Consider the following 45,962-nt stretch of genomic DNA (forward strand, 5'->3'; position numbering starts at 1 on the left):
CCAAGACCGGGTGAGTTTCCGGTGCGATTCTGAACCTGCCCGGAAAACCACCGGTCAGTTTCAGAAGTCGTCGCGCAGTACGTCGCCTCCGGCTCCTACTGCGTTACACCCCGGCAGTGTTACCATTCCGACCCCACACGCCTCCGCTCACCGGGCCGCCCGACGCGGCCGCCCGCTACCGGGGCAATTAAATCCCTAGGCGCGGTATCTACACCTATAGGGATTTCCATGGGTTTTTCGGCATAGTGATGGCCGAAGTCACTGGATTGACCGTCGCTTGTACATACCACTTGTTAGGGCGTATTAAATGTTGACTTTCATGTATCTGCCACTTTAATGATGGATTGTGTATCTCGAACTAGCGGGTGCCGGCAAAGTGGTGGTGGGGCGGAGGCACGTAAGCCGCAACCCCACCGCCACTTTGCCGGCACAGCCCCAACAGCAAAGTGCGTGTGGTACAATGGATGCCATATGTAAGCGTCAGCAATTAATCTCTGGCGGGCACTAGCGCTCGCCGTATAAGCAAAGGAAGTTTAATTATGCAGCAACAACCAGGTCAACCAACACCGCCCGCTCAGGGTGATCCTAAAAAGAGCAAGAACTTCTGGGTCCGCCACTACAAGGCCATCTGTGCCATTCTGCTCGTTGTGGCCCTCTTTGGTGGCACCATCTATAAACTTACCCGGCCAAAGTTGGACGGGTTCATGCCGGACAACGTTTTTCGCCTCACCATGACGGGTAAGAGCGGCGCCCGTTCAACTTCCTACATGTACTTTGGCGATAAAAAGTCCGGCTACGGGGCCGTGGGTTCTACCAGCCAGAAGAAGCTCGAGAAGGTTGTTGCCCAGCCAAACTTCAAGTCCCAGCTGAAGAAGCAGGTTCAGGGTGGCAAGCGGAATACTTACTCCATCAAGAACAACTCCACCATTACCCTCTATGATGGTAACGCCGTGGCGTTCAAAATCACGGGCACCAAAATTGATGGGAATCAGCTCACCGGAACGTTGTCGTCTGGCGGTAGTTCGGTTGCTGTCACGTTAATGAAGATTGTGCAATAAATGTACCGAAAAAAGGCCGCCGGTGTGCGGCCTTTTTTTTGATGGAATTGCGAAATCTATATCAGGGAGAACGGGGGGATGCAACGTGGTATAATATGATTACTAAGTAATTACGGAGGGCGAAAAATGATTACAAAGGCACGTAAACAAGGAAACTCTTTAACCCTGACGATTCCTAAGGATTTTCACGTTGAGGAAGGGGCCAAAATGCGACCAGAACGCACCGATGATGGTATCCTGTACCGCTTTGTGGAGGAGGAAGATGACTTCTTTGACTTCTCCAGTGATATTTTGGCCGACCTAATCAACGAGGGCTTGGAGGGGGCGGATTTATTGTCTGAATTTAAAAAAACGTAAACATGCAATCAAGGGTGCATTCCACAAAATGGCACAAAGTGTGGACGACCCCGCGATGACGCGCGAGGAGTTGGAAAATTTAATTGGCTTATCAGGTGACCATTAGTCGACGGGTTAAACGGTATTTACGCAAATTAAAGGATCAACGATTACAAACGTTGATCGTCGACGCAATTTACAAAGAAATCGCTGAAGATCCTGAAGTTGGTGTACCAAAGGTTGGTGATCTGTCGGATACCGCGTGTACACATTGCATTATGTGCGGGTAGAATATCGCATTGCATACATCGTTAGGACTGATGAAATGGTCAGTATCGTGATGATTGGTACACACGAGAATTTTTATCAGCAATTGAAGCATTTGCAGTAGCGCTTGCTACCCTTTCCGCCCACTACCAACGAAAATTCGTTCCACTAGGCTACTTTTCTCCAGATATTTTCAGCAAACTACTGTTTTCACAAGCTAGTTACACTACAATTAGTGATTGTGTGATTCTACATAATCAAAAATTGGGAGTGCAATAATTATGTCGTTAGTTCTTACCTGGTGGGCGGCCCTGATTGGTTTAGCCGTAGCCATTATTTTAATTTTGAAGCACCTCAATCCCGTGTATGCCCTGTTGCTGGGCGCCGTTATCGGCTGCCTGCTGGGCGGGGCGAACCTGACCCAGACGATTGACATCCTGATTCAGGGTGGCCAAAGTGTGATGGGCACCGTCCTCCGCGTCCTGGCGGCCGGCATGTTGGCCGGCGTCATGATGGAGTCCGGGGCCGCCGATACTTTGGCGCGGGCCATCGTTACCAAGATGGGCGACCGGCTGGCCATCCTCGCACTGGCTTTGGCCACCATGGTGATCACCGCCGTGGGGGTCTTCATCCCGGTCGCCGTGCTAATCGTTGCGCCAATCGCCCTGGAAGTGGGCCAGCGGATGCACATCTCCAAGCTGGCGTTGCTCGTTGCGTTGTCCGGCGGGGGCAAAGCTGGTAACATCATCTCGCCCAACCCGAACACCATCGCGGCAGCGAAGGGATTCAACGTTGAGTTGAGTCAGGTCATGATTGCCGACTTCATTCCGGCAGTTGTGGCGCTTATCGTGACGGTGATCCTAGCAACTTTGCTTAAACGCCGGGGCTCCGCCGTCCTGGAACGCGACCTCGAAAGCCTCACCAGTAAGGCGCACCCCACGGCGTTGCCGTCGCTGGGCACCGCGCTCGTGACGCCGGTGTTGGCGATTGTATTGTTGCTGCTCAACCCCATTGGCTCAATCCTGCACATCGACGTCCTGACTAAGTTCAGCTTGGACGCGATGTACGTGCTGCCGATTGCCGCCATCGTGGGCGCGCTGGCGATGCGCCAGGGTTCAAAGTTGATGAGCTACGCGCAGGCGGGGATGAACCGCATGACCGACGTCGTGTTGATTCTGATTGGTGCTGGCGCGATTGGTGCGGTTATCACCACGTCCGACCTGCCGACGCAGCTGATTCACCTGATTAAGGCGTCCGGGGTGTCCGGCGTCTTCCTCGCCCCGATTGCGGGGATCCTGATGGCTGGCGCAACGGCTTCAACGTCGACCGGGGTTATTCTGGCGACCGGCTCCTTCAGTAAGGCCGTCCTTGGCTTTGGCATTAGCCCGCTGGCGGGTGCGGCCATGATGCACACCGGCGCGATTGTTTGCGACCACCTGCCGCACGGGAATTACTTCCACGTGACCGCCAACGCGATGCGCATGACGATTAGCGAACGGTCGAAGGGCATTCTGTACGAGTCGTTGGTCGGGGGTGCGGCGGTGATCACCGCGACTTTGATTTACGGCATATTCTAAGCGGAGGCAACCATGAAATTTGTAATCGCTCCAGATTCATTCAAAGGTGGCCTGACCGCCAAGGAGGCCGCCACCGCAATGGCGACCGGAATTCGGCGCGTCTTCCCCGACGCCGAGTACGCGCTGGTGCCCATGGCTGATGGCGGCGAGGGAACCGTGCAGTCGCTGGTTGACGCGACGGACGGGCAACTGCTGACCGCGACCGTCACCGGGCCATTAGGCGACCCAGTGACGGCGACGTACGGTCTGCTGGGTGACGGAAAAACCGCCGTTATCGAGATGGCGGCAGCGAGCGGCATACAGTTTGTGGACGACACGACGCATAACCCGCTGGTGACGACGACGTACGGCACCGGTGAGTTGATCCGCGCGGCTTTGGGTAAAGGTGTGTCGAAAATCATCCTCGGTATCGGCGGTAGCGCGACGAATGATGGGGGTGCGGGGATGGCCCAGGCCATTGGCATACACCTGCGTGATGCACGGGGACAGGAGTTGCCGTATGGTGGCGCAGCGCTAGCCAACCTGGCGACGGTTGACGTCAGTGAGCGTGATCCGCGGCTGGCGGATGTCGAGCTGCTCATTGCGTCGGACGTGACGAACCCACTGGTGGGGGACACCGGCGCCTCGGCGGTGTTTGGCCCGCAGAAGGGCGCCACGCCGGACATGGTGGCCACACTCGACGCGGGCTTTGGGCCACTACGCGACGTAATCCACGCCCAGATGGGACCGGATTTGGCCCAGGCACCGGGCGCGGGGGCGGCTGGTGGCCTGCGCCGGACTGATGGCGTTCACCCACGCAACGATGGCACACGGGATCGACATCGTGGTGGAGTACAGCGGCCTGAAGCAGCAGGCTGCCGACGCCGACTTTGTCTTCACGGGCGAGGGTGGCATCGATTTTCAGACGCAGTACGGCAAGACCCCGTACGGTGTGGCGCAGGCGACGAAGTCCGTGGCGCCGCACGCACCGGTGGTGGTGCTGGCAGGTAACGTGGGCAAAGGCGTGGACGTGCTGTACCGGCGCGACGCCATTGACGCCATCTTCTGCACGGTGGCGGGCGCCAAGCCGCTGCCGCAGGCGATTGCGGACGGCGCGCACGACGTCGCCCAAACCGCGGAAAACGTGGCGCGGATGATTGCGGCGCTGCGGGGATAAATTTGGGAATATTAAAACGCCGTTAACGTGGTGGCATCCGGTGGGGTGCACGGAACGTTAACGGCGTTTTTGCATTATAGGTCACACCAGTCGATTCCTAATTGAAGTGAAATTGTGATTGTTACGGTAAATTAGAGTTTAGTTTTGCAGTTACTGTTCCAGCTTGGCACTCAGCGCCGCGGTAGCCACTGCCGACACATTGATTCCCCGTTGCTTGGCGAGTTCGTTCAGGTATGCGGTAGAGTAATGTTGCGGCGAACCGTGTGCGTATATTTACGTCGGAATGCCGCCAGATCCGTAGCCACGTACACCAACCGATCATCAGCAGGAACCGTTAGTTGCTCAGGGGTTGATGCCGGCGGATAGGTCGCTTGGTCGGCCAGCAGGTTACCGATGGCATCCTGCGCCATGTGGATGGCGTCGAGTTCGTCATCGCCCTGCGTGAAGCCGCCGGGCAGGTCGGGAATTGTGACCAGGGTGAACTGGCCGTCTTTGTGTAGAATCACTGTAGATGACTGTTTCTTGCATGAGTTGAGTCCTCCTTAATGTCGTTGGAATCGGGCTAGCGGTTAATGCCGGCCTCTTTAAATATTGCGTTTTGGATCCCCTTACCAAGCTCTTTAGCGTGTATGGGGATAATCACCGTGACGTTGGTGATGGGGTTATACATTTTTAGGTGTGAAGACCCGTTTTGCGATTTTACGTAGAAACCATGCTGACGTAGAATACGCACCATTTGATGGGGCTTTAGCGGCATGAGCATCCTCCAGATGTTTGTGCCACCCACTAAATTATACACACTTTATGTGTATTGAAGCAATCATGATGGGTGGTTGTTGTAATTAGCTATCTTTGGCTAATAGTGACATCTAGAGACTGCGCATTAATTCGTTAGTTGACTGCATCACAACTTTGCTTTGCAGTCACTTATTAAGAATCGCTGCCGTCACTAGCCACTAGCCGCCTGGTGCGGTATATTAGATACCAGTGACAAAATTACGATAAAACGGTGGGGGTTCTCATGGCACAGGATAAGCAGGAAGGGTCGCAACAGGCGGCCCAGTCGACAAAGCGGCCGTGGAGCAAGGCGCGCAAGGTTTGGACGAGCGTCGTTGCGGTGGTCGTCGTCGTGGCGGCAATCGCGGGCTTCTTTGGTTGGCGGCAACACAACGCCAAGGCTAAGTTCGCGGATCACGTGTACTTGGTGACGCTGGCCGTGGACGGCAAATCGAGCAACGCGCAGAGCGAGGTCTTCGCCTTTGGTAAGTACGACAAAAAGCAGGTAGCCTTCATGGACCTGAATTACTTCTACTACATCAACAAGTCGTACCTCCGGAAGGTGCAGGCGGCGACGGCTAAGCAGTACGATGAGAGCTACAAGCTGAACGGTAACCAGATTACGATTACCGGGAAGAACTTCAAGTACGATTTCAAGCCGTACACCAGCACTAAGCAGGTGGAAACGTACGGCGCAAAGCGGAACCAGTACTCTGGGAAGTTCGTGTACACCATCAAGAAGAGCGGCAAGACTAAGACGTACAAAGGTACGTATAAGTTGCGCGACATGGGTACGACGGACGAGTGGTTCAAGACGATCGGCAAGTACCTGAATACCAAGTCGACCAGTCCCGCGACGAGTAGTAGTTCCAGTAGCAAGTAAATACGTTTGATTGAGTGGGCGTGACTGACGGTGAGTCGGGAGCGGCCACTTTTTTTTGACGGGTTAGACTGTACACACGTGTTATTTATTGTGGGAAGCGATTAATGCAGTTATTGCTTAAAACTGGCATATAGTTAACGCATTACTATAATTAATTGCGTTGATGATGCACCTTGTACGTGTTATTCTAACGGCATCAAAGTGTTTGGGGGTGCAGCGATGTTAACATGTAGGGAGAGATTTGAGGAGTTTAGCCCGTTTGTAGAAAGAGTGTTAGCTGCATATGCAGCGTTTACTGAGTTTGTGTACGGGCCGGGTGCAGTTTCTGAATTTAACGTTAAGCGCACCGAAGTTAAAAATTTACGGCATGGTACCGCAGAGTTACGTGATACATTAATGTATGTAAGAAGGCTTTCGGGATATAACTGGATTGAAGCTTTGGGTTTGCCAGTCAAAAACGATACTCTTCAGTTCAATTACCGCACAAAATACGAGCGCTCCTTGCAGCGTAAAATTGCGTGGTATGGTCGCCGGGATCAAGGATTTGCGGTCAAAAAGGGAATTAACGATCTACTGGGAGCACGCCTCATCGTGCACGGATTACGCGAGTGCGAGCAGGAATGGGCGGAGCACTTCAAGAATGACTTGGGTTCTTTGGTTAGCCGTGTATATATTCGCGATGACGATACGTATCACGCACTGCATGTGTACATTGAAGACAACAACCGGCACTTCCCATGGGAAATTCAACTTTGGGATTTTAACGATGCCGAGACCAACTATGCGGCCCACGACCGCCATGAGCAAAGAAAGGATGAGTGACATGACGAGCTATACACACTTAATTGCACTGAACGGTACTGGGCGTGAGCAGTTAGCGCTTCACCTTGTGGCTACTACTGATGCACAGGCCGCTGAGTATCGTGATGACGTTCTGTTACGACTTCAGAATGCAGGCGTGCCGGATGTGGTTAGCTGGCAATTTGTGCCGGCAGATGAAGATACACTGACGTCGGTAGTGCAACTCGATCCTTACTTTGAGCAATTTACCTTTATCGATGATATTGATGAGTTTGTGAACTTGGTTAGCGACGCGCGTAGCTTGACCGCACTGGACGTTGCGCATCATCTAGTGGCAGATCTTGACGTGGACGATGAGCAAGTACAACACGTTTTGTACTATATATATGCGACATTTTTAGTTGAATATAGCTTTGTACCGTTTAGCGCCAACTTTATCGCCAATGAGCATGGGCCGTTTGAAGCGTCGGTGGCGAAAATAAATCGGGCATACGACGAGTATCGGGACGGCTTTGACTTTGACACAAAATTACTTGGCAGCAAAATGGAACAGACGTTGCCGGCCGTGATTGAGCGTGTTCTGACGTGGACGCGAGAAAACAAAGTGGGGCAATTCTCCCGCAGCCGTGATACACCGTGGAGTGTGGCGTATGCGCATGGTGCAGGTACACCAATTACGGATGACAGCATTTTGAGGCTGCACCGGAATGAACAAATAGCGTAATAAACGTAGTAGCCAGAGGGGCGTGCTCCTCTTTTTTTTGTGTCAAAATAGCAAATTTGTGGTGGTCTAACGAAAAACTTTAAGGTACATATTTTTACTGCTATATGGGGCTACAGTAGCTACTTACTATGTGTTCCTTGACAACCATATTTGTAATAATTAATGCTATACTTACCATTGTTAGCAAAAACAGAGGAGTGTTTACCCAAATGTCAAAGAAAGTCATCCTTACCGGCGACCGTCCAACCGGCCGCTTGCACATTGGTCACTACGTTGGTTCGCTGCGTAACCGCGTCGAGCTGCAAAACTCCGGCGATTACGAAAACTTCATTATGATTGCCGACATGCAGGCTCTCACCGACAACGCGCGGGACCCCGAGAAGATTCGCCACTCGTTGCTGCAGGTGGCCCTGGACTACCTCGCCGTGGGGATTGATCCGGCCAAGTCCACCATTCTGGTGCAGTCGCAGATCCCGGCCCTGAACGAGCTGACGATGTACTACCTGGACCTGGTGACGGTGGCGCGGCTGAACCGCAACCCCACCGTTAAGGCTGAAATTCAGCAGAAGGCCTTTGGTGAATCCGTGCCGGCCGGCTTCCTGATTTATCCGGTGAGCCAGGCGGCGGACATTACGGCGTTCAAAGCAGACACGGTGCCCGTGGGGGATGACCAGGAACCGATGCTGGAACAAACGCGCGAAATCGTGCGGACGTTCAACCGCGTCTACAACACCGACACGCTGGTGGAACCAGAGGGGTACTTCCCACCGAAGGGTAAGGGCCGCCTGCCTGGCGTGGACGGTAATGCAAAGATGAGCAAGTCGCTCAACAACGGCATTTACCTCAGCGACGATGCGGATACCGTCAAAAGTAAGATTATGAGCATGTACACCGATCCGAACCACATTCACGTGGAGGATCCAGGTCAGGTTGAGGGTAACGTGGTGTTCACTTACCTGGACATCTTTGGTACCGACACGGCTAAGATTCAGGAGCTGAAGGATCAGTACCGTCATGGCGGACTTGGTGATGTGAAGATCAAGCGTTACTTGATTGACGTCATGGAGCCGTGCTGGAGCCGATCCGCACTCGGCGTCTGCAGTACGCGCAGAACATGGACGCCGTGGCGGCGATGCTACAGGCGGGCTCTGCCCGGGCCAATGAAGTGGCTAACCAAACGCTGGCGGAAGTTCGTCGTGCAATTGGGGTTAATTACTTTGACTGATGTTCTTTAAAACTGACAAAAGTGCACAAATTTCACAAGCACAACGGCGCCCAGTTTATGCTGGACGCCGTTTTTAGTGGGTTCCAATTGCAGGTACGCAAAATGGTGTGCGGGTACGCAGTAAATTGTAACGGTTATTTAATATTACGGATAAGCAACCATTAGTGGGTCCGACACGTGCCGCTATTTTGTAGGCGTATAGACCAGTAGCCACTAGCAATGGCGGTGTTAGCGGTTTCCTGAATTATACCCGTGTAACCATATAATTCACAGGGATATTAGGCTAGCGGCGGGCGTACTGTTATACGCTGCTAACTGTATGGTCATGGGCTGGAATGTATGATTTAATAATGGCAAGAAAAGTTAAAGTAAGGGTAAAAGTCTGTGCATTTTTGCAAAGACGCAACATTAATTAATAGTCGAAGTTTAGGTGGGAAGAAAACGATATGGATAATGCAATTGATCTAACGCGCCTGTGGGCCATCATTAAGCGCAGTATCGTGCCAATGATCGTGCTGGCAATTGTGGGCGGGCTAGTGGCATATATCGGTGCAAAGACGCTGATTACGCCGAAGTACACTGCATCAACAACGATGCTGGTTAACCGTCGCGACAGCAACTCGGACGCCAACACGCAGTACACTGCACAACAGGCGGATGTTCAGGTGATTACTACATATAAGGGAATCATCACCAGCCCAACCATTTTGGATACTGTGGCGAAGAACCTGACCGAGCCGCAAAAGGTGCAGACCCAAAAGGCCACCAAGGCGGTCTACGGTAAGAAGTATGATTCATACTCTGACACATACACGAGCTACGTGAAGACTAAGGCCAAGCCAGCGCAGTACAAGCTGGTGCCAGCTAAGTACCAGAATCTTACGGGAGCTGATTTGACCGGAATGGTGACGGTCACTAACGAGACCAATTCACAGCTTTTCACGGTCAACGTACAGAACACGAGCGCCACGCAGGCACGGGATATTGCCAACGGCATTGCTCAGGTGTTCAAGGATAAAATTAGCAAGATTATGAACGTCAAGAATGTCACGGTCATGTCTAAAGCTACGGCCAACTACACGCCTACATCACCCAACTTGAAGTTAATGGTTGTGATTGGGGTTGTTCTTGGCATTGTCATTGGGTTTGCCTGGGGCTTCATTCGCGAAGCGACGGACCGGACAGTTAAGAGCCTTGACTTCATCACAGGCGAACTGGGCCTGACTAACTTGGGCATCGTTAACTACGTGCACAAGATGAAGGACATCCAGGCGGCTAAAGAGGAAGGCACTCGAGTAATTAGTGAGGGACGTATGACGCCCCGCGGGTCATCAACTGTTGCAGCTACGAGTGACGACGGTGATTTGTCACGGGAATCACTGTCGCGTTCACGGCACTCAGGCAACCGGCGGATTTAGGGGAGGACATAGACGATGCGGATTCCATTTTTCCATAAGCGCTACAAAGAAGATATGACCTCCCAGACGCAGGGCGTGCGCTTGGTCACGTACGCGGACCCGAAGCACGTGGTGTCGGAACAATTCCGGACGGTCCGGACGAACATCGAGTTCGCAGGCGCGGCTTTGGACCAGCTACAGGTGGTAATGTTCACCTCGGCGGCGATCTCCGAAGGTAAGTCGACGGTCTCGAACAACGTCGCCGTTGCTTGGGCACAGTCCGGCAAGCGGGTGCTGTTGATTGACGCGGACTTGCGCCGGCCGACGGTGCACGCGACGTTCGACATGCTGAACACGGACGGGTTGACGAACGTGTTGGCGGGCAACATCAAGGTGGGGGATGCGGCGAAGGAAACCTTCGTGCCGAACCTCAGCGTGATGAACGCTGGCCCCGTGCCGCCAAACCCATCCGAGCTGCTGAACTCACAGCGGATGGCGGACCTGCTGGCTTGGGCACGCGAGCACTACGACATGGTGGTGCTGGACGTGCCGCCAGTACTGGCCGTTTCGGACGTGCAGGTGCTGGTACCGCAAACTGACGGTGTCGTCCTGGTAGTCCGGATGGAACACACGCTCAAGGGCGACCTCGAACGCACGGTTGAGGTGCTGAAGATGGCACATGCTAAGGTGTTGGGCGTGGTTGAACGCGTGCACTCGAAGCATGGGGACCGTGGGTATGGCTATGGTTACGGCTATGGGTATGGCTACGGGAGCGAGGGCGCTAAGTAGCGCTTTTGCCGTTGGTTTAAGAATGGCGTTGGCGGGATAGGTCGGCGTAAGGCACGGTTGATGCGGCTGGGGCCGTAGAAAAGCTGAAAAGGCAATTACAGTTTGGGTTGAGTTGGTTTTGGATTATGTATCTCGGAGGAGGGAGCTTTATGTATCAACACTTCATTAAGAGGCTGTTCGATATTATTGTTTCGGCAGTGGCGTTAGTCATTTTAGCAATTCCGTTTGCTGTGGTGGCAATTTTGATTAAGTTGGATTCTAAAGGCCCAGCTTTTTTTCCGTCAACAGAGAATGGGTAAGGATGGTAAGCCGTTCCGGATTTATAAGTTTAGGACAATGCGGGAGGACGCCCCACACAATACAGCGACTGCAGAGTTGGATAATGCCAAGGATAAAATTACCCACGTTGGTGGTGTTTGCCGCAAGACCAGCATCGATGAGCTACCACAGTTTATTAACGTGTTGAAGGGTGACATGAGTATCATTGGCCCACGACCCGTAGTATTGACTGAGACAGAACTAATTGAAATGCGACATGAAAACGGAGCGGATCGGGTTCTGCCGGGGCTGACTGGTATGGCTCAGGTTAACGGGCGAGATAGTCTTTCACCTACACAGAAGGCAACATACGATGCGTACTATGCTAATAAAATTTCTCTTGTATTGGACAGTATTATTGCCTTTAAGAGTTTTTGGTATGTCCTTCTGAGCGTCGGTATTCGTGAAGGTAGGCAGGTTAAAAATATTGAGGATCACGGTATGAGGGAAATTGTTAACATTTCTCGTTCAGACAAGGGGCTAAAGAAAGTTCAATGACAGGAGAATTTATCTGGGAGAAAATTACATGTTGAAGGGAGCCCCAAAATTAATAAGTGTTATCGTTCCGGTGTACAATGCAAGCAAATATCTTAATAGAACCTTGTCCAGTGTTTTAAATCAAAAGTATGAACGTCTACAGTTGATTCTGATTGATGATGGATCGACAGATGATTCTTATGACATTTGTCAAAAATATTTGCAAATTGATTCTCGTGTGCAATTGTTTCAGCAGGAAAATTCAGGGGTTTCTTCGGCGCGAAATCGAGGCCTCGAGCATGCGACTGGTGAATATATTATCTTTATGGATAGTGATGATTGGCTCTCAGAGGATTATTTGGCGGTTTTAGCACATTCTCAGATAGTAGGTCAGGCGGATTTGGTAATTGCGCCTTTTGTTCGAGAGAGTGGAAAGGGCTCGTTTATTAACACTTTTAATTTAGTTCCGGACAGAGTGCTTTCTGGTAGTAGTTTATCTACGCAAATACTATTAAAATTGTTTGGCCCCGTCGGAACTAATTTAAAGCATCCGGCCCGTTTGGATGATATTTCTTCAGTTTGGGGAAAGCTCTATAAAGGTGACATAGCAAGGCGACTATCGTTTAGAAACATTGACGAGGTTGGTTCTGAAGACTTACTGTACAACATTCAGTTCGTTCTAGAAAGTGACCGTGCTATTTATACCGAAAAGACGTTTTATCATTATTTCAAGCAGAACGAACAATCGTTAGTCCATTCGTTCAGGCCGCAAATGTTAGATTCTTGGATTACTCTTGAGTCTGTCATGGATGATCTTGTTGTTAAAAGGTCCTTGCCGCAAGAATTTAGAGAGGCTGCGTCGAATCGATTGGCCGTCAATGTTCTTAATTTATCAAGGAATATTTGTAGTTCTAACCTTAGCTTTAGAAATAAAATAATTTACCTTAAAAAAAGTTCTCAATGATGATGCGATAGTCTCGGCATTGCACCAATTACCAATGGAAAATCTTTCCTTTTTTTTGGTATTTGTTTTATACAATGGCCAAATTTAAAAATGTGTTGTTTGTATATTCTTTTGTTAGGCTTGGTGAACGGTTTAAAAACAAGGTGAAATAGTCATGAAAAAAAGCGTGTTTTATAGTTCCATATTTCGGGCAATTTAAAAATTACTTCCAATTGTTCTTAAACTCCTGTAAAAAAAATCCTGATTTTGACTGGCTATTTATAACTGATAGCGATTTCAACTATGATGTTCCTGACAATGTTAGGGTTGTTAAAAGCACGTTCAATCAGGTCAAGGAAAGAGTTCAGAGTAAGTTTACGTTTAAAGTAAACTTGTCCAGCCCATACAAACTCTGTGATTTGAAGCCTATGTACGGCTATATATTCGAGGATTATTTAGTTGATTATCCATTTTGGGGATACTGCGATGTGGATGTTATATGGGGACGTATTTCTGATTTTGTAGCTGATCAAGAATTCGATAAATTTGATAAAATTGGCGATTTAGGTCATTGCACATTTGTTCGGAATTCAAAATCAGTAAATAGGTTGTTTATGTCAAAGTTAAACGGAACTGAAAGGTATAAGCAAGTTCTTGAGGACGATCAAAATGAATCATTTGATGAAGAATATGATAAAAGCATCAACAATATCTTTGCAGAGGAAGGATTAAGTATTTTGCCGTTGAGACAGATGGCTAATATATACACGAAATCCTCATATTTTCGAATTACTTCTCTTGGAGACAATCATAAATACTCTGTTGGTCCAGTTATTAAAGGCTTTTTTTTGAGTGGGATGATGGTCGACTGTTAGAATGGTATTCAGATCACGATGGTCCTCAGTGCAAGGAGTATATGTATATTCATATGCAGTCTAGGGATATGAAGAATGATATTTCTGGTCACAATGAACGCTTTAAAATAATACCGAACTCGTTTGAAAACCTTGAATTTGACAAAGTTACCAGTAAAAATTTTGATAAAATAAAAAGTCGACATTTCAACCTTCATTATTTTAAATTGCGTTCGTATAATCTATTTGATAAAACCATGCGAGCCCTGAATAAACACTACAGAGATAGATAGAAGCTTGTTGCAACTTGAGGTTGCTATGAATATTGTTAGTTTAGGGATTACAATTACCGTCCTATTAATTTTATTAGGCATTATCTTTCCAAAAAGTAAATTTTTTTGCGATCTTGCAGCTGGCTTGGATTATTGTTTTGTCAAGTGGTAATTCCGGTGGCGCAGACTATATTGATAACTCTAACATTTTTTTTGACTGCCGACACTCACAGTATAAACGGCATTTCGGTAACAAATGGGGTCTTCAGTTTTTTTTGGCAACAACATGGAGGGATGCCGGACTGAACTATATAGCTTTTAATGGAATCTTGGCTTTAGCGGCTACCGTCCTGATGGGATGGGTCATTCTCAGATACGCGGAGCGTCCGGCGCTATCCACAGCCTTTTTGTTAATTTTCCCTATATTTGACAACGTTATACAGAAAAGATGGTATCCTGCAATGGCAATAATTATTTTTGCCGTTGCAATGTTATATAAGCAACCGCACAGTTTTAAACGAAATGCAGCTTTCGTATTATTATGTTTGCTGGCGGTGCAATTTCATTCAGGAGTTTTGGTATATCTATCAATACCGGTTTTCTTTTTAATAAAAAAAAAGAAACCGTCTAAAGATCGCAATTATCATGTTGGTAATTGGGACTGCAGGGCGTAGTTTGATACCTATTATGTTACAGCACATTTCAATTCAGGGAATGACGGATAAGTTGGAACTGTATTTTTCAGTGTTGGCGCAAACAAGTTCATGGACGCATTATGCATTTTGGGTAGTCTGGCAGGTCGCGCAGATGATGATCGTTTGGTTACTCTATAAGCGTAATTCTGAAAGTAAATTTTTGTCATACGTTTGGCAACTCAATATTTGGGCTTTAATATTTGTACCTTTATATACATTTAATCCGGTTTTCACACGTATTTACCGTACGGTGATAGTTTTCAATGCTATCGCTGTCGGAAATTCTATAAGAGCTCCCAAGAAAAACCAAGTTGTCGTAGCGTCACTAGTCTTAACTACGGCTCAGTTTACGATGTCGATTGTATCTTTCCTAGTGATGGACTATATAACTTCTTCTTCACTGGGGTTCAATGAACTTGTTGCCCCTATATTTACTAACAATATTTTTCTTAAATGAAAGAGAGAGAATTATTGAAAACGTCCCTAGTAACTGTTATAGTTCCTGTTTTTAACAAGGATAAGTATATAACGCGATGTTTACAGAGCATTCAAAACCAGTCATATACCAATTTGGAGATATTGGTTATTGATGACGGGTCAACGGACAAGTCTGTTGAAAAAAATAATGTCAATTTCCGAAAAAGACGAGCGATTTAGAGTATTTGTTCAGGAAAATCTAGGAGTTTCATCTGCGAGAAATCGAGGACTTCAAGAATCTAAGGGCGAATATGTTATATTTGTGGATGCGGACGATAGCGTGGATGAATCTTTTATATTTCAACTATTAAATGCAAAGCGGGCCGATTTGGTAGTGTCAACTTACGTTACTCAGAAAATGGGGAAGAGAACCATAAATGATTTTACCGAGAGTTTTGTTAGCGGGATGTCTCAGAGAGACGATGTTATTTTTTTTCTCAAGAATACTTTGCTTTTCTGTCGGTTCCCTGGGCTAAACTCTTTAATAATAAACTAATTCAAACTCATGACATTTGTTTTGCCGAAACCGACTATGGGGAGGATACACTGTTTGTTCTCGATTATCTTAAAATTGCTCGCTCATTAAATTTCATAAGAACAAATTCGTATATAAATAATATTGTTGAAGGCACAATTCGCGAAGTGTTGTGGAGAACATTTGGGATAAGTTAGATAATATATTAACAGTCGCCATTGAAATGGCACCAAACAATAATGGCGTAAGGGCATTCATGTTTATCAGAAATTCGAAACTTGCTCTAAATAACTACACTTTTGATTATCAAGAATTTAAAAAAAATGTTTTATATTATTTCCGATCGTGCTAGGGGCTTTCACGAGGAGGCCCAGCAGTCTCTTGGACGAAATGATCGAATACTTCTTGGATTGATTGAAGGGCGAAAACTAATAACCACATTTTTGATTTTTCGAGCACGTCAAACAATTGGGAGTTGGAGACGCTAATGTCAGACGGAATGAGTACAAGTACAAAGAAAATTTTGTGGACATACATTGGAACTGCAGTTTCTATGTCCAGTAATTTTCTAATACTACCCTTTATTTTTAAGTATTTAAACACCCAGGAGATAGGGTTTTGGTACATATTACTTAGTATAAATGGTTTGGTTTCTTTGTTTGATTTTGGATTTGACCCTAGTTTTGCACGGAACATTGCATATGTTTGGTCAGGTGCACAAACGCTTTTAAGAAAGGGAGCCAACGAAGTTAGTGGTGACAAGGGAACTAATTTCTTCCTGTTAGGGCGTATCATTGCATCGGCAAGATACATTTACATGCTTTTATCCGTGCTAGCAACCTTATTAATCGCTATATTAGGAACCGTTTATGTTTCCAGAGTAGTTTTTCCCACGTTGAGTGGAGAATGGTATTATGCCTCCTGGGTGGTTTTTTTGTTGCTCAATGTTTATCAATTTATATTATGGGTATATGTCAGCGTTATTGCGGGGTACCGGAAAAATTGTTGAAGTTAACAAATCTATGGTTCTTGCAAGAACAATTCAGCTTTCGGTAACTATCATACTACTTATTTTTCATGCTGGATTTATCGCTCCGGTACTAGGATTACTTTTTTTATGGAATTAGTTATCGTCAATTTTGTCGTGCATTTTTCTTCTCAGATAAAAGAATCAAGGCAAACATAATTGCGCTTAAACGTAAAATCGAGATTAATGAAATTAAGTCGGTTTTACTTACTATATGGCCAAACTCATGGAGAGATGGGTTGGTAAGCTTGTCAAATTATGTAGTTACTCAAGGAACATCATTGATTGCAGGGGCTTTTATGCCTCTTGGTCAGGTTGGCGTTTATTCGCTTGGCGTTCAATTTGCTAGTTCTTTGACAGTGGGAGCTAACGCTGTTTCGAATGCTGTTCATCCATACGTGCAGTCGGCCTTTGTTAAACGCGACTTTGAAGGAATGGGGATTTCCGTTGCCCGAACTACTAAGCTTTATACACTGACAACGATAATAGGTTCGTTTGTAGTGTATTTTGCTGTATTTCCCGTACTTCATTTTTTCAAGCACTCTAGTACGCCTTCCTTGGCGCTCTTTTCTATGTTGATGTTGTACTATTTTCTGTTCTATTTACAATCCTCCTTTGCTGCATATATCGCGGATATGAACGAAATTCCGTACATGAAATCGTTCGTCATTACTTCTGTTATCTTCCTGTTGATCTCACCAATTTCATTATCATTAAGCGGGGGAAATGCTGAGATTTTTGTTGTTGTTGCTGTTGTCTGTCAGCTTGTTTATAACAATTGGAAGTGGCCAATGTTTTTTTTATCAATAAAATTGGCATCAAATTGACCGATTTTTTTTAAACTAATGCTTAATTCGGGTATTAGATTAACGAAATAGTTCGAAACTTTTGAAATTTTGGAGAGTATATTCAATGAAGCGAGTTTTGATAATTGCGCACATGGGTCAAATGATAGCCCAATTTAATCATAGAAATATAGATATTTTACTGAACATGGACGTTGAAGTCCATATTGCGGCTAACTTTACAAGTCCTCTTAATACGATGAGTGAAGTAGCACTTCATGATTTTACTAATGTCATGAAAAAAAAAGGGTGTCCACGTTCATCAAATCGATTTCTCAAGAGGGGCAGGGTCGATTTCATCTAATATAAACGTCTGGCGTCAGCTAAACCGGCTCATGAACGACTATCAATTTGATCTGATTCACTGTCAGTCACCACTTGGCGGAGTGTTTGGGCGATTGGTCGGGCGCAAGCACGGCGTCCCGGTAATTTACACTGCTCACGGGTTCCACTTTTACAAAGGTGGACCAATTAAAAATTGGCTAATTTTTTACCCAATTGAAAGAATGCTTTCCAAGTTCACAGATTGCATAATAACTATCAATCACGATGACGATAGAATCGCATCTAGCTTTCACGCAAAGCATCATCTTTATCTCCCTGGGGTAGGAGTAGATGTTAGACGATTGAATAAGGTTCAACATAATACTAGTTTGCGATCAAAGTATGGAATACCTCAAAATGCATTTGTGATCGTTAGTTGTGGGGAATTATCAGAACGGAAAAATCAACAAGTAATCATACGAGCTTTAGCCAGCCTAAACAGTTCTGATATATATTACATTATCGTTGGTAAAGGAAGGCTTGAAAAGCATCTACGCTTGCTTGTTAAAGAAAATGGGTTAGAAAAACAAGTAATTTTTGCTGGTTATCATTCTGATCCCACTCCCTTTTATGCCATGGCAGATATCGCTGCTTTTCCTTCAAAGCGTGAGGGACTGGGGTTAGCCGGTATAGAAGAAATGGCTACTGGGCTTCCGCTTTTAACAACTAACATAGGTGGAATTAGTGACTATTCGATAGATGGACTGACAGGGCTTGTTTTTGATTCTGATGACTATATGGGATTCGCAAGTGCCATTGATTGTTTGAAAAATGACAGAGAAAAGTTACTGAGGATTTCTCAATTTAACAGGACACAAGTTAATAAATTTTCTCAGGAAACCGTTGATACCATTATGACTCATGAATATCATCGAGCTTTGAATTTGGTATAGAACCGCATTACATTATATTTCAAAGGAGTTGAATGATCATAATGCAAAGAGTTCGTAAAGCAATTATTCCCGCTGCGGGTTTGGGTACTCGTTTCCTGCCGGCGACTAAGGCGTTGGCCAAAGAAATGTTGCCCATCGTGGACAAGCCAACCATTCAGTTTATCGTTGAGGAGGCCAAGGCTTCCGGAATTGAGGACATTCTGATTGTTGAAGGCAAGCAGAAGCGTTCCATCGAGGACCACTTTGACTCCGCACCGGAACTGGAACAAAACTTAGCGGCTAAGCACAAGGATCGCCTGTTGGACATGGTTAAGTCCACGACTGACATCGGTGTGAACCTGTTCTTCGTGCGTCAGCCATACCCGAATGGTCTGGGCGATGCCGTACGTTTGGCTAAGTCCTTCGTTGCTGACGAGCCATTCGTGGTGATGCTTGGCGACGACTTGATGCGTGACAAGGTACCGCTGACCAAGCAATTGATTAACGAGTACGAGGACACCCACAGCTCCATTCTCGCCGTTAAGCGTGTCCCTCACGAAGAGGTTTCTGCGTACGGCGTTATTGACCCTAGCGACGAGGTTAAGCCTGGGCTGTTCAACGTGAGCCGTTTTGTTGAAAAGCCGGCCGTTGAGGATGCACCTAGCGATTTGGCCATCATTGGTCGTTACCTGCTGACACCAGAAATCTTTGGCATTCTGGACAACTTGAAGCCTGGTAAGGGCGGCGAAGTCCAGTTAACTGATGCCATTGACAAGCTGAACGAAACCCAGCGTGTGTTTGCCCACGAATTTACCGGCGACCGTTACGACGTAGGTAACAAGTTTGGCTTCGTCCAGACGACCATTGAGTACGGTCTGACACATCCTGAGGTGAAGGACAAGTTGCGTCCATACCTGGAAGAACTCATTAAACGTCTTAACGCTGATAGCTAACTCACTGTAGCTTTGTGTTAGCCCACAGGTTAAACAAGCACAGATGGCGCCGGGTTTACAGTGTAGATAATCTCAGTGAGGTGGTTTGCTATGAAAGAGAATATTGACACATTCATGAACTTCCTAGAGTCTGTGTACAACGAATGTCATACACATCTTCTTGAGCAGGGTACTAAGCGTGATCAAGTTATTGCGTTTTACATAGTCCTGCTCTCCTTTGTGATTACCTCGGGAGCTGTACTACGTAACACTATCCATGCACACAGCCTTCTAATTATTTATGTGGGGCTGTTTGTTATTGGTGTGATTTGTAATCTAGTATTGGCTGACTTGCGCAGTTGGCACCGCCAGTACTTGGATTCTATTCGTATCATCAACTGGGCCTTTGCACACCGCTCGGAATTCAGTGATACTTTGAAGTTAAAAGCAACCTTAGAATCGATGACGGAGTATAAGGGCAAACAAACAACTTTGTGGCCGTGGAGCACCACTGACAACATGGTGTTCACGGCTTTTGCTATACTCACGACTGTACCCGTTATCTTTGGGCTGGCAGGAATTAGCAGCCTTGCAGTCTGGCTGCGGGTGGCCATTTATATTGTCGTCTTGGGTGTGGACATGGTCTGCGTGTTCCGTTATCTTAACTTTAAAATTGAGCAGGGATTGGGATATAAGACGTGGATACTTAACTTTGATTACTATTCTCCGGAGACCGTGGACGTTTTTGCTAACCGCTATATGGATATTAAGGTGCACGATGATATTCCGACTGTGTACCAAAAGACAGGTGGCGTTGTTACCGTCCCGACACAAAATGGTCGTGTCGTGATGATTCGAATTCAACGTGCGGATGGTCATGAACATTGGGAGTTGCCACGTGGCTATATGGAAACCGACGACGCCGACCATGTGGCCGCAGCGCGACGTGAGTTGTGCGAGGAGCTGAATGTACGTGACGGTGATGTGGTAAGTGTTGAGGACCTCGGTTTAATTAGTAGCGACAGTGGGCTAATTGTTGGGGACATACACGTGGTTGCGGTTGAAGTTGGGTCGGACTGGAGTGCCGAGTTGCAGAGTGACGAAGGAATTGTGGCGGTTCAGTTGTTTGACTTGGCGGAGGTGGATCGGATGGTGCGTGATAGTGTGATTATCGATGCGTTGACGATTGGGGCGATTGGGAAAGTTAGGGCGCGGCGGTAGGAATCTATCGAAACACGGTTTGTTGTTTGTGGCGTAGTCTGTGACAAGCTGGATGTGTCTTCATATACTTAGATTTCTAAAGCCGTTCGGATAGACTTACTTACGAGGGACATTACACAAACTCCTATTCTCTGTTCTGCGGTCGGGACAGTGAGCGAGCAGAACGTGTAATATCCTTTTTGTTCGTTTACATATAAGAACGGTACGGAAAGGTAGCTGCTAGGAAATTGGCTATCAACTCCAAATAGCGTAGCCCCTTAAAGTTCTACTACTACAGATGCTATACTACATCTGTATCAATAAAGGGTTGGGAATATTGGAGGGTCAAATGGTGAAGGATGAACTCCGTGCTTAGTAATTGAAATACTTGAAAGTAAGTCACATGTAACTATCAACGAACTTGCCCAAAAGACATACACAAGTGAGTCGACTATTCGGCGAGCGTTGAAGGAAATGGAATCAGCTGGCGACCTGGTGAGGACCCGTGGTGGCGCATCATTGGTACGAGAAGATTCACTTGAGAAGGGTATGCATTATCGTTATGGCTCACACATCCTTGAGAAGCGGCGCATTGCCATAGCTGCAGAGAAACTAATAGAGGATGGTCAGAGAATCATGATTGATTCTAGTAGTACAGCCTTAATTTTTGCTGAGCAAATTCGACGTCATAAGTATATGGACATATTAACCAATGGACTACGGACAGCAGTCGAGTTGTCTGAAATCATGGACCATACTACAAACTTATATTGTGCCTGTGGTCATATTCATACCGAGGCGTCCGGCGTTTATGGCGGCTCGACAACAGCGTACATAGAACAACACCAAGCCGACTTGGCCTTTATATCTGGCCGTGGATTGGATTCCAGGATTGGTATATCTGACTCTCGTGACGAGGAAGCAGATATCAAGAAGGCCATGATGAAAGCTTCAGATTGCGTAGTGGTGCTGATTGACTCTTCTAAGTTTGAAAAAAACAAATTTTTTTGCTAGTCTGGGTTTCGATCAGATTGATGTGCTAGTGACCGACAAGAAGTTACCGCAAGACATAGCAGAAAAACTGGAACAATTCGATGTTCATCTGATTGTCGCGGATTCGTAGTGTTTTCAAAAAAAACTGAAAGGTTAGTCAACCATAAATGACAGAATGCCAACCTTTGAGCAAATCAATAAAAGCGCTTCCTTTCGTGCTATTATGCGCATATAGAAAGGGGTGCTTTTTTTTAATGACACTTGTAAATCTGAATGAAATATTGAAGTCGGCTCAGGCCGGGCACTACGCAGTTGGCGCATTTAATGTTACCAATCTGGAGATGGTTGACTCAATTGTGAACGCCGCTGAATCACAACACGCGCCAGTGGTTGTACAGTATGCAGAGGGAGACGATGAGCGTATAACAATTGAGAAGGTTGGCTACTATGCTACTGAAATCGCTCGTCAAGCATCGGTTCCAGTGGTGGTTCATCTCGACCATGGCCATAGTTTCTCAGCATGTATGCGAGCAATTCGCTGTGGGTACAGTTCAGTTATGTTTGATGGTTCTGAATTACCCTACGATGAAAACCTTGAAACTTCAAAGGAGGTTGTAAAGGTTGCGCACGAGGTCGGAGTATCCGTGGAGGTTGAATTAGGCAGAATGATTCGTAGCAACGGGAGACCGCTGACGAATCCTGATATTACGGAACTAATGACAAATCCAGATATTGCGGGTGAGTTTAGTAAAAAAAACCAATGCAGATGCGCTTGCAGTATCATTTGGAACTGTCCATGGTGTATACAAAACCGTGCCAAAATTAAACTTTGATCGTTTGAAAGCCCTCAGAGAAAATATCAAACAGCCCTTGGTTGTACATGGTGGCTCTGGACTAAAGACGGAAGAGTATCAACAAATGGCCCAGATGGGTATTACAAAGATAAACTTTTACTCTGACATGGCTAATCGTGTTGCGCGCCACATTGTTTCTGACTTAGTCCAAAAAGGTGAAGATATTTATATCCAGGATTGGACAGATTTGCAACTTAAGTATGTAACAGATGATTTAGCACAGAAGATTCGGGTGTTTGGCAGTGCGAATATGGCAAACATAAGTTGACAGGGAGAGGGATGATCTAGGATGACAAAGTACGATATTGTTGGGGCAACCGGTTGTACCACTGGCATCGCCCATACGTACATGGCTAAGAAAGCTTTGGAGGAGGCTGCGCAAAAGAAGGGCCTTACGTACAAGTTTGAGGCCCACGGCCGTATGGGTGTTGAGAATGAATTAACTCCAGAGGAAATCAAGGATGCTGGCGCCGTAGTTGTTGCGTCCGATAAGGATGTTGATAGTCAACGGTTTGCAGGTAAGCCGATGGTTGACGTTCCCGTTGCACATGCAATTAAGGATCCAGACGCACTGATTACACAAGCCTTGTCCGCAAAACCGTCTTCTCCTTCGCAACAGGTTGACTACGGATCAGGTGAGAATGTTTCTGACTACATTTCAGCTCCTAAGTCAGGTAAGGGACTAGGATTTACGTTGTATCGAGCTTTAATGAACGGTGTCTCCAATATGCTACCTTTTGTTGTTGGGGGTGGTGTGTTAATCGCGTTATCACTGCTATGGGGTATCAACTCAGCAGATCCTAAGAGTGACCAATATAATCAAATTGCGTTTTATATGCATAGCGTTGGGACGACTGCTTTCAGCATGATGGTGCCAATGCTGGCAGGTGGCATTGCTAAGAGCATTTCTAGCCCCGCCTTTGTTGGTGGATTGGTAGGAGGTCTAATTGCAACCGCTGGCGGAACTGGTTTCCTTGGCGGCATTGTAGCTGGATTTGCCGCTGGATATATTTTCTTGGGATTGACTAAGGCGCTAACCGTGTTACCCAATAATTTCAACGGAATTAAGGCAATTTTCTTACTTCCTGTGCTTGGTAACCTAATTACAGGATTCTTGATTTATTGGATCGCATCACCAATGAAGTTTGTCAATGAAGGCATGGTTAGTTTTCTCGAAGGTTTCCAGGACTCGAGCCCTATTGTTTTGGGAATTATTATGGGATGCATGTGTGCTTTTGACATGGGTGGTCCCGTCAACAAGGCTGCATCGTTGGTGGCCTTAGCTTTGTTAGCAAAAGGCAATTACTTCTTTATTGCAGGTTTTTCGGCAGCATGTATTGCGCCACCGTTAATTACTGGGATTGCTACCACGGTATTCCACAAGTATTATACTGTTGGTGAACGAAATGCAGGTTTGGTTAATTACCTGCTTGGCTCGACTCATATTACCGAGGGGGCTATTCCATTTGTTGTTGAAGATCCATTACGAAATATGCCAATTATGATGCTGGGGTCTTCGATTGCAGCTTCAATGACCTATCTTTTTAGGGTGCAAGTACCCGCACCTGCCGGGGCCTTCCTAGTACTTCCAATTGTGGTCCACCCGTTCTTGTGGTTGTTGGCAATTTTTTACGGGTGCGATTATTGGTGGATTGCTGTTGGGTTACGCTCGAAAAAGAAAGGTGTTAGCGGGTAAGAAAGAAATACCTGGACTATCGGTTGCAAAATAATGATTCCACAGGAGATGATAAAGTGACCGAAGAATATTTTCCGATGGACCTAGAGGATGTTTATTTTACTGAAGTTTCAAACCAGATAGAACTTTTCAGATACTTGGCAGAAGTTGGTCGGAAAAAGTTATACTTGGAAGATGCAGAAGACGTTGTCGAGGCATTTATCCGACGTGAGCGGGAGGCCTCTACTGGAATGTTTGATGGCATCGCTATTCCGCATGCAATCTCGGATCACATTTCTACAGCTAGGATTATGGTAGCCAAAAACACGAAGCAAATTCCTTGGGAAACCTTTGACGGACAGGACGTTTCATTCGCGATTGCGTTTCTAATTCCAGCTAAAGGCGAGCAAGAACATTTAAAGTTGTTGTCTGAAGTTGCACAGAAGCTCGTTGATGATGATAACAGAAAAACATTGCTAGGCCTTAATCGTGCTAATGATATTTATCAATGGTTAAAGGCGTAGATGATTATGTGCGCAAATTAATAGCATCATAAATATTGCGACCATCCCAATGAAGGGAGGCCGCCAATATTTTTACTATACGAGCTGAAAGACTCCACGTTTATCTGTTGATTAATGGATTGTCTGCTGAGCTATGCTCTAGCACTATAAAATCTAGCAGTAGTTTTGATACTTAAACATTGCGCTTACTAGTGATACTCAATCCGAATACCGCCAGCAATGTAGTTAAAGCACCCAGAATTGTGACCAATACGCCTGGTTCGTCACTGTCACCAGTCTGCGGGTATTCCCGGGTGTCCTTATGCTGAGCGTTACCCATGTTGGTATTAGTCGAACTAGATGCATCGGCTTTAGCAGTTTCCTGTTGCGTTAACCTTGCTACGGTCGGCATGGTGACCACATCTCCTGACCCAAGCGTGACGTTCTCACCTTCAGTTAGCAGCGTCTGCTCACCAGTATCCTTCGCGGTGGCCGCCGGCGCTACAGTCTGCTTGGTATTATCATAGTACTCACTCGCTTCAACCGACACGCCATCACCCATGCTAGTCTTCGTGATGGCCGGATTCCACGCAACTTTGTCTAGGTCCGCCGCGGTAATTGACGTGGCGTCGACCCTGAACTTGAAGGCTGCAAAGTCGTCAAAGCTGATGCTGTCGTCGACACTCCAGGCCTTCTGGGCGAAGGCGCGGAATGGTGCGGCAAAGTCGCGCGCGACCTCGTCCTCTGTTTGGGCGTCGTAGTTATCACTCCAGATGGAAATGGCCGAACCCAGAAATTGGTCGGTGAGCTTGGTGTGGTCGATGGTCTGGGTAAACGACTTGCCATCAATCTTACCGTCACCCTGGACGCCGGCAAAGACACCGTTGTCCCAGCCGTTGTAAATCTTGTCCGCTTTGGGGTACGTGTAACCGGCGTTCTCACCCAGAACGTAGTAGAGGTAGCCGTCGTCGTAGTTGACGATCTTGTGGCCCTCATCAATGATTGTTTGCAGCGTTGGCATCGGGGTACGGCAGTGGGTCCAGTACTTCACAGCCATGTCTTTGTTGAGGCCCACCAGGGACGAATCGTCAGACCGGTAAATGCGGTCGTGGAAAATCATTGTCGCGTACCCTTTGCTTTGCACGTACTCGTCCATCGTGTTGAGGAAATCGTAGAATGCCTCGACACCATTGGCCTGGTCTCCGTACTTGGCGACCGCGGAGTTATACAGCTTAGGGAACGAGCGTTTCATGGTCGCGGTTGAGAAGTCGTTTTGCAGGAATTCATCGCCGCCAATGTTGAAGTAGGGGCTCGAGTCACCAAAAACGGCTGCGAATTCGTCGATGAGGGACTTCATGAAATCGACGGCATCCGGATTGGTGACGTCCAGGTAATTGGCAAAGGCGGGGATGGAACTCTTGTCCACCAGCTTAAATTCCGGGTGGGACTTGAGCACCTGCCCCAGATGTCCCGGCATGTCGAGCTCGGGCGTCACGGTGATGAAGTTCAACTTTGCGTACGCGACGATTTCTTTGACCTCATCCTGGGTGAGGTATTCGGGTGACATGATCTCGGGGTGTACTTTTGATTCCAGCATGAACCCTTTGATGTCGGAAAAATGCATGGTCAAGTCGTTGGCCTTGGACGCGGCCATCTCATCAATGAGGTCCAAGAACCACTGCTTGGAGTAGTACTTGCGGCCGCAATCCACGGAGACCTCACGCAACCCGACCTCGGGTGCGTCGGTAATGATGCCTTCCGGGAGTGCCTGTCCCGACTGCACCATCTGGGATAGTGTCGTGAGGGCGTAAAAGGCACCCTGCGCCGTGCGGGCGTTGATGGCCATGCTGTCGGTGGCGATTTTGATGGTATAGCCTTCGTCGTTTTGAACGTTCTGATCCGCCGCGTTTAGTTGGATGATGCCGTCCAGGCCAGTGGCAGCGGTGGTGAGCACTTGGAGCTCGTTGCCCGTGGCGGCTTTGTACGTGGCCGCAAACTTGTTGACCTGATAGCCCAGCGGGGAGTCCTCGGCGAGCCCGGCGGCAGCGATGTAGTGGTAATTGTGCCAGTTGATGGCCTGGTTGCTGGTGGCCTCGTAATCCTTGACGTTGGTCACCGCGACTTGATGGGTGTCGCCAAAGTCGTCGCCGGGCTGGACGTCGGGGACTGTGGTTGGTGTCGTCGCGGTGGCTACGGATGCGGTGGGCGTGCTTGTGGATACGATTTTGTCAGCGGGTGCGGGATCCGTGGCGGGCGTCGTTGCTACGTTTGTCGCCGCCTCCTCGTTGGTGGCCGGCTGCTCCGTTTGGTCGGCCGCCGTTACGGTTGTGTCCTGGACCGAGTCAGCGCTTGGTGACGGGTTAGCTGTCCCGTTTGGTGTGGCTGGGGCAACTTTGCCTGTGTCCGGTGCGGTGGTGGATATGTTTGATGGATCATCCGACGATTGTGTTTGCGTCGCCGTTTGCGGGGATGTAGTGGCTGCCGCGTGTGCTGTGTGGTTGGTGGACAGTCCCAGAGATACCCCAGTTAATATTACGGTGCTGAATAGTAGATCGCGCCATTTGCCCTCAATCATGTTAAAACCTAACCTTTCGTTTTGTGTGCAGTAGCATACCTAAAAGTGACGTCAATATGATGTAACGGTAGGTCGGACGAGTTGCTGCAGTTCCTGTGCAAAACTGGGTGGGCCAAAGTGGATTTAAGTGATTGCTAGTGTAACTGGATGATGCCTAACTGTTATTTAACTAGATGTGTGGGCGGTCCTCCTTTCACGAATTGGTCTACACCAGTCGAGTGGATTATAGCAGGATATGGGGATGATGTAAACGCTTTCTGATATGTGCCGATTGATTTTTTTTGAAAGATTGAATTGCGATTAAATGTGTTATTAATCTTTATAATTGGAAGTTATAAAACGCGGCTTTTCCACTTTGTTTGTGGCTGGTTTTCTGGAGCTTGCCAGTGATTGCCCTCTATATACAAGCGCTGGTCTGGAGAGTATTCTTTTGGTGACAGGATTTTATGGGGACGGTTTAGATCGCTACTTTGCCTTTGCATTTTGTATTTATATTAAGGAAGGTCGGTTATTTATGACTACAGTATTAACGTACGGGACATTTGATTTACTCCACTGGGGACACATCCACTTGCTTGAGCGCGCCGCCGAGCTGGGTGATCGGCTGATTGTTGGGCTCTTGACTGACGAGTTTAACGCGCAGAAGCACAAAGAAGCCTACAATTCGTACGAACATAGAAAGTACATTCTGGAGGCCGTTCGTTATGTGGACGAGGTCATTCTGGAGCGTAGTTGGGAACAGAAGATTGGGGATGTGCAGGCGAATAACATCGACATCTTTGTCATGGGGTCCGACTGGGAGGGGCAGTTCGACTTTTTGCGTGAGTACTGCAAAGTGGTGTATTTACCGCGGACGAATGGGGTTTCTACTTCGGAGATTAAGAGCGATTTGAAGGGGTGAAGGCTGGACATTAGTTGATTTTTGGGAAGAATAAACTGCAATTTAGATTGGCTTTGCCCGAATCTGAACCGATGTGCTGTAGCGAAATCTCTTGTATAGGCTGTTAAAAGTACGGAGAGCCGCGGAGATTTATGGACCGTATTTATACACGATATTCTATCCAAATGTAAGGTATAATTTGGGCAGGTTAGAGTAAAGTCATGAAAATTGGGTAATGCTACAACTGCCGATGTTGATCTGACGGGATTTGTTTACTGTGCTCTCCGCGCATGCGGAGGTGATCCTGGACTTGAGGTCCTTGTACACGGTCGTTGGATGCTGTTCTCCACCAACGCGGATGTAATTGGAAGTTTATTAAATACCGAACCCACCTGTTCTATCGTTTTGCTTAACCATGAGCGTTCTTTTTATCCATTAGCAGACTCTTCCTTGCGCATCATCGGGCACGCCATCAATATTCCCCATCAGGCTCTCCGCAAAGGAGGGTCTTTTTTTTCGCTCCTAGGAAGCTCGTTGCCATTCTTTTCCGCCTACCGGAAAATCTCGTTCTTTGTAAGCGAATACATACGGGGCATAATATAGTTGTCCGCTAGGGATGGATAGGCCTATCTAATGTGTGAGGGAGGAGATTTTGTGAACAAGAATATTCAGCAAATGCTTAATATACTCCTGCAACAAGACAATTACCTAACGGCGTCACAGCTAGCTAGCATGCTTAACGTTACCGAGCGAAGTGTTCGTAACTATGTCCGTACGCTTAACCAAACGGGAACCCAGGAACCATTGATAGTATCTTCGCCTGAGGGATACAAACTTCAGCGTGAGATTTACAACCAGAGCGTCAAATCACGGCTGTTCGATCAAGGTGACCTGGAGCAGTTATACAAAATTGCTTTGATATTGATACAGCAGAGAGATTACATGACCTTTGATGAATTGGCGACACGTCTCAATTACTCGGTCGAAAGCATCCGTAGTCGTGTGCAACTTCTGTTTGCCCGTATTGACGAGATGGATATTCAGGTACAGCTAGATTCCCAAATATTTGTGGGCATCCGGATTGTCGGTAATGAGGCACAAAAACGACTGTTGCTAGAACAATTCTTACCAATTAGCAGCATCACCAAGGATAACCCGTCGCAATCAATTACCGGTGTGCTGGGGATTGTTGCTACTAACGAGCGGGTCAGTACGATTTTGACAGTGATGGACAAAACCTTTGCTGAACAAAGCGTGTCAATGGACTTCGTGGTCTACGCAAAGATTGCCTGCCATTTAGTAATCTGTCAGTGGCGCTGTGAGCAAGGATGGTGTTTGGATAACACCACAGAAGATAATGGTAGCGTGATTACCCCGAGAATACGCTTGCGCAAGAACTGTTGTCTGGACTACTACCGAACGATGTGTTAAAGGGTGAAATTAGTAGTCTTGCCAATTACCTAATCGCGTTACCCATTAGTATCCGTTCAACGGTCACCCCAAAAATGGATGCGAATCAGCGGTCGGCGATTGATTCCGTGCTTAAAATGGCTGAGCGTAATTACTCAGTGCCACTGTATAGTGACGAACACTACCGTGCACAGATTACCAACCACATCACTCGATTGATCAATCCCTTGACTGAACGGATTCCTATCTTTAATCCGTATACCCACGAAACTAAGCGCGAATATCTCTTTGCATATTCAATTGCTTGCTACCTCTATGACAACCTGGAGGGGCAGTTCAATGTTGTCATTCCCGATTCAGAGATTGCGTACCTCGCAATCCATATTCAGCTCGTGCTTAACGAGGAGACCAAGACGACGATATCAGCGTGCTTAGTATTTAATGGCAAAGCTGCGGAGGCAGAGTTGTTCCGTTATAAGTTACAAAATTATTTTCCGGAAATTAGAATTAATCAGGTTGAATCTAACGTTAAGCGAATAGCGCTTGAACAATATCAATTAGTGATGGTTTGCGGAGTGGATGGCGGAGATTTGCCTGAATGGAAGACAGTCGCGGTTGATCGTGGTCTGACTCCCACTGATGTAAATCGTATCCAAGTATTTGTCGATACGTTTGGGACACACTCGTTAATCGAGTCGCTGGATTTTTACCACATTAACCAAGCTACAAGTACCGATGTTATTCGTGAGTTAGTAGTCAAAGCGGGGTATGGGAACCTGTTGCCGTATTTGCTCAAGCGCGAAGCTATGTCATCGACAGATATTGGTAATTTGGTTGCGTTGCCTCACCCATTCTTGAAGGGTTCCGAGGGGACTGCGAAGGTGATTGTCGGCATTAACGACAAGCCAATTCGCTGGGGGCACCAAACCGTACAACTAGTCATTATTTATATCCCGGCAGCGGATCTTAAAACTAACAAAACTTTTTTTTGACGAAGTTTATGCCCGAACCAGTAGTCCTGAGTTGGTGCACCGATTGATCCACGCCCAGGACAAGACGTCATTTATACAGATATGGAATAAGAGAGGAAGAATTTAAAATGCTATATAACATGGTTGATTTGTTGAACGTTGCCTACAAGAACCACTTTGCTGTTGGTTCCTACAACGTTGCTAACAGTGAATTTGTGGAGGCTATTATTGCTGCAGCAGAGGCCAAGAACTCGCCTGCTATCATTCAGATTCACCCTAACGAAATTGGGTTGGTTGGTGAAAACTTTGTTGCGTACGTTCGGCAGGCAGTTGCGCTTGCTAAAGTACCAATGGCCATCCACGTGGATCACGGCGCAACTTTGCAGGACTGCATGATTGGGATTCATAACGGCTATAACTCCGCCATGATTGACGCCTCCGCTTTGCCTTGGGACGAAAACGTTGCTGTGACCAAAAAAAAGTGGTTGAGGCCGCGCATGGAGCTGGCGTTGCGGTTGAAGCTGAGTTGGGCACGATTGGCTCCAACGAATTGAGCACTGAGGCACTGGCGTCAACAAAATTTTGTACACGAAACCCGAAGACGCTAAAAAGTTTGTTGAACTAACTGGTGTGGATTCGCTAGCAGTGGCAATTGGGACGCGGCACGGTCACTACTCTCACGTTGATAAGCCCGAGCTGCGGATTGATTTACTCGAGCAGATTCACGAAGCTGTAGACATTCCTCTGGTTTTGCACGGTGGTTCTGATAATAAAGACGAGGAGATTAGGAAGACATATCAGCATGGCGTTGCCAAAATCAATCTTTCAACAGACATGAAGACGGCCTTCTTCAAGCAGTTACGCCAGAACTTGATTGATAACCCGGATGCATACGAGCCTGACCAAATGATGCCATCCGCACGGGCAGCGGCCCAGGTTGTGGTTGAGGGCAAGATGGACTTGTTCAACTCGACGGATAAGGCCGAGCTGTACTAAGTAGATGTAGATCACTTGGGAGGTGAATCGACATGCGAATTGATGAGTTAATTGATGTGCGTAACATCGACACTGATATTACCCCGATGAGCAAAGAGGACGCGATAGCACGGATGGTTGCGTTGCTGGCCCAAAACGGCTTTGTCAGTGATGCGGACGTGTATGAAAAGGCAATTTATCATCGTGAATCGGAGATTTCAACGGCTGTGGGGTATGGGGTTGCAATTCCCCACGCGAAAACAGCGGCCGTTAAAAAGGCCACCATTGCAATTTTGCGTAACCTGGGTGGAATCCAGTGGGGCGACGAGCGCGTTAATCTCGTGTTTATGATTGCTGCGAGCGATGCTGACTCCGACGAGCATTTACGCATGCTGTCGAAGATTTCGACATTCTTGATGGACGAGGTGTTTAGGGCAAAGCTGTTAACTGCCCCGGATGCTAAGACGATTTATGATGAATTATTGAAGGAGGACGCGGCTAAGGATCAGGCCGGTGATAGTACCAAAGCTCAAAGTGAGAACGGCAAATACCTTGTGGGCATTAGTGCCTGTATGACTGGGATTGCTCACACTTACATGGCCGCTGAGGCGTTAACGAACGAAGCCAAGAGTCGGGGGATGCGGGTCAAGATTCAGACTAATGGGTCAACCGGCGTAGAAAATCGACTCACGCCAACAGATATTGAGCAAGCAGACGCAATTATTGTTGCGCATGACGTGAAGGTGGACACATCGGTATTTGGCGATAGGCCGTACTTGGACGTTGCAGTAAAAAAAAGGCGATTGACCAGCCGGCGCCTTTACTTGACCGGGCTTTGGCTCAGGGTAGTACGGTAACTGGATTAGGTGACGGTGCCCATAAAGCACATAAAAATAATTTGGAAACGGCGATGGGTAAAAGCAACGTAGAAGACGAAGAACTATCTCCAGCGGGAAAGTTTGGTCGGGCGTTCTACACCCACATTATGAGCGGTGTTTCGTACATGATTCCGTTCGTTGTGGTCGGCGGGATTTTTATCGCCATTTCGTTTATGTTTGGAATCTACGCTTCCGATCCGAAGAACGACCAGTACAACATTATTGCAGCCTTCTTCAATGAAATTGGTGGCAACGCAGCGTTCAAACTGTACGTGCCAGTACTAGCCGGATTTATCTCATGGAGTATTGCCGACAAAGCTGGGTTGGCACCAGGTATGATTGGCGGGATGATGGCCGTTAATGGCGGCTCAGGATTTTTGGGCGGCATGGTCGCTGGGTTTCTTGCGGGTTACGTAACGCGAGTCATTGTCCGCGCAACGCGTAAGGTACCACACTCATATCAAGGATTGATTTCGGTATTGGTGGTTCCGTTACTAGCGACTTTGGTAGTGGGTTTCGTCATGTTCTTCTTGCTCAATACGCCGATGTCTAAGCTGATAGATTTCCTGACCAATTGGCTGAAATCAATGAACGGCGCGAACGCCGCGTTGATGGGTGCAATTTTGGCGGGGATGATGGCGTCCGACATGGGTGGTCCAATCAACAAGACGGCCTCCGCGTTTGGACTGGCAATGTTTGCCTCCAAGATTTACGGACCGTCCGCCGCGCTAATGGTCGGTGGTATGGTTCCACCGCTGGGTGTGGCGTTGGCAACGTTACTGTTCAAGAAGAAGTTTACTAACCAGGAACGTGAAGCCGGTAAGGCCAACTGGGTATTGGGTGCAAGCTTTATTACTGAAGGCGCAATTCCGTTTGCGGCAGGAGACCCACTGAGGGTCATTCCGGCCAACATTATCGGTGGTGCTATTGGCGGTGCACTATGTATGGCAGCGGGCATCACTTTGCAGGCTCCTCATGGCGGTATCTTCGTCATCCCAATCGCCTGCAGCAACCCAATTTTGTACACTGGTTGTATCCTGTTGGGCACGGTGATTACCGCGATGATACTTGGATTTACTAAACGTACACTCACACCGGAAGAGATGAACCGGCGAATGAGTGGCGGGATTATCTAGGATAGCTAGGGAGACGCTCGTAAGAGGGCGTCTTTTTTTTGATGAAGTCGTTATCCGGGAGACGACGTAGGAGAAAAGGGTTGATAGCAACCGGCCTATCAACCCCCCCAAAAAAAATCGAATCCTTTTTTTGGCATCGAGAACTCTATGGTAATTTTCAACACAGTTAGCCATCGAATAACTACAATAATCTTCGAAATAGTAATATTTGTTGAATACTATCAATGCTTATTAGCGTTATCATTCTTCAACCCCAAAACAATCTCAGTAATAGCATTGAACACATCCCGATTATTAACGATGGCAACAGCCAGCTGTTCACGTGCTCTCGTCATGTTAACGTAACTTTCGTGATCAGTAAAATAATACTCCGTACTATTCTTGATGATTTTTCCGTCCTTTGAATACTTGACGGAGCCGTCTAAATATGTCACGACGTTGTCTGCTTCATCACCAATAATTTCGTGCGTATTCTTGCTAACATCGCTAAGTTTTACGAATTGGTCAGCACTAGAAGTTCCGTGACTATCTGGTGTTAGTGTCAAGAAAATGTATCCACTATCAATCAATTTTCTAATCCACGGAATGGCACTATCCGCATCGGCGAAGTATTTAATTTGAACCACCTCTCGTATCTTTTTGCTGGTTACGTCAGCCTTTGGTCTTTCATTCAAGTCAAAAACGTTTCTGACAAAACCGGTAATATACTTATTAGCACGGAATGAATTTTCAAGCGAATATAACTCACCTAAATTGTCGGACACATAGCCATTTGCCAGTGATTCAACGATGCCGCCACTATCCTTCCTGCCCAAACGTTGCTCTACATCAAAAAATATTCCAATGGTTTTACGCCCAGCATTGTTGTGAGCCCATTGATTAATGAATATTCTGAGTATTCCGTTTATTCGCTGAGCCTCATCAACTAGAACGACGTCGTAATCATCCAAATTAGTGGAGGTAGCATCTTTTCCTGAAACAAAGTCTGTTTCAGGGAAGTGCTCCTTAAGCTTGCTATGAATTTCTCTGGTGTAACCTGGAAAAATAAAGAGAATTTTTCTTCTCTGATAAAACCGTCGAATGAAATCAAACGCAATCAGTGTTTTTCCGGTGCCAGCTTGACCTTTAACCGATACAATTCCCGGCGAAGCCAGACGATCTGAAATTATTTGCTGCTTATTTGATAACCAGTACTCTCCCGCAACAAATTCGTCTATTTGCTTTGTGGGAGAAATTAGATAATCCTTTGGTGTCAAAAGCTCTACTTGGTTAACAATTGGCTTGGATAGTTTTTCTTTTTGATCTTCGTATTTTAGAAGCAATTTAGCGAAATCGTCGATGGAAAATGGAGATAGGTGGCCGTTTATTTCGCGAAGAACCTTATTTTTGTCTGCACAATATACTAAATTAATAACATTGGAAGAACACAATCTGAGTAATCTTTTTTTGCTTTTCAAATTTCATTAAGATCCTATCAGCCTTTTTAATTCCGTCTTCGTCCTTAAGATCGATATTTATTATTGTTTCACGCCCAAAATACAATATGTCAAAGTCTGGAACAACCTTTAAGTCGGTATCTAGGTAAAAATCAAATATATCGCGTTCGGGTGGTAGTAGCTTAATAATTTCTTTGCCCAACAGGACAAAATCATGCTGTTCCCTAGGTTTACTCTGCATTGTATGGTACTTTAGTGCATTGCTTATGACGTTATCGTTAAAGCTGGAAACAAACTCTCGTAATGAAAAACCTGTACTCATTATTTTATCCTCACGTATACGATACGGGGTTTATCTGTAATTCCTTTAGATATTAAGGAAAAGACTTTTCCGTAATCTGCAATTTTTATACATATAATCTAATTTATGCACATGCAGTTATTGCTAAGTAAATTTTGTAATTTTTCCATAATGATTCACTTTTTTTAAGAAGTAGACCATTAGTCCCAAAATGAGAATAAGTGTTAATGTGACTTCCCAATAGACAACGGCGAGCCCAACAAGCAGAAAAACGAGCACCATTCCCCATCCCCAAACGTGGGTTGAACTACTACTTGCCGAAGTAATCGACCGGTGTGGACTGTTTTTGCTAAAAAGCTTTCGAGGATCAACTGTTGTTCGACTGTATATCTGATTATATATTTTCCGTTTTGGATGAAGCCAGCCCATACCGCGTTTGCCATAACCAGGAATGATGGCGCGCTTAAAGCTTCGTGTCGCTCGTCCTTTGGTCATCGCGGAAAAGGATCCTTTGAAACTGCGACGACGAATGCCCACTTTAACCATAATGATCCTCCTTAATCAGCATAGACCCATATGTAATAAAAGAAGATTTCAGCAAATTCAGCATTGTATTCAACAACTGCTTAGTTTTTGAAACCTTCTTTTTTTGATTATTTAGTTAATTAGCGGAGTGACTTACGGTAACCAGCATTAATAGCATCTTGTTCACTATTAAAGTAAACGGCGTTAGCGCCACTAATGTGGTAAGTCGCTTGGCCAGGGACGTGATAAATATGTGACCTAGCATCACCAATTATTTGTTGGCCCGTTGCGACTGTGCCGTTATTGTTGTTGGCAGCTGCGGACGCAGCCGCATCGGAAGATGCAGCCTGGCGTGAGGTGCTTTCGGCATAGGCACGTGCAGCAGACGAACTTGCTGCGGCAGACGATTCCGAGGCGGCTACTGCTCGGCTTGATGACTCAGCTGCGGCACGGCTGGAAGAAGCCGCAATGCTTGATGATTCTGCTGCTTTTCTAGATGATTCCGAAGCTGATTTCTTCGATGCCTTTTTGGCAGCTAATCGTCGTGAGGAACGTTTAGCCGCGCTGATGGATTCGGACTTCTTTTTGGCGGCTTTTTTCTTTGATGCTGCTATTGCCGATTTACTCTTTTTTTGTAGTCTGTGTAGTTTGCTGTGCGTTTGTTGGATCCTTTTCTCCGGCGATTCCAACAGCAATGAAAAGCGCAAACGATACTGCGAGCATAATAAATGCGTATTTCTTAGGACGTTTATACCTAAAAACGCGGTAGAACATAGCTAGCATAGTGACAAATGCCGCTAGCCAAAGAATCACTAAAAATGTGGACATAAAGATACTCTCCCTAAATTATTTTTACTAATAGTGACCGTAGTTGTATAAGTAACAAAGGCCGGTTCCCCCCAGATAGGACTATTAATAAACACATAAGGACAGTTTACTATTTAATTAGTTAAATATCAGTATAAATATTAACATTTGGATAAAGTGTCTAATTAATTCGTGTACACAAACTGGTTTTACGAATCACCCAACAAATTTCACTTGGAATAATAGTGAAATCAGACACGCTTCTTAGGGGTAGTCCCCTCCACCGCCCTCACCCCATCCCCCACAACCACCTCATAATCCACGGCCCCAACACCCAGAATCCGCCGATCCCAGTCCGCAGCGATGCCGAGGCACAGCATATGGCGTGCCGCAATACTTTCACTCTGGTCGTCACCGCCGTCAATCCTCATCACCAGCCGCTCCAGGTGCACCGCGAGTCGTCCCACAAAGTCGACTGCCCGCTGATCCGCAAGCTGTCGGAAGATAGCCTGCTTGGCGTCCAGTTCGTACCCGACGAGGTCGAATATATCCTCCCAACGCAGGTAGTCGAAGTTTTGGTCGATTGCCGCACTCAGCACGTCCTCCACGACCCACTCCGCGACGGCGTACTTGTCTTCAAAGTACTCGTAGAATGTCTGCCGCCGCATTTTCGCCATCCGCATAATGGAGCTGACTGCCGTTCGGTCAAAGCCGTCGCGCACTAGTACCTTGGTGAACGAGACGGCAATTTTTTTTGCGCGTAATGTAAGTCATTGCGGCCTCCTATTGCTGCAGCCAGCTCGGCGTTTGCACCGGCGCCTGCAGGAGTGGTAGCCATGCCGCATTCGCGAGACGGAGCAGGGACAGCGACAGCCCGTGCATCCCGTTGGCACTCAAAAAAAATTGCCGGCTTTGACAAAGTCGACCTGTACGTCTCCCAGCGTCAGCAGTTGTCGGACGTCGTTTGCGAAGACCAGGGTCTCCATCGTGGTTGTGCCCCCCAAAGAGTTCACCAGGACGGCAAAGTGGTCGCCGGCCTGCCAGTGAAAATTAATCTGCAGTTTGTCTACCAACTCGTTGGCCAGCAGTTCCGATGAACGAAACGTCTCCTCATGGTATCCGGGTTCGCCGTGGATTCCTACACCGTACGAAATGGTGTCCTCTGGGAGGGTAAACGACGGATTTTCATGGCCGGGGATGTAAGCACCGCTGGATGAGAATCCAATCGTTTTCAACTCCGGTAGTAGCTGGTCCGCCAGGGTTTGCAATTCGGTCACGGACGCGCCTGGGCCGCGGCTGCGCCGACCACTTTGTGCACCAAAATGGTGCCGGCGACTCCCCGCCGTCGTTGCTGGTGGTCCGCCCCGGTGACCGATACGTCATCACGGACGATTGCCGTTCCGATATTCCACCCGTCTTGGCGTAGTTCCTCGGCTGCCGCCGTGAACTCCTTCACGTCCTGGACGAAATTCTTTACGATAAGGAACGCCCGCCGCTGATGGGTGGCCGCGCGGATAACCTGGACGATTTCCGTCGCAGTCGGGGGCATGAAGAAGTCGCCCATGATGGCACCCGTCAGCATACCTTTGCCCACGTATCCCCAGTGCGCTGGGTCGTGGCCACTACCGCCGCCGCTGAAAATTGGCACCGTCGTATCGGCAAAGGTGTTGTCGATAAAGCCATGCGTACCGGGCACAGCCGTCAGCGTGGGGTAGGCCCATGTGATGCCATCACGCATTTCCGTTAGCGCACGGATCGAATCGTTTAATATTTGCATACGCGTGTCCTCCGCCAATTAGATACTCAAATTATACAGCAAGCCGTACAGATGCCCGAAAGCGGACACATTTACAATCTTGTCCGTCGTTATGTATCCGCTTACAATATATAATATAGGACGTAGAGGTATAACAAGCAAAGGAGACGACATCGATGAAAAAGATTATTAACGATCCCGCCAACGTGGTGGATGAGATGCTGGATGGCTGGTGCGCGGCTACCCGCAGTACGTTGAGCGCATCGAGGCACTGGCGCCATCGTGCGGAGCGACAAGGTGTCCATGCAAGGTAAAGTCGGTTTAGTCAGTGGCGGCGGTAGCGGTCACGAGCCCGCACACCCTGGCTACGTGGGCAAGGGGATGCTGAGCGGTGCGGTGGCCGGCCAGGTGTTTACCTCGCCCACACCGGACCAGATTTACGCAGCCATTAAGGCCGTTAACACCGGTAACGGGGTATTCCTGATCGTGAAGAATTACTCCGGTGACGTAATGAACTTCGACATGGCCAAGGACATGGCGGAACTGGACGACATTCCGGTAAAGTCAATCGTGGTCGATGACGATATCGCCGTGAAGGACAGCCTGTACACGCAGGGACGCCGTGGTGTGGCTGGCACCGTCCTGATGCACAAAGTGCTGGGTGCTGCGGCCGACCAGGGGGCGAGCCTGGACGAGATTGAGGCGTTGGCCCAGAAAGTCTTGCCGAACATTAAGACCATCGCTGTTGCACTATCGGCCGCAACGGTGCCTGAAGTAGGCAAACCCGGCTTTGAACTGGCGGACGACGAGATCGAATACGGCGTTGGGATTCACAGTGAGCCTGGTTATCGGCGGGAAAAGTTGCAGTCGTCGCACGACTTGGTGACGGAGCTAGTCGGTAAGCTGGATGATGAGCAACACCTGTCGCCCGACAAACAGTACGGTGTGTTGGTCAACGGCATGGGTGCAACGCCGCTGATGGAGCAGTACATCTTTACTCACGACCTGTTGAATAACTTGGCTGACCGCAACATCAAGCCGGTGTTCACCAAAGTGGGCAACTACATGACGTCCATCGACATGGCGGGGATTTCCCTGACCATCTTTGAACTCGCTGACCCACAATGGCTTGATTATCTGAACTACCCCGTTGAAACGATTGCCTGGTAAAGGAGGCCCCAACATGACAGAACTAACGGTAAACGTAGCACAACAGTGGTTGGACGGCTTTGCGGCCGCCATCGCTGAGCACAAGGACTACCTGAGCGAGCTGGACACCCCCATCGGTGACGGGGACCACGGTAGCAACATGGCGCGGGGCCTCGCCGCGGTGCAGGAAGCCGTGGATGGCAAGGAGTTTGCCAACCTGAAGGACCTGTTCAAGTCCGTGGCAATGGCGCTGATTAGCAAAGTTGGTGGTGCATCCGGCCCCCTGTACGGCACGGCCTTCCTGGAGATGGCCAAGCTGGGTGACACGGATAGCGACCTGGGTGACTTACTCGCGGCGGCTTTGGCCGGCATCGAGAAGCGCGGCGGGGCTACGCCTGGCGACAAGACGATGGTCGACGTGTGGACGCCGGTTGTCCAGGCCGTCCAGGCTGGTGGCTTGAAGCAAAGTGACGTCGACGCCGCGGTCAACTCCACGGAAGCCATGGTGGCACGTAAAGGGCGGGCGTCATACCTGGGCGAACGGTCCGTGGGCCACCTGGATCCCGGTAGCATGTCGAGCGGCTACCTGTTCACAGCGTTGATTAACACGGGGGTGTTCGCATGAGTTATGGAATTGTTGTTGCCTCCCACGTGGAGGACATTGCCCGCGGGGTCGCGAACCTCGCGCAACAGGCCGCTAAGGACGTCCCCATCACCTTTGCCGGGGGAACGGACGATGGTGGTATCGGTAGCAGCATGACCAAAATTAGTGCGGCGATTGATGCCAACGGTGCCGACGAACTGCTCGCTTTTTACGACCTGGGTAGTGCCAAGATGAACCTCGACATGGCCGTGGAGTTGGCGGACAAGCCCGTGCACGTGTACGATGTGGCCCTAGTTGAGGGGGCATACAGCGCCGCAACGTTAGCTGGCGCAGGTTTGGACCTGGCTGGAATCGAGGCCCAATTAGCGCCGTTGAAGATTAAGTAGGGAGGTGTCGATAATGAGTGGATTTATGGGTGAGTTTCTGGGCACGCTGGTGCTGATTGTCTTTGGTGTCGGCAGTGGCGCGGCCACTAACCTGAAGGGTAATTACGCCCGCAACCAAAACTGGACCTTCATTGCGTTGGCGTGGGGTTTGGCCGTAACTTTTGGTGTGTACGTGGCCGGGCAGTTCGGTTCGCAGGGACACTTGAATCCGGCCGTGACCATCGGCTTTGCGGCCTTTGGCTTCTTCCCGTGGTCGCAGGTGGGTGGCTACCTGCTGGGACAGTTTCTGGGGGCGTTTCTCGGCGCCGTCATTGTGATGATTCAGTACTATCCACACTTCAAAGGTGCGCGTGGCGGTGCAGCCGATGGCAATTCCGTGGGCATCTTTGCGACCGGGCCCGCCATTAAGAACCCGATATTTAACTACCTGAGCGAAACCATCGCGACGTTCTTCTTCGTCTTTGTGTTGTTGAACCTGGGTAACTTTACTACCGGGTTGAAGCCGCTGATTGTTGGCCTACTGATTGTCGTCGTTGGCCAGACACTCGGTGGGACGACCGGATTTGCGATTAATCCAGCGCGTGACTTTGCCCCACGCCTGGCGTACGCAATTCTGCCGGTGCCGAATAAGGGTAGCGCCAACTGGAGCTACGCGTGGGTGCCGATTCTCGGACCGCTGAGTGGTGGGCTAATAGCCGCGGCGGTTGAGGCATTACTGAAATAATGATTTGATTAATGAGGCTGCGGATTCGCAGCCTTTTTGAGTGGATTGGCTGTTGTAGATTACTTAAAGTGTAATTATAGATGGTTCTAACGAATCTGGTGATAGTAAAAGCATAGCTGAATAGTTGATTGCATAGCTACTGGCTATAAAGTATAGCTGAAGTACTGATTGGGCAGTTGATAGGGGAATAATTATAGCCGAATCGGTGATTATATAGTTAAAGTCCCTATCTAATAGCCAGCATTTGAGGTACATAGCTGAGCAGCCAATTGTATAGCTGTTGGCGATAAAGTATAGCTGAAATGCTGATTTAATAGTTGGTAGCTATAAAGCATAGCAAGGTTAGTGATTGACACGTTATATACATGACACATAGCTGAGAGCCATAGCGTTGAGTATTTGGCGGCCAATGAGTCGATCGTTTAACATGACTGAATGGTTACGGGAAAAGGCACTGTACCGTGCACGCGAGCGTAAGGTGCGGATGAACATTATGGTGCCGGTATCACTACGAGACGAGGCCCGGAAGCAGGGTATCAACGGGAGCAAAGTGGCGACCGAAGCTCTAGCGCAGTTGCTGGGTCAGTCACTGATTAAATTTGTCTTCTTGGCGAACTTATTAGCTGGTAATCACAGCTAATAAGTCCGCTTTTTTTGATGTGGTGTGTTGAACAGTACCGGGTTGTGGCCGGGCGCAACGCAAAAAGCGTGGACCGCTGCGGCCCACGCTTTGTTACGTCTGTATATTTATGCCCGTACAATATTTCTAGTCGCCTCAATAATCCGCGCGGCGACCTCCGGATTGTCCATGGTGTATAGGTGGATACCGTCCACACCGTGGGCCAGGAGGTCGACAATTTGGTCGATGGCGTAGGCGATACCCGCGTCCCGGAGCGCCTCCGGTTTATCGGCAAACCGGTTGATCAGGGCCTGTAACTTTTCTGGAATCGTCACGCCGGCCATCATGTGGGCCGCCTGCTTGGCCGTCATCAGGGGCATAATCCCGGCCTCAATGGGCACCGTAATCCCGGCAAAACGGCAGCGCTCCTGGAAGTGGTAAAACTCCTGGTTGTCGTAAAACAACTGTGTGATCAGTTCGCTGGTGCCCGCATCCACTTTGCGTTTCAGGTTCTGGATGTCCGCCAACGAATCGGCTGACTCCGGGTGCCCTCGGGGTAGCAGGCCCCAATCACGTTGAAATCACCCCGCGTGTGGATGTAGCTCACCAGGTCGCTCGCGAACGGAAAGTCGTTGCTGGTACGGCCCGTCGCGGGGATATCCCCGCGCAGCGCCAGGATGTTCTGGATGCCCGCATTTTGTAAATCGTTCAACAAACCGTCCACGTCCCCACGACTGAGCTTAGCTGCGGGCAGGTGCACGACGGGCTCAATACCGTACTTATCGCGAATCAGCGTGGCGATGGCAATGGTGCTATCCTTCGCCGCCAGCCCCGCGTTGCGAAAGGTTACCGAGACAAAGTCAGGTTGGACGCGCTGCAATACCTCCAGGGTGTCACAGACTTTTTGCGTTGCGTTTGGCGCGGTGAGGTCTCGTGGTGGGAAGACTTCAAAGGAGAAGACGGGCTGATCACGGGTGAATAGTTGGCTAGTTTTCATGGCCTTCCAGTTCCTTTCGTACTTGCTTGGCGGCTTTGACCAAGTTAATCAGACTCGCCTTTGTTTCGGGTTCCTCGCGGGTCTTCAAACCACAGTCGGGGTTAATCCAAACGTGGCTGGCCGGAATCTTGGCCAGAATTCGGTGGATAACGTCCACAATTTCCTGCTCGGACGGGATGCGGGGTGAGTGAATGTCGTAAACGCCGGGACCAACGTGGGTTTCAAAGTGATGTTCCTTGAGTACGTCTAGCAGCGTCAGGTCGGCCCGGCTGGCTTCAAAGGAGATGACGTCCGCGTCCAGGTCGTCGATAGCCTGAATGATATCGCCGAATTCGCTGTAGCACATGTGCGTGTGGATTTGTGTGGTTGGTTGTACCTTGCTGGCGACAAGCCGGAATGCGGGTACGGCCCAATCGAGGTACCGGCTAAACCAGTCTTGTTTGCGTAGCGGCAGTTTTTCACGCAGTGCGGCCTCGTCAATCTGAATAATCTTGATGCCGTTCCGTTCAAGGTCGAGCACCTCGTCTTGCAGGGCGAGGGCAATCTGCTTGGTTGATATTTCCCGGGAAATATCCTCGCGTGGGAACGACCAGTTGAGGATGGTTACGGGACCCGTCAGCATTCCCTTCATGATGTGGTCCGTCTGACTTTGGGCAAAGACGGATTCCTTAACCGTAATCGGCTCGCGGCGAGACACGTCACCCCAGATAATGGGTGGCTTCACACCGCGTGTACCGTATGATTGTACCCAACCGTTCTCGGTGAAGCGGAACCCGTCCAGATGCTCACCAAAGTATTCAACCATGTCGTTCCGTTCAAATTCACCGTGGACCAACACATCCAGCCCGATATCTTCCTGGAACTTAATCCACCGCTTCGTTTCCTCGTTATTGAAGGCATCGTACTGCGCCCGGGTAATCTCCCCACGGCGGAGCTGGGCGCGATTCTTACGCACAGCCGGCGACTGGGGGAAGCTACCGATGGTGGTGGTGGGCAGTTCAGGGAGGTTAAATTCGGCCTTCTGAATCGCCAACCGCTCCTTGCGTGCAGGTAGGCGCGTGTAGTCAGCGTCGGTCAAAGCGGCAATCTTGGCGTTGAGGCTGGCGTTTTCTTCGTAACGTGGTTGTGTGAAGAGGTCGGCGTTGCGCTGGAGCAGGTCGCCTTGCTCACCGTTACTACGAATCGTATCCAGTTCGTGTAGCTCGGTGAGTTTCTCGGCTGCGAAGGCGAGGTATTACTTTTCCTGTTCCGGTAACTTGGTCTCATTAGCCAGCGTGTACGGCACGTGTAGTAGCGAACAGGATGTGGTCAGCACTACCGGAGCCGTCGTGTTGCTTGTGGCTTGGCCCAATACCTTGAGCGTATCGGTGTAGTTTGCCTTCCAAATATTTTTACCGTTGATGACCCCGGCGAATAGCGTCTTGTCATCCGGGAAGGGGTGCTCGCGGAGCACGTCCAGGTTGGTCGCACCTTCAACCAAATCAAGTCCGATGCCGTCAAAGTCGAGGGCGTACAGCGTGGTGGCAGAGTCCCGGACATCACCAAAGTAGGTTTGCAACAAGACTTTTAGGTTGCCTTTGCCTGCGAGAATCCCCTGGTACAGGTCGGTAAAGATGGCCCGGTCGGCGTCCGTTTGGTCGTAAACGAGTGCGGGCTCGTCGATTTGCACCCACTGTGCGCCCAGATCGTTCAGCCGTCCCAGAATTTCGCGGTACGCGTTGGTGAGGCTAGTAACAAAGTCGGCTGGCCGCCGTCCGTCCACGAAGCGCGCGAGGCGGAGCAGTGTGTATGGGCCAACCAGCGTCGGACGGGTAGTGATACCGAGCGCCTGTGCTTCTTTGAACTCATCGAAGAGCTTATTACCGACTAGCTGTACGTTAGTGTCCTGGTCGAACTCAGGCACCAAGTAGTGGTAGTTAGTATTGAACCACTTCTTCATGGGCAGGGCCTTCACGTCGCCAGCCGCCCCTTGGTAACCGCGGGCGAGAGCAAAATATTCGTCTAACGGACTTAGCCCCAGCTCCCGGTACCGCTGTGGGACAATGTTGAGCAGAAAGGCGGTGTCCAGGGTTGTGTCAAAGAAGGAGAAGTCGCCGCTAGGAATCTGATCGATGCCCGCATCCTGGATGGCCCGCCAGTTTTGTTGGCGTAGGGTGGCCGCGGTGGCGTTAAGCTCGTCGGCGGTGATTTGGTGCTTGAAGTACTTCTGCGTTGCAAACTTTAATTCGCGGTGCTCGCCGATGCGTGGGAAGCCGATAATTGTTGTGGTCATATTGATTCCTCCAAAGAATGTTAGTGTGAATGATGGGGACGATGGGTGCAAAAAAAGCCGCCCTGGACAGCACAAAGAATGTGCAATTCAAGGGCGACAACGCGCGGTACCACCTTGTTTCGTCAGCGCCTCGCAGCGTTGACCTCAACTGGTTGCGGACACTCTGTGCCGACAACCCGCCGCGATAATGGGCGGACCCAGGCTAACTTTGCTTGCGCTCAGCCAGCCAACTACGTGCATGGACCATCTTCGGACGCGCCACGTTACGACCTTTGCACCACCGGTCGTTCGCTGTGTACGCGGGTATGCGTCCTACTCATCCTGCCATCACTTTTTATGTTGGCCCTAGCTTAGAGCGTTGGCGGGCGGGTGTCAACTTGGCACCGGTGATATTGAAATCGTTTTCGTGGCTTTGTGCAGTGCTGAATGAGGAATAATTCTCCGCGGAAATGTTAGGCGATTGAGTACGTACCCGGACACTTGTTATGGAGAAAATGATGTGCATAAACGCCGTGAGAACAGCCTTTATCGGCCAATCATATTGGTGCTAATTGACGACTGGCAAGCGGCTTGCAGTCAGATAATTGGTTGAGTTGTGGGCTATTAATCAGTCTGTTGTATAGGCGTGGCCTATAGCCGGTGATAGAAAAGTAAAATGTCCTGCGAGGATAATTGAGGCCTGAAGTACAGGTAGGAAACACGGTTGTGGGTACGGCTGAGATTGCTAAAAACATTTGCAGTTAATGGTCGCTCAAATTAAACACATCTAGTTATTAAGGCCTAATCGTTGTGTGCGTATTCAGCCTCCAAGTAGAATAAAAACAAGGGCCGCCAG

General features: G+C 48.4%; 41 protein-coding genes and 11 pseudogenes. 41 read left to right on the forward strand and 11 right to left on the reverse strand.

Features of this window, described 5'->3' with window-relative positions; translation table 11 throughout:
• Window positions 1-539: 539 nt before the first annotated feature.
• The 5 genes and pseudogenes from JCM12539_RS07230 (at window position 540) to JCM12539_RS07245 (ending at window position 4,394) form a co-directional block, all read left to right on the forward strand.
• A complete protein-coding gene (locus tag JCM12539_RS07230; RefSeq protein WP_054650352.1) occupies window positions 540-1,058 on the forward strand; it encodes a hypothetical protein in 519 nt (172 codons plus the stop codon).
• Between the two features lie 126 nt (window positions 1,059-1,184).
• Window positions 1,185-1,415: an AbrB/MazE/SpoVT family DNA-binding domain-containing protein gene (locus JCM12539_RS07235; RefSeq protein WP_054650354.1), complete on the forward strand. Its 231-nt coding sequence runs from the start codon at window positions 1,185-1,187 to the stop codon at window positions 1,413-1,415.
• A 95-nt stretch (window positions 1,416-1,510) separates the two neighbouring features.
• A pseudogene (locus JCM12539_RS15160) lies at window positions 1,511-1,785 on the forward strand (type II toxin-antitoxin system RelE/ParE family toxin).
• 157 nt (window positions 1,786-1,942) lie between these two features.
• Window positions 1,943-3,238, forward strand: a complete 1,296-nt coding sequence (locus JCM12539_RS07240; protein WP_054650356.1) for a GntP family permease — start codon at window positions 1,943-1,945, stop codon at window positions 3,236-3,238.
• A gap of 12 nt (window positions 3,239-3,250) precedes the next feature.
• A pseudogene (locus tag JCM12539_RS07245) lies at window positions 3,251-4,394 on the forward strand (glycerate kinase family protein).
• 227 nt (window positions 4,395-4,621) lie between these two features.
• Here the strand turns inward: JCM12539_RS07245 and JCM12539_RS07250 are convergent.
• Window positions 4,622-4,900, reverse strand: coding sequence for a type II toxin-antitoxin system HicB family antitoxin (locus JCM12539_RS07250; protein ID WP_225350288.1), 279 nt, complete (start codon window positions 4,898-4,900; stop codon window positions 4,622-4,624).
• A gap of 56 nt (window positions 4,901-4,956) precedes the next feature.
• Window positions 4,957-5,157, reverse strand: a complete 201-nt coding sequence (locus JCM12539_RS07255; protein ID WP_369396076.1) for a type II toxin-antitoxin system HicA family toxin — start codon at window positions 5,155-5,157, stop codon at window positions 4,957-4,959.
• 258 nt (window positions 5,158-5,415) lie between these two features.
• On the opposite strand from JCM12539_RS07255, the gene JCM12539_RS07260 reads away from it, so the two are divergent.
• From JCM12539_RS07260 to JCM12539_RS07365, 25 genes and pseudogenes are all read left to right on the forward strand, one after another.
• Window positions 5,416-6,054, forward strand: coding sequence for a hypothetical protein (locus tag JCM12539_RS07260; RefSeq protein WP_054650360.1), 639 nt, complete (start codon window positions 5,416-5,418; stop codon window positions 6,052-6,054).
• A 270-nt stretch (window positions 6,055-6,324) separates the two neighbouring features.
• Window positions 6,325-6,876 carry a nucleotidyltransferase family protein gene (locus tag JCM12539_RS07265; RefSeq protein WP_156302126.1) on the forward strand — a complete coding sequence of 184 codons (552 nt, stop codon included), beginning with the start codon at window positions 6,325-6,327 and terminating at the stop codon, window positions 6,874-6,876.
• A gap of 1 nt (window position 6,877) precedes the next feature.
• Entirely contained in the window at window positions 6,878-7,579 is a 702-nt protein-coding gene (locus JCM12539_RS07270; protein WP_054650365.1) for a Panacea domain-containing protein, read from the forward strand.
• 209 nt (window positions 7,580-7,788) lie between these two features.
• Window positions 7,789-8,804: pseudogene (gene trpS, locus JCM12539_RS07275) on the forward strand (tryptophan--tRNA ligase).
• Window positions 8,805-9,250: 446 nt separating this feature from the next.
• Window positions 9,251-10,222, forward strand: coding sequence for a YveK family protein (locus tag JCM12539_RS07280; protein ID WP_082405393.1), 972 nt, complete (start codon window positions 9,251-9,253; stop codon window positions 10,220-10,222).
• 15 nt (window positions 10,223-10,237) lie between these two features.
• The gene (locus tag JCM12539_RS07285) at window positions 10,238-10,990 is read left to right on the forward strand and encodes a CpsD/CapB family tyrosine-protein kinase (protein ID WP_054650367.1); all 753 of its coding nucleotides are present in this window, start codon (window positions 10,238-10,240) and stop codon (window positions 10,988-10,990) included.
• Window positions 10,991-11,139: 149 nt separating this feature from the next.
• Window positions 11,140-11,289 (forward strand): sugar transferase, encoded by a 150-nt coding sequence (locus tag JCM12539_RS14715; protein ID WP_263849765.1) that lies wholly within the window; start codon window positions 11,140-11,142, stop codon window positions 11,287-11,289.
• On the forward strand, window positions 11,282-11,806 hold the full coding sequence (locus tag JCM12539_RS07290) for a sugar transferase (RefSeq protein WP_263849766.1): 525 nt from the start codon (window positions 11,282-11,284) through the stop codon (window positions 11,804-11,806). Before JCM12539_RS14715 ends, JCM12539_RS07290 begins: the two co-directional genes overlap by 8 nt.
• 28 nt (window positions 11,807-11,834) lie before the next feature.
• On the forward strand, window positions 11,835-12,749 hold the full coding sequence (locus JCM12539_RS07295; protein ID WP_054650369.1) for a glycosyltransferase family 2 protein: 915 nt from the start codon (window positions 11,835-11,837) through the stop codon (window positions 12,747-12,749).
• Window positions 12,750-12,922: 173 nt separating this feature from the next.
• On the forward strand, window positions 12,923-13,603 hold the full coding sequence (locus JCM12539_RS15165; protein ID WP_369396079.1) for a DUF6625 family protein: 681 nt from the start codon (window positions 12,923-12,925) through the stop codon (window positions 13,601-13,603).
• A complete protein-coding gene (locus tag JCM12539_RS15170; protein WP_369396080.1) occupies window positions 13,597-13,875 on the forward strand; it encodes a DUF6625 family protein in 279 nt (92 codons plus the stop codon). The genes JCM12539_RS15165 and JCM12539_RS15170 overlap by 7 nt, the downstream gene beginning before the upstream one ends.
• Window positions 13,876-14,012: 137 nt before the next feature.
• Entirely contained in the window at window positions 14,013-14,528 is a 516-nt protein-coding gene (locus tag JCM12539_RS07305; RefSeq protein ID WP_162204081.1) for an EpsG family protein, read from the forward strand.
• 474 nt (window positions 14,529-15,002) lie between these two features.
• Entirely contained in the window at window positions 15,003-15,206 is a 204-nt protein-coding gene (locus JCM12539_RS15175; protein ID WP_082405395.1) for a glycosyltransferase family 2 protein, read from the forward strand.
• On the forward strand, window positions 15,175-15,522 hold the full coding sequence (locus tag JCM12539_RS15180) for a glycosyltransferase family 2 protein (RefSeq protein WP_439645129.1): 348 nt from the start codon (window positions 15,175-15,177) through the stop codon (window positions 15,520-15,522). Before JCM12539_RS15175 ends, JCM12539_RS15180 begins: the two co-directional genes overlap by 32 nt.
• A gap of 466 nt (window positions 15,523-15,988) precedes the next feature.
• Window positions 15,989-16,510 carry a hypothetical protein gene (locus JCM12539_RS07320; protein WP_054650379.1) on the forward strand — a complete coding sequence of 174 codons (522 nt, stop codon included), beginning with the start codon at window positions 15,989-15,991 and terminating at the stop codon, window positions 16,508-16,510.
• A 266-nt stretch (window positions 16,511-16,776) separates the two neighbouring features.
• Window positions 16,777-17,355: an MATE family efflux transporter gene (locus JCM12539_RS07325; RefSeq protein ID WP_156302128.1), complete on the forward strand. Its 579-nt coding sequence runs from the start codon at window positions 16,777-16,779 to the stop codon at window positions 17,353-17,355.
• 323 nt (window positions 17,356-17,678) lie between these two features.
• Window positions 17,679-18,590, forward strand: a complete 912-nt coding sequence (locus JCM12539_RS07330) for a glycosyltransferase (RefSeq protein WP_263849769.1) — start codon at window positions 17,679-17,681, stop codon at window positions 18,588-18,590.
• Window positions 18,591-18,631: 41 nt separating this feature from the next.
• Window positions 18,632-19,522 carry a UTP--glucose-1-phosphate uridylyltransferase GalU gene (galU, locus tag JCM12539_RS07335; protein ID WP_054650383.1) on the forward strand — a complete coding sequence of 297 codons (891 nt, stop codon included), beginning with the start codon at window positions 18,632-18,634 and terminating at the stop codon, window positions 19,520-19,522.
• Window positions 19,523-19,612: 90 nt separating this feature from the next.
• Complete coding sequence (locus tag JCM12539_RS07340; RefSeq protein ID WP_054650385.1) at window positions 19,613-20,722, forward strand: NUDIX hydrolase; 1,110 nt, start codon at window positions 19,613-19,615, stop codon at window positions 20,720-20,722.
• Between the two features lie 363 nt (window positions 20,723-21,085).
• A pseudogene (locus JCM12539_RS15185) lies at window positions 21,086-21,214 on the forward strand (DeoR family transcriptional regulator); the annotation flags it as partial.
• Window positions 21,215-21,220: 6 nt separating this feature from the next.
• Window positions 21,221-21,715, forward strand: coding sequence for a DeoR/GlpR family DNA-binding transcription regulator (locus JCM12539_RS07345; RefSeq protein ID WP_054650387.1), 495 nt, complete (start codon window positions 21,221-21,223; stop codon window positions 21,713-21,715).
• Between the two features lie 233 nt (window positions 21,716-21,948).
• Window positions 21,949-22,527 carry a class II fructose-bisphosphate aldolase gene (locus JCM12539_RS07350; protein ID WP_054650389.1) on the forward strand — a complete coding sequence of 193 codons (579 nt, stop codon included), beginning with the start codon at window positions 21,949-21,951 and terminating at the stop codon, window positions 22,525-22,527.
• Window positions 22,433-22,816: a class II fructose-bisphosphate aldolase gene (locus tag JCM12539_RS14720; RefSeq protein WP_162204084.1), complete on the forward strand. Its 384-nt coding sequence runs from the start codon at window positions 22,433-22,435 to the stop codon at window positions 22,814-22,816. Before JCM12539_RS07350 ends, JCM12539_RS14720 begins: the two co-directional genes overlap by 95 nt.
• A 21-nt stretch (window positions 22,817-22,837) precedes the next feature.
• Window positions 22,838-24,278, forward strand: a pseudogene (locus JCM12539_RS07360) (PTS fructose transporter subunit IIC).
• A gap of 22 nt (window positions 24,279-24,300) precedes the next feature.
• Window positions 24,301-24,747 carry a PTS sugar transporter subunit IIA gene (locus JCM12539_RS07365; RefSeq protein ID WP_054650393.1) on the forward strand — a complete coding sequence of 149 codons (447 nt, stop codon included), beginning with the start codon at window positions 24,301-24,303 and terminating at the stop codon, window positions 24,745-24,747.
• Window positions 24,748-24,919: 172 nt separating this feature from the next.
• On the opposite strand, the gene JCM12539_RS07370 is transcribed toward JCM12539_RS07365, so the two are convergent.
• Window positions 24,920-27,301 carry a family 20 glycosylhydrolase gene (locus JCM12539_RS07370; RefSeq protein ID WP_054650395.1) on the reverse strand — a complete coding sequence of 794 codons (2,382 nt, stop codon included), beginning with the start codon at window positions 27,299-27,301 and terminating at the stop codon, window positions 24,920-24,922.
• 514 nt (window positions 27,302-27,815) lie between these two features.
• On the opposite strand from JCM12539_RS07370, the gene tagD reads away from it, so the two are divergent.
• The 5 genes and pseudogenes from tagD to JCM12539_RS14100 all read left to right on the forward strand — a co-directional run bounded on the left by tagD (window position 27,816) and on the right by JCM12539_RS14100 (window position 33,551).
• The gene (tagD, locus tag JCM12539_RS07375; RefSeq protein ID WP_054650416.1) at window positions 27,816-28,202 is read left to right on the forward strand and encodes a glycerol-3-phosphate cytidylyltransferase; all 387 of its coding nucleotides are present in this window, start codon (window positions 27,816-27,818) and stop codon (window positions 28,200-28,202) included.
• A gap of 633 nt (window positions 28,203-28,835) precedes the next feature.
• Window positions 28,836-29,612, forward strand: a complete 777-nt coding sequence (locus JCM12539_RS14090) for an HTH domain-containing protein (protein ID WP_225350290.1) — start codon at window positions 28,836-28,838, stop codon at window positions 29,610-29,612.
• Window positions 29,613-29,686: 74 nt separating this feature from the next.
• On the forward strand, window positions 29,687-30,583 hold the full coding sequence (locus tag JCM12539_RS14095) for a PRD domain-containing protein (RefSeq protein WP_225350291.1): 897 nt from the start codon (window positions 29,687-29,689) through the stop codon (window positions 30,581-30,583).
• Window positions 30,584-30,690: 107 nt separating this feature from the next.
• Window positions 30,691-31,558 (forward strand): annotated as a pseudogene (locus JCM12539_RS07385) (ketose-bisphosphate aldolase).
• Window positions 31,559-31,590: 32 nt separating this feature from the next.
• A pseudogene (locus JCM12539_RS14100) lies at window positions 31,591-33,551 on the forward strand (PTS fructose transporter subunit IIABC).
• Window positions 33,552-33,772: 221 nt separating this feature from the next.
• On the opposite strand, the gene JCM12539_RS07395 reads toward JCM12539_RS14100, so the two are convergent.
• The 4 genes from JCM12539_RS07395 to JCM12539_RS15560 all read right to left on the reverse strand — a co-directional run bounded on the left by JCM12539_RS07395 (window position 33,773) and on the right by JCM12539_RS15560 (window position 36,382).
• Window positions 33,773-35,008: a DNA/RNA helicase domain-containing protein gene (locus JCM12539_RS07395; RefSeq protein ID WP_082405400.1), complete on the reverse strand. Its 1,236-nt coding sequence runs from the start codon at window positions 35,006-35,008 to the stop codon at window positions 33,773-33,775.
• On the reverse strand, window positions 34,959-35,309 hold the full coding sequence (locus JCM12539_RS07400) for a hypothetical protein (RefSeq protein ID WP_054650399.1): 351 nt from the start codon (window positions 35,307-35,309) through the stop codon (window positions 34,959-34,961). Before JCM12539_RS07400 ends, JCM12539_RS07395 begins: the two co-directional genes overlap by 50 nt.
• A gap of 123 nt (window positions 35,310-35,432) precedes the next feature.
• Window positions 35,433-35,834: a hypothetical protein gene (locus JCM12539_RS07405; RefSeq protein WP_054650401.1), complete on the reverse strand. Its 402-nt coding sequence runs from the start codon at window positions 35,832-35,834 to the stop codon at window positions 35,433-35,435.
• A 119-nt stretch (window positions 35,835-35,953) separates the two neighbouring features.
• Window positions 35,954-36,382, reverse strand: a complete 429-nt coding sequence (locus JCM12539_RS15560) for a sunset domain-containing protein (RefSeq protein WP_439645130.1) — start codon at window positions 36,380-36,382, stop codon at window positions 35,954-35,956.
• Here JCM12539_RS15560 and JCM12539_RS07410 point away from each other — a divergent pair.
• Window positions 36,282-36,593, forward strand: coding sequence for a hypothetical protein (locus JCM12539_RS07410; protein WP_054650403.1), 312 nt, complete (start codon window positions 36,282-36,284; stop codon window positions 36,591-36,593). The genes JCM12539_RS15560 and JCM12539_RS07410 overlap by 101 nt on opposite strands.
• Window positions 36,594-36,871: 278 nt before the next feature.
• Here JCM12539_RS07410 and JCM12539_RS07415 read toward each other — a convergent pair whose 3' ends face one another.
• Window positions 36,872-37,303: a hypothetical protein gene (locus JCM12539_RS07415; protein WP_369396078.1), complete on the reverse strand. Its 432-nt coding sequence runs from the start codon at window positions 37,301-37,303 to the stop codon at window positions 36,872-36,874.
• Window positions 37,304-37,513: 210 nt separating this feature from the next.
• Window positions 37,514-38,397 (reverse strand): annotated as a pseudogene (locus JCM12539_RS15190) (dihydroxyacetone kinase subunit DhaK).
• A gap of 155 nt (window positions 38,398-38,552) precedes the next feature.
• Here JCM12539_RS15190 and dhaK point away from each other — a divergent pair.
• The 5 genes and pseudogenes from dhaK (at window position 38,553) to JCM12539_RS07445 (ending at window position 41,879) form a co-directional block, all read left to right on the forward strand.
• Window positions 38,553-39,546 (forward strand): annotated as a pseudogene (gene dhaK / locus JCM12539_RS07425) (dihydroxyacetone kinase subunit DhaK).
• A 13-nt stretch (window positions 39,547-39,559) separates the two neighbouring features.
• The gene (dhaL, locus tag JCM12539_RS07430) at window positions 39,560-40,150 is read left to right on the forward strand and encodes a dihydroxyacetone kinase subunit DhaL (protein WP_054650408.1); all 591 of its coding nucleotides are present in this window, start codon (window positions 39,560-39,562) and stop codon (window positions 40,148-40,150) included.
• Window positions 40,147-40,515, forward strand: coding sequence for a dihydroxyacetone kinase phosphoryl donor subunit DhaM (gene dhaM / locus JCM12539_RS07435; protein ID WP_054650410.1), 369 nt, complete (start codon window positions 40,147-40,149; stop codon window positions 40,513-40,515). The genes dhaL and dhaM overlap by 4 nt, the downstream gene beginning before the upstream one ends.
• Before the next feature lie 13 nt (window positions 40,516-40,528).
• Complete coding sequence (locus JCM12539_RS07440; RefSeq protein ID WP_054650412.1) at window positions 40,529-41,239, forward strand: MIP/aquaporin family protein; 711 nt, start codon at window positions 40,529-40,531, stop codon at window positions 41,237-41,239.
• A 427-nt stretch (window positions 41,240-41,666) separates the two neighbouring features.
• Complete coding sequence (locus tag JCM12539_RS07445) at window positions 41,667-41,879, forward strand: hypothetical protein (RefSeq protein WP_054650414.1); 213 nt, start codon at window positions 41,667-41,669, stop codon at window positions 41,877-41,879.
• A gap of 107 nt (window positions 41,880-41,986) precedes the next feature.
• On the opposite strand, the pseudogene metF reads toward JCM12539_RS07445, so the two are convergent.
• Window positions 41,987-42,855: pseudogene (gene metF / locus JCM12539_RS13435) on the reverse strand (methylenetetrahydrofolate reductase [NAD(P)H]).
• A pseudogene (metE, locus tag JCM12539_RS07455) lies at window positions 42,845-45,127 on the reverse strand (5-methyltetrahydropteroyltriglutamate--homocysteine S-methyltransferase). Before metE ends, metF begins: the two co-directional pseudogenes overlap by 11 nt.
• Window positions 45,128-45,962: the final 835 nt, after the last annotated feature.

It is taken from the genome of Lacticaseibacillus pantheris DSM 15945 = JCM 12539 = NBRC 106106 (assembly GCF_001311175.1).
Classification (GTDB): Bacteria; Bacillota; Bacilli; order Lactobacillales; family Lactobacillaceae; genus Lacticaseibacillus; species Lacticaseibacillus pantheris.

Coding starts and splice junctions, on each gene's coding strand:
- JCM12539_RS07230 (WP_054650352.1), top strand. CDS start 540: ATGCAGCAACAACCAGGTCAACCAACACCGCCCGCTCAGGGTGATCCT.
- JCM12539_RS07235 (WP_054650354.1), top strand. CDS start 1,185: ATGATTACAAAGGCACGTAAACAAGGAAACTCTTTAACCCTGACGATT.
- JCM12539_RS07240 (WP_054650356.1), top strand. CDS start 1,943: ATGTCGTTAGTTCTTACCTGGTGGGCGGCCCTGATTGGTTTAGCCGTA.
- JCM12539_RS07255 (WP_369396076.1), bottom strand. CDS start 5,157: ATGCTCATGCCGCTAAAGCCCCATCAAATGGTGCGTATTCTACGTCAG.
- JCM12539_RS07260 (WP_054650360.1), top strand. CDS start 5,416: ATGGCACAGGATAAGCAGGAAGGGTCGCAACAGGCGGCCCAGTCGACA.
- JCM12539_RS07270 (WP_054650365.1), top strand. CDS start 6,878: ATGACGAGCTATACACACTTAATTGCACTGAACGGTACTGGGCGTGAG.
- JCM12539_RS07280 (WP_082405393.1), top strand. CDS start 9,251: ATGGATAATGCAATTGATCTAACGCGCCTGTGGGCCATCATTAAGCGC.
- JCM12539_RS07285 (WP_054650367.1), top strand. CDS start 10,238: ATGCGGATTCCATTTTTCCATAAGCGCTACAAAGAAGATATGACCTCC.
- JCM12539_RS14715 (WP_263849765.1), top strand. CDS start 11,140: ATGTATCAACACTTCATTAAGAGGCTGTTCGATATTATTGTTTCGGCA.
- JCM12539_RS07290 (WP_263849766.1), top strand. CDS start 11,282: ATGGGTAAGGATGGTAAGCCGTTCCGGATTTATAAGTTTAGGACAATG.
- JCM12539_RS07295 (WP_054650369.1), top strand. CDS start 11,835: ATGTTGAAGGGAGCCCCAAAATTAATAAGTGTTATCGTTCCGGTGTAC.
- JCM12539_RS15175 (WP_082405395.1), top strand. CDS start 15,003: ATGAAAGAGAGAGAATTATTGAAAACGTCCCTAGTAACTGTTATAGTT.
- JCM12539_RS15180 (WP_439645129.1), top strand. CDS start 15,175: ATGTCAATTTCCGAAAAAGACGAGCGATTTAGAGTATTTGTTCAGGAA.
- JCM12539_RS07320 (WP_054650379.1), top strand. CDS start 15,989: ATGTCAGACGGAATGAGTACAAGTACAAAGAAAATTTTGTGGACATAC.
- galU (WP_054650383.1), top strand. CDS start 18,632: ATGCAAAGAGTTCGTAAAGCAATTATTCCCGCTGCGGGTTTGGGTACT.
- JCM12539_RS07340 (WP_054650385.1), top strand. CDS start 19,613: ATGAAAGAGAATATTGACACATTCATGAACTTCCTAGAGTCTGTGTAC.
- JCM12539_RS07350 (WP_054650389.1), top strand. CDS start 21,949: ATGACACTTGTAAATCTGAATGAAATATTGAAGTCGGCTCAGGCCGGG.
- JCM12539_RS07370 (WP_054650395.1), bottom strand. CDS start 27,301: ATGATTGAGGGCAAATGGCGCGATCTACTATTCAGCACCGTAATATTA.
- tagD (WP_054650416.1), top strand. CDS start 27,816: ATGACTACAGTATTAACGTACGGGACATTTGATTTACTCCACTGGGGA.
- JCM12539_RS14095 (WP_225350291.1), top strand. CDS start 29,687: ATGGATGCGAATCAGCGGTCGGCGATTGATTCCGTGCTTAAAATGGCT.
- JCM12539_RS07400 (WP_054650399.1), bottom strand. CDS start 35,309: ATGAGTACAGGTTTTTCATTACGAGAGTTTGTTTCCAGCTTTAACGAT.
- JCM12539_RS07405 (WP_054650401.1), bottom strand. CDS start 35,834: ATGGTTAAAGTGGGCATTCGTCGTCGCAGTTTCAAAGGATCCTTTTCC.
- JCM12539_RS07410 (WP_054650403.1), top strand. CDS start 36,282: ATGCTTGATGATTCTGCTGCTTTTCTAGATGATTCCGAAGCTGATTTC.
- JCM12539_RS07415 (WP_369396078.1), bottom strand. CDS start 37,303: ATGCGGATGGCGAAAATGCGGCGGCAGACATTCTACGAGTACTTTGAA.
- dhaL (WP_054650408.1), top strand. CDS start 39,560: ATGACAGAACTAACGGTAAACGTAGCACAACAGTGGTTGGACGGCTTT.
- dhaM (WP_054650410.1), top strand. CDS start 40,147: ATGAGTTATGGAATTGTTGTTGCCTCCCACGTGGAGGACATTGCCCGC.
- JCM12539_RS07440 (WP_054650412.1), top strand. CDS start 40,529: ATGAGTGGATTTATGGGTGAGTTTCTGGGCACGCTGGTGCTGATTGTC.
- JCM12539_RS07445 (WP_054650414.1), top strand. CDS start 41,667: ATGACTGAATGGTTACGGGAAAAGGCACTGTACCGTGCACGCGAGCGT.